Source organism: Anaerofustis stercorihominis, assembly GCF_024623185.1.
Lineage (GTDB): Bacteria > Bacillota > Clostridia > Eubacteriales > Anaerofustaceae > Anaerofustis.
The window spans coordinates 57,672-115,342 of the sequence record NZ_JANJZK010000002.1 but is presented as its reverse complement, the minus strand read 5'-3'; the positions used below and the strand labels follow the sequence as shown (position 1 = coordinate 115,342).

The following is a 57,671-nucleotide window of genomic DNA, read 5'->3' as shown; positions in this document are numbered from 1 at the left end:
ATGGTTCTTATTCTTCTTCGGCTTATCGAAGTTCCAGATGGTAGTCTGACTTCTGCCTGCATTCTTGCTCCAGTAATGCTTTCCATTCTGTAAAAAGCCGTAAAGGACTGGTTCATGCTGCCACTGATAATCCGAACGGCCAAGAACAAGGGAGTTCTTTACCCAGATGCAACAGCCGGATAAGTGAAAACCTGCATCCATGAAAGCCTTTCTGAAATTAAGACCTTCTGTATCTGCATGAAATACATAAGCCGAGCCACCCTTTTCAAGATGCTCAGCCATGTTCTTAAATGCTGAAAGCAGGAATTCATAGAATTTATCATTTGCCATCTTATCATTTTTGATGGATAATCCATCGGAACTTTCAAATGCCACGTTGTATGGTGGATCAGTAATGATAAGGTTGGCTTTTTTACCATCCATAAGTGCAGCTACATCTTCTGAAGAAGTTGCATCACCACACATCAGTCTGTGTCTTCCGACTGCCCAGATATCACCACGCTTTACAAAGGCTGCTTTTTCAAGTGCAGCTGACAAATCGTAGTCATCATCCTTTACCCCGGAAGTATCATCCGAACCAAAGAGATCTGCAATCTCGCTTTCGTCAAATCCCGTAAGTCCGATATCGAAGTCCTCACCCTGGAGAGCCTCAATCTCAATACGAAGTAACTCTTCGTCCCATCCTGCATCCATTGCCATTCGGTTGTCTGCCAGGATATATGCTTTCTTCTGTGCCTCTGTAAGGTAGTCCACAAATACACAAGGCACTTCAAGTATTCCTTCTTCCTTTGCAGCAAGGATTCTTCCGTGACCTGCGATAACATTAAACTCTCGGTCAATGATAACAGGATTGATGAAACCGAACTCACGAAGGGAGGAACGAAGTTTCATAACCTGCTCGGCAGAATGGGTTCTTGCATTATTCACATAAGGAATAAGTTTTGATACAGCTACAAGCTGCATTTCTGTAGTTGTCTTTCCCATAATGCCTCCTTAATAAAGTCCCCACTCGGCAAACTTCTCAAAGCCACCGATGGAACGAATAAACTCTCTAGCTTCTTCCACGATTTCCTTATATGAAATATCATCAACGGCATCATCACCAATAGCGCATACAAGTTCTACTGGTTTTCCAGTTCTCTGTGCCTTAAGGAATGCGTGGATATTTACAGAAACATCTGCCTTGGATAAGTCCTTGCCATGAAGACCACCACCTGTTACGGAGTCTGCCATATCAGAACCAAGCTTACGATTGGTTGCCCCGGTATCTACATCCGTGCCACCAGTCCAGTCACCCAGGGGATTAATTTCTGCTATAGGATAGATTTCCTTTAAGTGTACTTTTTTCGCATTGCTCTGGCAGATGATGAGTCTTGCCTGATCAAGAATGTACTTTCCATCAAACGGATACACCTTATAGATATCTCTTGCTATCTGGGATAATGCCTTCTGCTCTTCAGTAAGAGGCATTCCCTTGAATATACCATTGTCACCACAATGGATGCTTTCTTCCTGGTTCTTTGCAAGATGTGTATCCTGGGGAACAATCACAATGTCTGCTCTGACATCTCCGGCAATTCTATGAATAGCTGCAGCGATGTCAAACTTATCAAGTTCAGCTGATGTTTCAATAATTACATGAGCCTGCCCATGACCGATAAGCACCTCAACGGCAACCTTCGGATTTTCTTCTTTTGCATAAGCCAAATCAACAATGGCACCTGCTATTCTGTCAGCCACCTTATCAGGGTGGAATGGATTTACTTTTTCAATCATATTATTTTCCTTCCCTTGCTCTTAGGAGTCTTTCCATCAAATCATTCTGTGGAGCAGCATCATCGTAATCTGTGCTGCAGTTCTCCTTCACAATCTGAAATATTTCGTTCCAGAGCCTTACTGCCTGGTTCATATAGTTGATGCCAATGTTAATGAACGGAGATGGGATTGGTTTCTGTGTTGTTGGGTGCTTTGAAAGAAATCCCAGCTTGTTGGTCATCTCTTCGCACTGAATCCATCTTGCAGAACACATCGCATATCTTTCCAACAGCTGTGGGGATACCTTCGATGAGCATCCGATCTTGTTTAGCCAGTTCCATGTTTCCGTATAGATTTCGTGAGCCTGCAGTTCACTTCCGTCTCTCTGTTCTGCAGACAGGAAGTCGTGTGGCTTTGGCATCTCCACACCTTCCACTTCAGGAATATCCAGGACTTCTAATTTTCTGCCACCCGGATTCCCGTTCTATGCTTTCTCGGATACAGCCGTTTTCTTGCGACCTGCACCAGGTCTTGCACCACCACGGCCACCGATGTTATTCGATTTTGTAGGCACGTCTGTACACCCTCCTTTAATTACCCTTTTGATTTCGCATTTTTCACACGCAAGACCCCACGCCGTTCCCCGGGACCTTGATGCGTTTGAGATTTGAACCGCCCCTGGGGTCACTTATCGTAGCTGTACACACGATGTTTTTTGCTTCCCTGATAGTCACCACGCTCTGCATGAATCTTTGCATGACATGACTTACATAAAGCAATGAGGTTAGACCTCTCATGTGTTCCACCTTCTGACAGTGGCAACTTGTGATGAACCTCATCAACAGGCACAAGGATTCCTTTCTCAAAACACAGTTCACAGAAAGGATGCTGTGATACATACTTGTCACGGATACGTTTCCATGCTCTTCCGTACCTACGGCGTACAGCTGGATCTCTGCCATACTTCTCGTAGGAACGAGCCACCTGTTTCTCGTGTTCCTTGCAGTACCTTCCATCAGTAAGGTTTGGACAGCCGGGGTAACCACACGGTTTCTTCGGTAGTCTCGGCAACTTCTCCACTTCCTTATGGGCATAAGAAAAGCCCTGCAGGTTTCCCAACAAGGCTGTAACTCATTCTATTTTGCTATTATAAGTATAGCACATCCCTTATGCGACTTATAGATGAACTCGGGGTGAACTAGGGTGAACTGGGGTGAACTCTTTCAAAGTTTTCTATTGCTCTGTTATGAATTCGCTGTATCCACCTCAATGTGTAATGCACCTTCGTTGCAATCTGGTTCATTGGCATAAACATCAAGTATCTGTAGCGAAGGATAAGCTGCTCATACGGGTCTTCCAGTTTGTCGATTTCCGCATCGATTTCCTTCTTCATATCTTCAAGCTTTTCATAGTCAGCTTTTATCTCTTCTTCCAGATCACTGATTTTGCCAAGATATCTTACAAAGGGAGGTTCAAGATTTCTCGTTCCCGAAAACTTCTCTTCAAAGCTTGGGGAAGAAACACTTGTTGATAATTCCTTATAGCATTCAAGCTTTATCAGCTTATCGTTAATCTTGTTATTTAGAATGAACGGTCTGTTCAGATAATCTTTAGCCGTCATAAGCACCACCTCCGATTCTCGCCTTAACCGCATCAATAAGTTCTGTCTGTGTTTTCTCTTTGAGCCTTAATGCCTTCATCACATCTTCATCAATTGTATCCTTTGAAATAATGTGGTGTATGACAACCGAGGATTTCTGCCCCTGTCTCCATAACCTTGCATTGGTCTGCTGATAGAGTTCCAATGACCAGGTAAGACCGAACCATATAAGGGTCGATCCACCACTTTGCAAATTCAAGCCATGTCCGGCACTCGCAGGATGTATAACAGCAATCGGTATCTCGCCATTATTCCAATACCTGATATCCTTTGAAGTCTTGATTTCACGAACCTTGAATCTTTCCCTGATTCGCTCCAGATCATGGTTATACCAATAAGCTACAAGTACAGGCTTGCCATTTGCACCTTCAATCAAGTCCTCAAGTGCATCAAGCTTACGGTCATGAATATGAAAGACCTCTTTTTCTTCGTTATAGATAGCACCATTGGCCATCTGCAGAAGTTTGCCTGAAAGAGCAGCTGCATTTGCAGCATCAATCTCTTCATCTTCCAAAGACACCACCATTTCCTGCCTTAATTCGTCATATACAGACCTTTCCTTTTCTGAAAGCTTTACTTCCACTTCGTTCATAATGCATTCAGGCATTTTAAGAAAATCTGCTGATTTCATAGAAATCGTAATATCCGATATCAGTCTGTAGATGGCATCTTCCGCACCTGGTCTTGGTTTGTAGGAAAATATCATCTGCTGATTTCGTTTATCCGGCACAAAGAAATTCATACGATAATGTGTGATATATCTTCCGAGCCTTTCTCCCATGTCAAGGATTCTGAACTCTGCCCATAAATCCATAAGTCCATTACTACTTGGAGTTCCTGTAAGACCCACGATTCTTTTTACCTTTGGTCTTACTTTAAGAAGGCTCTTGAATCGTTTAGCCGATGCAGACTTGAAAGACGATAATTCATCAATGACAATCATGTCAAAATCGAATGGAAAGCCACTCTTGTTGATAAGCCAGTCCACATTTTCTCTGTTGATCAGATAGATACCTGCACTTTTTCTTAGTGCCTCTTTTCGCTCCGACTCTGTACCTATGACCACCGAATAGGTCAGTCCCTTTAAGTGATCCCATTTTTCTATTTCAGCAGGCCATGTATCTCTTGCTACTCGAAGAGGTGCAATGACCAGAACCTTTCCAACTTCAAATCTGTTATAAAGAAGTTCAAATATAGCCGTTAAGGTAATCACACTCTTTCCGAGTCCCATTTCTAAAAGGACTGCTGCCACAGGATGTTCCAGTACAAAGTTCGTTGCATAAGTCTGATAATCATGAGGATTGTATTTCATCAATGACACCCCCAATCACATCAGTGTTATCAACCACATAGCAGGGAAACCCCAAAGCTGATAACTGTTTCATTCTTCTTTTCTGTAAGGCTCTTGGTTTCTTGCCAGGAGCCTTGAGTTCTATAAAAGCCATTCTCCCTTTTGGAAGAAGAACCAGTCTGTCCGGCACTCCGTCAAATCCGGGAGATGTAAATTTGATGCAGAAACCACCTGCAAGCTTTACAGCCTTTACAAGTTTCTGCTCTACTTCTTTTTCACGCATTCGTGCCACCTCCATCAATGCTGAATTTGATGGTGTGACAGGGTAAGACTGTCATTTCCTATACTTTATATATAGACTTAATTTTTTTACTCTATAGAAAAGGATAGTAAATAGCCGTCATTAACTGTCACACCTACTGTCATTACTCTTCTTCCATAAAGTCCGTCTTGAGTCTTAAGCCTTTAATGTATCTGCCTTTACGGTCACGGTATCTTTCAAATCCGACTGTTTCCAAAGCTGTGTAGAAATCTGTTGTACTTCTTGTAAACTCACCCACCTGGGTACAGAAGATTCGATACTCGTTATATACCTCGCTCGACTTTGCCACATAGGCAGGATCAAGTTCGCAGCGTTCACTTAAGAAGTAGGAAAGCCAGTCATTACTCTCCTTATAATGCTCAATCGCATCACGCACCTTCTGTGGAGGGTCGATCTTGTAATTGTCTGCGATTACTTTTCTTGCACCCTCGATAACCCATGTAAGGATTGCACCACCTGCCTTTTCAAACAGATAGTCTGCATAGTTCTTGATATCAGCACTTCCTTCAATCTTGGCATCAAACGGAATAACGATAAGTCTTCTCCAGGTACCCTTATCAATCGCACCGACCTTTGGCAGATGGTTGGTATAAAGCACAAGTGTATGTGTCGGAGTATATGAGAACGGATCTTTATACTTCTTCTCAGCATAGATCTCATCGGTAGAACAAAGCTGTTTAACATTTGCAGTATTCAATCTCATGCCTTCTTCCAGCTCTGCTGCAATAAGCATTCTCTTACCCTTTGCCTCGGCAAGTTCCGGCTTGACATTTCTTCTGCATCCAACGGTCAGCATATCCGCAGAAATGTTTCCTGAATATGTACCAAGGACTCTTGCGATAACATTCCAGAAGGTAGACTTACCATTGCGACCTTCTCCATATGCAATAATGAGTGCCTCCACATACACCTTGCCGATTGCTGACAAGCCAACCATTCTCTGAACATAATCGATAAGGTCGGTATCCTTTAAAAAGAAGGTATCAAGTGCAGCTGCCCAGATATCTGCACCATCACTTGATGGGTCAACGGTTGTCTGCTTTGTGATGAAATGCTCTGGTCTGTGTTCCATCGGAAACTTGGTGCCCTGTCTTAGATCATAGGTAAGAGTCGGTGTGTTCAGCATGAACTCATCAGCATCAAGGTTTCTCTGTTCCACTTCAAGCATCGGACGAGCCTCTTTTAATGTGGCTGCTATGTTCTTTGTATCTCTTCGCTTAATGGCATATTTCTTATAAGCCACAGCATCTTCATACATCTCGTAGGCATGAACCTGCTGCTTGTTAAACATCTGAACAGCTTTCTTCGGACCCACGGATACAAGAATCTCCATGCCACCATTCTTTACAAGTTCATCCATAGCCTTCTTCATTTCAGTTTCAGCCTCTGCAAGCTGTCTTTCTGTCAAGTCCTGGGAAACACCCTGGGACTTTGGTTTTGACTCTTCCCAGAAACTGCCGTTGTAGACCATGTAATCAGTCGATGGAGAATAGCGAAGAATGTCCTTATACTCGGTTGCAAGAACCGTAGCCTGTCCCACATCGGAGAAGTCTTCCGGCTTTAATCTGCAGTCGGAGTTGTACTGTTCAGGTGGAATGTATCCTTCCTGGTTCGATACCTTGTTACCGAACTTTGATGTACTTCTCCATATCACCTTGAGTTCGCTTTCAGGAAGTGGTGGATTACAGAGTTCTGCCTTCTTAAGGAATATCTGATAAGCCTCTTCTGTATTTCCGTATCTCTTGATAATCTTTCCTGAAATATGACTCATGGTGCTGTTACGCTGACCCTCCGGCACCTGCTCAAGACTTGCATCGAAATCTGCAAAATCATCCTCTTCCAGATAATCAAGAATGGTTTTATCACCTTCATAGAACTCCACTTCATCAGAGTCATTACCATAAAGGAATCTTGCAGAGTCTAATGCGTTGGTATCGTAATAAGGGAAAGCATCAGCTATCTTTCGTTTCATGGCTGCATACTTTTCTCCGTCCGTTACCTTTGGTATAGGGAAGAACACATGAAATCTTGGTCTTGCCGATTTGTCACCCTTTGGAAGGTTGTGGTGTCTGCTGTAAGATGCAGCGAAAACAACTCCCGGAATTGAAAGTGCAATATCAAAAGGAGTAAGCCAGTCTTCCGGGTTCTCTGAATGGTCATTGTCACAGTCAAGAGGAATACAGTCGGAGGATTCAAAGTTATCCTTACTGCGATAGTTTCCTTTATACTTTGCAGTGACATGATCCATCTTGGTTGCTGCAATAAAGGACTCTTTATCCGTTACAATATTCTTATTGGGATACAGACAGTTACCGCTGTTGCCGACACAGTCTGCTGAATAAACAGTAAAATTAATCATATTCTCCGACCTCCTTCAAATCCTGGGTAAACCATCTGATCTTCATTCTTCTTTTCTTGGCAACACCAATCTCACGAGCCATACCTCGGCTAATCACACCACCGAAAACCCAGACCTCTGTGCATTTGCCAAGAAGTACATAATTGAAATGCATAGCTATCTCTCTTTCAGCCTCATTACAATCATTCATGAACTGGGGATATAAAAGATGAGGTGTTACCGGGATAGCATTTTCATCAACAGCGAATCTGCTGTATCGTTTTGCGTTCATAACATTGGTTTCAACATCACCTGCATATGGACTGCATACATACACCAAAGGAAGATAGGCAGCCTTTTTATCAGCTGCCACTTCCTCACGGTGGATGTTGGTAAGAGCCTCATATGTAGTCGGGTCGGAATAACCCTCATGATTAAACTTATCAATGCCCATATCTTTTAATCCTCCTGTTCAATGACTGGTAAGATGCCCTCGCTCTTCAGAAGGTCATAAAGGAAAAGTCTACCCTTCTGTGTCCAATAGGTATGCATCACACTTCTGCTCTCATCAATTGCATAGGTACGTGATTGTGTGTATCCGCATTCTGCATACTGCTGATATAAAAGCCATGTCTTTCTGAACTTGTACTGAACCCCAAGTTCATGAAGAAGTTCATTGAACTTGCGACCGCTCATACCGTAGTCCTTTGCAATCTGTGTAATAGGAACTGTGTTCTTGTTCTGTAAAATAAGGTCATAGTAGCTTGCCTTTGGCTGCATCTCTGCAATCTGCTGACGCTGAATAAGCGTCTGACATTCAAGCTGTTTTCTTCTCTCACGCTCTTCTTTAAGCTGTGTAAGTGCTGCAATCGCAAGATCAGGATTTTCCAAAATCTCATCGATAGCATACATTCCATGCTTACGGATAGCCGGAAGAACCTCTGCCGTTACCCAATGTTTGAACTTCTTCGCATTAGGCATCTTGCTTGAAAGGATAAGACTGTAAAGACCTGACTCATTGATAATGATGGTTTCCTTATCCTGGTTACCATCAAAAAGCATGACCTTATGTCTGTCCTCTTCATCTACATGGCGGTTGATATCTCGACTACCGTTCTGGTACCCGAGAATGTCTGCTACATCCTTGCCGACAAACATAATCTCACCGTTTACAGTTGCTGTTCTTACAGAGCCAAACTCTGTGCTGTTAAATACTTGTAATTCCATACGAATTACCTCCTTCAAAATAGAATTTCCTTGGAGGTGTCACCCTCCTACCTGGTAGCCTTGGGAGAAGGGTTAAAAGGACGTTTTTGAAAAAACTTTTTTTTAATTTGTTGATTGCACGTCTATAACGATGACTGACATTGTTGGCATCCTCATCGATTGAGGCTGCATACTCGCCAACGGTGTATCCGTCTAGTGCAATGGCAATAACCATATCTGCCACTGCAGGTTTAAGAAGACTTCTCAAAGTTTCACAGCATTCTTCGTATTCAAGCTGGTTATGTACTCCGTCAATAGAACTGTTAAAGGCTGACTTATCAGCTGCTCTGTACATAATTGCTTCTTCTGTATTGACCTCAACTGTTCCGTCCTTGCTTTTCATATAAGCGTTGCCAGTATGACGGTCATGCTTGTGCCAGCTGTTGTAATCGGGTCTGTTGAACCTTTCCTCGATTACATCCTGGATTCTCTGTTCGTAATCTTCCTGACTCTCTTCTTCTGTGATGGAGATGTTTAACCACTTTTCAATCTCCTTTGTTTCAACCTCCAAGGTTTGGTATGCATCCTCATAACGCATCTTGATTTTCATAAAGTTCCTGCCTTTCTGCCTGATTCTCAGCAGTTAGGCAATGGGAACAAATAAAGGCCGGTGCTTGTAGAAGTACCGACCCGAAAAAAGCCTGAAAAGGGCATAAGGAAATAAGGGTACTTCTATCGCACCTTTCACAGGTTGTCCTGTAGATGGTGCCGATATCTGTATCCCAATGCCCTTATAGCTAATCAGGCCTTGTGATATTAATTACTGAGTGATGTTCTCACCTTATATAACGATTCTTGATTTCGTTAACTGGGGTCACATCGGAGTTATTGCTTAACTCTGTAATAAGTATAATTAACTGCAAAAAGTAATTGAAGATAGCAAGTTTTCACATAACTTTTACAGATTAGTAATGTTAGAAGTGTTGTATTTTAGGTAGCAAACGAGTATAATTAGTACAATAGATATAATTTGCCATTACTATTTTTAGGCAAAAAAATAAAACCATGACATATGCCATGACTTTTCAACCATAGAAAGGAGCCAAAAATGCCCCAGATTAAAGAAAATTTTTTTGAAAATATTTTATTTAAGTTCGAAAGTTGCAGCTGTGATTGCGTTGAAGATATAGAACACGTTGCTCCCGGAGAAGAACCTATCAGCAAATTCAAATTGCAGGCTATGCCGGAACACCCTATTCTTTTTGGCTACGCAGCTAAAGATGGCTTGGTTCGTATTGCACCCAATGGAACAATCGAAGAAAGAAACATTCTCGGTACTCTGATGTCTCTTGCAAATAAACCCACCAAGGAACTCGTATCATTTTTGAAAGACAATGGTTTTCTATTTCCGGTTTGCGCAGACACCTATGAAGTATTTGATGAGATATCTTTATACGGAATAATCAACAGACTGAAAATGACAGTTGAGTTAATGACTGCTGCCAATGAAATAAGAAAGAATTATAAGAAGATTTGCGACTTGACGATTTCTTTACTGTTCTCTGAGGATCTTGCTATAAAAACCGACTCAATGAAAAACAGCTACTCCAGCTGTCATCATAAATATGTAGATACACTTATGAGTCCACCTGTTCAGTTGTCTTACAGCAGACAGCAACAAGCATTCGATGGAGACACTTATAACATAATTGATTGTGTATACGGTTCTTATGCTCTGAACATCCAGGATTACAATAATATTATTGGTGGCTACTCTTCTGTTCCGGGATATCAGAACGGATTCTATCAAAATATTACTTCGATGTTTGTTAATTATGAAAAGCAGGATATGACCAAGAAAATCTCTGACTTCCTGTTCCATTTCCTTTATGAAATGCACGGAGACAGTTCCCAGGAATTCTCTGATGAAATGAAGTCGGTACTGATTGAAATTGCAAAGTACATAATTGGAGAAGAAATCAACGCTAATCTTGATGGCATCCATCCTGTTTATAATTCAGAAACAATGACACCATCATGGAAAGTAGATTCACTTCTTTGTGCAGCTTACTTCTCCATCTTCTATTTGAAACCAGACCTTGAATTATATCGTCCTTGCGATAATCCTAGATGTGGCCGTTACTTCCTTGTAAAGACTACTTCAACAAGAAATCGTTTCTGCAGCCAGGAATGCTGCAACAGAGTCACACAAGACCGTTACCGAAAAAGGAAAAGAGAAAAAGAAGGCTTATAAGAAAAGAACCTCTGTCTGCAATCATCTGCAAACAGAGGTTTTATAATATTGTGCTATTTTTATATTTATTCTACACCATATGAGTCACTGTCTTCTGCAACCATTGAATTAACAGGCTTTATGCCCACATAAGATACTGGTTTCGGAACAGGTGCCTGTCCTGTAGATTTAATTTCATCTCTTCCAAGAACTGCTTCGATACATTCGGCCAGGGCTACTTTTTCCTTTGTCGGTTTACCGGAATAATGATACATAAGATATCTCGTATCCATAACGATTCCCTGGATTCGTTCATAGTACTTCTTATTGTATCTCCAGTCACCAACTGCCTCACCAATGTTGCCGACAACAGATGTCAGTTTGAAATGGTTCTTTGCCATATTGTATGGCATAATGAAAGCATTGAATAATGAGTTCGTATCTACACCTTTATATTTTTCCAGGTACTCACCATATGTAATCTGCTTATTGATTGATGAACCATTAGGCAGATGATCTGGAATGCCTGTCCAACCATACTTATAACACTTGGCATCAAGAATGTAATACTTGCCATTGTAAATCATAATGGTATCCGGCATCAAAGGTCTCTTTTCCTTGTACTTGCCGTAATCAAGTAGCCATCTTGAACGAGGGAAATATTTGTCCTTATCCTTTTCTCCGAATGCTCTATCAACAAGTTTCTCCCACACATGGTCGAAATCATCAGTGCCAAAGTAGAACTGCTTATCAGATGTCTGCTCATCTATGTACTCAAGCATATCTTTCATACCACGAAATAGTGACTTCTTCTTATCATCGTTTGTGTTAGCAAGCTTACTCTGAACAATTCTGATTGAAGTTTTCACATCTGGGTGTGGTCCCGGTTCTTCCGGCATATATGGAACATATAGCCATCCCAGTCTTTTGAAAGCCTCATACACACAAAATCTGTTAATCTGAGTTATTTCCTTTGTATCATTAGGTGTTGAAGAACGAATCTCAAACTGTGTAAACACAAAAGAACTTACACCATTTCTGCTTTGAACTAGAGGCATCTGTTTTCTTGCGGTTCTCGCCCAGTCCTGTTTTCCAGTGGGTGCTGTGATATACACTTGCTCCTTCTCAACATAATATGTGCCACCAATCGAAAAATAGTATTCAATGACACTCTTATACGCATTGATAGGAAAATCAACTGTCTGTGGTGCTGCAAACTTATTGATAGCAAGCAATCGGTCATCCTTTGTTGTAAATTCAGACAGCACTTGTATCAAATGCTTAATGTCTGTTCTGATTTCAGCATCGGTTTCCGGCAGTTCATATCCGATAGGGAAATAGACCATAGCATTATCGGAATCAGCCTTGATACCAACAAAACGGTCACCATCTTCATTTGTATTAACATGGCAGTGCTTTTTGATATCAAATTCCATTATTGAATTTAAAGCTGAGCCTAAATCCATCTATCCTCACCACCTTACTCTTCTTCTGCTCCAGTAAACGCACTCTGCACATTATCCTTGAAAACCTTAAATCGATCTAATCCCTTGGCATACATAAATGCACGGATTACCTGCTCAAGGCTCTGATATTCGGTAACCTCAAAGATTACTTCACGGTTAAACTTGAATGCGTCATCCCAGAGATACTTGATTACCTTTTCAGGGAACTTTCTGTTCTGTCTCATAGCATCACGGATAACGGCAATCTGTGTCTTTTCTTCTGGTGTAAGAGTACCTTTGCTTTCCTTTTTACGAAGTGCATCGTATTCTTTTAAATCACCCATCGCATCATTAAACTTAAGGTCACGAAGATGAACGAAGTATGCACCAAGTCTCTTATCTTCTGCAGAAGTCATTCTTGCACTGTTTCCAACAACAATTCTATTAATCTCAACGCAGAAATTTCTCCATGTTACTGTAGTATCAAGAATTTCTGCATTTGCAAGTGTCGGGTCAACATTTTCAAAATCATTTTCGATAAGACGCATATCCCATCTCCGCTGGAATGCTGTATCTAATGTGAAAACATTCTGATCTGATGTATTCATTGTTCCAATGATAGAAAGATTTGAAGGAATACGAACCTTATCTGTCTTTCTTTCCTTACCATACATTTCTTCAGCAATATTCATATTTGTGATGCCGTACTCACTTGTTCCAACAGGGAAACCATCATCATCTATATCACGGATCTCAACCTTACGGTCAAGCAGCTGGAATACCTCACCGAAAATAGCCGGAGCATTACCACGGTTGATTTCCTCGATAATAAGGATATATTCAGTACCTGGATTATTATATGACTCACGAAGAATGTTTGTAAAAGGACCAGGTGTAAACTTATAGCTTACCTGTCCGTCTTCCGCTACTGCAGGGAGAATCTGACCAATAAAGTCTGAATACGTGTAGTCAGGATGAAATACAAGTCTTTCTACAACACTTCCTGGCTTGCAATACTCATGCTCAATAGTCCAGCTCTTACCAGAACCCGGAACACCGTAAAGAAGAACATTTTCTCCAGAAGACAATCTTATTGCTTCTAAATCAATTTCTTCCTTTTCATTCTGCTCCCCGGATTCTACACTAGAAATATCCTGCAGCATTTCGTTAAGGAATTTCTCGTACCACTTTAAGCCAGTGCTTAAAAATCTGTTGTTACAAGCTTTATTCACTTCTTCGTAATCAGGATGGCTTTGAATGATATTCTTTACTTCAACAAAAACATCCATGTCCACGATTTCAAAAATACTTTCTAAATCTGGATACTCAGCAATTTCCATCAAAGAGCAAACTTTCTTCAATGCACTACAGTTATTGCTTATCATACTGGCAGTACAAGGAGTTCCGTTTACGGTTACCTGCTTAGCCATCCATGCACGAAATTTCTTTTCATTGTCATCTTCATTATTATCATTTTCAAAATCAAACGATGAAGCATCGATAATATCTTTATCAATATTATAAATCTTTAGATTTCTGAGTCTTGACTGATACTTCTTTAGCACCTCATCTGCAATTACAATATGTTTACCATTACTTGCATTTGCAGACTCGTCTTCAGCTAAAAAGCCCCATCTAACAAGTATCATAATTGGTTTACAATCTGCATATTTATTCGCTTCATCACCTAGCTGAATTGGGCCCTGGCTACGCAATTTGCGAAGTTCCTGAAGAGAATCTGTATAATTTGCTCCAAGGTCTTCCAGTTTCCATAACAGCCAAGCAAATTCTCTATAGGTCAAATACCCTAAATCAAGAATTGCTCTTATGAATAAAGTAGGCGGTTCGATATCTGTATTGCTATCTGGACATCCATAATTATCTCTACCAAACTTCACCTGTTCCAAAGCTTCCAACAGTACTTCTTGCACCTTTTCTGTATCGTTTTTTTGCAAAGCTTCATACATTTGCTTTCCCGAAGGTGTAATTCTTCTAAATGACTGAGGATTACGAATATCCTGCCATACAGTAAATCCAAAATATGATGTGATTTGTGCTTTTTTTGTATATGACGAAGAGTACTGATCATCTCCTATCAAAGCTTTCAATCTTGTTTTATATGAATCATTTGGAATCCAATCATTTGCTTCGTAATATATCTTTAGAACAGATTCTATCTCATTTAATAGCGCACTGTTCTTTGGCATAACTATTTTTCCCATAGTAACTCTACTCCTTTACTTTAGCTGCGCTAATAAAGCCAGCATTATTTCTCTTACTAATTTCGAAGGAATACCTTCTCCAAATACTTTCCTAATAAGCGTATCACTTGCCCATTCAGGAATAGGCCAATCGAGGGGCAAGGACATCACTATCAATAATTCATAAATGGACAGCACTCTCGGATCTGAATATAAAGTCTCTCCTGTATCAGATTGATAAGCATTTCCTGGATGAACGCAGGCTAATGACGAAATCACTCCATTATTTTGTGTAATTGTTCTGCACGGCATATCCCACTTCAATCGTCTGTAATGATTATGATGTGCCTTAACGGGTGTTCCATCAGCTTTTTGTGGATAATAAACTTCGTTATATATTGCTGATTTACCACTTGGAGTATGCATCATCCATTCAACCTGTTTCCATGAATGGGTAGGAGGATAATGCCATTTTGAAACTGCTAGCCCTGCCGCCTTTTTCTTTTCAAAATCAGGGAATTTCTCCAAAGTTTTCTTAATTCCATCTCTCAGATACGGATCTAAGGATGGCAAACCTCCTATAGCTTCTCTAAGTGTTATTTCCCTTTGCTTTTCAGGAAATTCCCAAGTTACTCCCTGAATATCTTTTCTAACCAATAGAAATATATTACGTTCTCTTAGTTGTGGCACACCATAATCCTTTGCCATTACCAAAGTTTCTTTATTAAATTTATAGTTTTCTCCAAGTTCTCTTTTTATGTACTCTGGAATTAAAACAATTTCATTTTCACATTTTATCTTTGTGGTTAATTGTTTTGGTACATTTTCCATAAACACAAATTTAGGTTTAATTCTTTTAATCACATCAATAGCGTAAGATATCAATTGATTTCTCGGATCCAATTCCAAACGAAGACCTGCCTCACTCATACCTTGACACGGTGGTGTCGCTATTACAAAATCAACATTTTTTTGTATCGCTTCATTCACAATACCTTCTCTGACCTCATCATCTGTTATGTCTCCACAAACCATATGTGTACCTTTGTAAACATCTTGATAAAAATGCGCTCTATCTTTATCGATTTCATTAGCGAGTATGATGTCTACACCAATATCTTTCATATATGCCTCTGCTATTCCTACATTTGCAAACAAAGACAAGCCTCTCAAATTCGACATTTTTAATGCTCCTATTTCAAGTTTTCAAAAACTTTTTTAACAAATAATGGCGGAATTCCCTCGCCGATTATTCTTCTTAAAAAAGCCTCTGATGTATCATCCGGTACAGGCCAGTTGTCTGGAATGCTCATAATTTTCATAAGCTCATACAAAGTCAAAGCCCTTGCATCCGAATAAATATCATCACCATTTTCATCAACATATTCCTTAACTCCAGGATGCACATTATTTTGTGATGAAATTTTCCGATTATCCATTGTAACTGTATAAGCGGGAGTATCCCAATTTTGACGCTTATAAGTATTCCTAAATCCTTTGACAGGCTTTCCATCAGCTTTTATTGGATAATAAACCTCATTATCAAAAGCAGTTTGCCCGGTCGGTGTATGTTGCATCACAATGACTTGACGTTTAATGTGATGCGGTGGAATGTGCCATTTTGAGATTTTTTCAGCCTGTTTTGCTCGTTCATAATAGTGAGGAACAATCTCAAGCAACTCTTTTTCGTCAACATCGGTAATAAACGGATCCAATTTTGGTAAATTACCAATTGCATCTCTCATAGTAATCACAACATCATCTTTCAAGGGAACTAGCCATTCTAATTCTTGGTCTTTTCTTGTCATCAAAACGATAGCTCGCTCTCTAGTTTGTGGTACTGAATAGTCTTTAGTGTCGATTACTGCCTTGTGTATAATATAGTCTTTACCAAGTTCTTCATTTAAAAGGTCAGGAATTAAGATTTTTCTATCTCCAGCCCATATTTCAGTATTAAAGAAGGCTGGAACATTTTCGATCATTACATACTTAGGTCTAACTTCCTTGACAGCCTCAATAACCTGACACACTAATCTATTTCTTACATCATCCGCCAATTGTTGACCAACGGTACTCATACCTTGGCAAGGTGGTGTAGCCATTATAATATTGACGCCTGCATCAATAGATTCTTTTACAATTTTTTCAAATATTTTCTTATTTGTAATATCTCCACATATCATATGCGTATCTGGGTAAATCTTTGAATAGAGAATTGCTCTTCTCTCAATTAATTCGTTAGCCACAACAACATCAAACCCTGTTTCTTTCAAATAGGCTTCAGCAACCCCAATATTGGAAAACAAGGATAATACCTTCATATTGTTTTTCCTTTCGCTACGAACTTGTATTTCTTGTGCATTAGCAAACTCGAAATATAGCTTTACTGCTTTTTTTATCTGCGAGCGAACTGTTGTTGACAAAGCTTGATATTCATCAACTTGTTCCAGCTGGTATTGATACATAGTGTCATTAAACCAAGTCAACATACCATCTGCCCTTCTAAATCTTGAAACAGTGTTGCTAATCACTTTGTTTGAATAGTTTTTATTCTCAGTAAGCCATAGCTTAAAATTGCTTAAATCATTCATAGAATCTCCTCCGCAAATACACAAAGATTGTTCTATTGTATTATATCATATCCCTTTTGTGGCGTCAAGTATTTGACGCCATTTTTCGAATTGTATTAACGCCAATTTTAGGTTTGAAACTATATTTAATTTTATCAGTTATCACCAACTCTACCTACACAACCTATATTATTTCAATCCCGTCAACTTAACCATGAGGTTTACCGACCATGGATATGTTATGGCATAAAACAAAAAATCCGAGAGCCGGGGTTTAAACCCCTACTCTCGAACCCAATTTATTCAAAATTTCCCCGTATATTACATTATTGGTATTACTTCGCCATTAACACGACATCCTCCACATACATCGCTGCACGGCTCAATATTTTATATGCTTAAATGAATTATTAGATATTTATCCTGAATACATTTCAAATCTCATAACTTCAATATTTTAATCTGCTCAACCTTAAATCAACACTTCTGTCTATCCAACCATAAAATCACCTTGATTTTTCGGGCATTTACGAAACTTATTTTGTCTTGGAATTGCAATGCTGAAAATTGAAAAAAACCTTATTTTAAGCTATTTTTATACCCTTACTTCTGTACCTTAGTCAACAATACTACCGTCTCCACGTGCCCCGTCTGAGGGAACATATCCACGGCTCTTATTTTTTCCACTTCATATCCCGCTTCGATAAAGAAAGGTAAATCCCTGATTAGAGATGTGGCTTTACAGCTTACGTATACGAACTTATCGGGCTTGAAAGAAATGATTTTGTCTATTGCCTTTGGATGTATTCCAGCGCGGGGAGGGTCCAAGATTATAAGATCGGATTTTACATCTATTTTATCTACTTCTTCAAGGACATCTCCGCAAATAAATTTACAGTTATCTATCCCATTAAGCTTTGCATTAATCTTTGCCGCGTCGATAGCCTCTTCGACTATTTCTATCCCGTAGACTTCTCTTGCTTTGTCGCTTAAAATCTGAGTGATCGTTCCGGTTCCGCAGTATAAATCTAAAATCACATCATTATCTTCTTCGCCTATAAAATCTTTGACTACTGAATATAGCACTTCACTTCCTAAAGTATTGGTCTGGAAGAATGAAAATGCGGAAATTTTAAAATCAAGTCCCAAACATTTTTCCATTATATAATCTCTTCCATAGATAATTTTTACTTCATCCGCTATTACGGCATCGGAAAAAGAGTCGTTTATAGTATGAAGTATACCTACTATTTCTCCGTCTAAATTTAAATCAAGAAGCAAATCTTTATACTCGTTTATATTTATTTTTTCCTGTGATGTGGTAACTAGATTCACAAGTATCTGCCCGGTATACATAGCTTTCCTGATAACCAAATGGCGAAGTGTACCCTCTTTTGAAAATTTATTGTAATGCTTTATTTTCTTATCGGTAAAATATTTTAGCGTCATATTTAGTATACTTCTGTAATCTTTATCAACTATATGACAGTTATCGGTTGAGACTATATTATGATGTTTTCCCTTTTCATGCATACCAAGGCAAAGTGGACCGTCCTTTTCCATATCCCCGAAAGAAAACTCCATCTTATTACGATACTCCGTATCTTTCGGAGAAGAAAGGATAGGAAGAAACTCTTTGTATTCAATTCCCGCCTTATCGAATAAGCCTTTTATATAATCTTCTTTAAACTCAAGCTGTTTTTCGTAAGTTATATTTTGAAAAGAACATCCTCCGCAGACATTGAATTTATCGCACATAGGCTCTATTTCATAGTCCGCATTTTTTATTATGCTGTTTATATTCCCTTCGGCTCTGTTCTTTCTTACTTTCTTGACGAACACTTCCGCAGTCTGCCCCGGAAGACCTCCCTTTACAATAACTTTTTTATCCTCATAAAATCCCATGGATTTTTCCATAGAAATCTTTTCCGTTATATTAAGTTCAATAATATCTTTTTTCTTCATATTTACCTCATTTAATTCAAATTTATTAATATATTTTACATTATAAGCAGGAAAAAGTAAAACTTTATAACAAAAAAACACAAGGGTCATCTTCCCTTGTGCTTTTTTTTCTTTTTCATCTGTCTGAGTTCAAAAAGGCTTTCTTCTTTTTGTTTTTTCTCTTCTCTGTTTTTACTCTTGACTTCAAGCTTTCTTTCTTCATACTGCTTTTTAAGTAAATCCTGAGATTTTGTAGAAATACTCTTCTTCTTCATTTCCTTACCGACCATACGCTTTAATCTTTTAGGACTTAGTTCGCTAATGTCTTTTTTAATATAAGTATCGTCAGCCTTAATAAATTTAAGCTTGGAATAATTATTATTTAAATATTCCAATATTTCCCCGTCGGTCGGTTCTTTGCCAAAAGTTACTTTAACAACTTCCAGTCTCTTCTTGTATTTTCTTTCGATGACCCCCACGTAAAACGGATCTTCAAAGAAAACAGTAAGCTTTGATTTGACTTCATCCAAAGAAATCCCTCCTTAATTTGTATTAACAAAGAAGGGACAACCAAGGAGGTAGGTTACTTATAACTATAGTTACGTCCGGACTACCAACCGAACAGTGTTTTTATCTTTGCAACTTAAATATTATCCATTTATTTATGTAATGTCAAGATGAATATTATTCCCACCTAAAATACCTTATTGAAATCATACTACATACTGTCATTATACCTACCATAATAAAAAAAGGCAGTAATACATTTTGAAATTCCAAACCGAGCACAGCCGCTTTCAATATCTTTATCCCCTGTGTCAGAGGCAAAAAATTGACAATATCCTGCATGACTTTAGGCATTATTTCATAAGGAAGGGTTGCTCCGGAAAATATAAGCATAGGAAAATATAAAATGCTTGCAATTACCGAAGCCGTCTGAGTATTTGGAGCAATACCTCCTACCATTATCCCTATACTGAACATCGTAAACATCACAAGGGTAAATCCGCCAAGAAAAGTAAATATTGTACCCTTGATTTCAAAATCAAAGAACAGTGATGAACAAATATAAATCAGTATCAAGGATACAAAAGAATATATTACATAAATACTTACCTGCACCAGTAAAATAGTGACTTGACTTACGGGGGTTACTTTAAATCTCTTGAGTATCTTCTTATTCCTGTAATCTGAAATTACCAACGGAAGTCCCATTAATCCTCCGGCACATATCCCGATAGTAGAGATTGAACCGAAGGACTGTGATAAAAATGTATAATCAGCTCCCTCATAAGCCGGTTTATCTCCCAACACCAAACCCAAAACAACCAGTATAACAAGAGGCATGCATATTGAAAAAATAAACATATCCATTCCCCTTAATGATAATTTAAACTCCGTTTTAAGCATTTTACCAAATGTTTTCATGTTAATTCTCCTCCCCTGAATACCATAAATACGCATCTTCAAAATCTTCATAAGGACTGTTTTTAACGGCATCATCTACACTTCCGCTATAAACTTCCTTTCCGTTTTTTAGTATCAAAATATTATCACAAAGTTCTTCGACTTCATCCATAAAATGGGATGTAAGGAAAATCGTAAGTCCTTTTTTCTTTAAATCAAGAAGACATTTCCAAACATCTCTCCTCGCCTTTGTATCCAGTCCAGTGGTAAGTTCGTCTAAAAAAACCGCTTTAGGATCCGGTATCAGCGCCAAAACTATAAACAGCTTCTGTTTTTGACCTCCGGAAAGTTCGGCAATATAATTTTTCCTCTTATCATATAATCCGAACTCTTTTAAAAGGATATTATAATCCTTTGTATTTTTGTAAAGACTTTCTGTCTCTTCACAAAGTTCCCATACTTTTATCTTATCCGGATAATTTGTCTCCTGAAATTGAACTCCGACAGCTTCAAATATTTTCTTCCTCTCGCTTTTTGCTTCCATACCCAGAATAAACGCACTGCCGCTGTCCATGGGACGAGTACCCAATATACATTCTATCGTAGTACTCTTCCCCGCTCCGTTAGCACCCAGCAGTCCGAACACTTCTCCTTTTTTTACATCAAAACTAAGACTTTTTACTACACTGACTCCGTTATAACTTTTACTTAAATTTTTAACTTCAATAGTTTTTTCCAATATATATTTCCTCCTATATTTTTACAAAATAATAACACCATATAAAACTATGGTGTTAAAGTGGAGGGTTTTTTATATTCAGTTTTAAGTTTGATAATTTCCTTTTTGATAATCAACGCATTTTTCTTTGCCTCACTCAAAGACTTAAGGAGCTTATCACAAGCTGTGATTATATCTTCATCGTTCTCTCTCATCCCTATTACTTCTTTTATATCTATATCAGGATCAGCAGACAGTTCATTAAGCATTCTTAAAATCGAAGACAAAGAATAATTTGCACATCTCAAGGTTCGAATTATTTTAAGTCTTTTTATATCTTCATCATTATATATCCTATATCCGTTTTCTTTCCTCTTTACCTTTATTAGTCCGTTCATTTCCCAGTTTCTCAAGGTATCTATGGAAATATCGAGAAGAGCGGATACTTCTTTTCTTTTTAGGACTTTTCCGCCTTCTTCATAGCCTTCTTTTAAAAGCTTCTTGGTTATTCCAATGGCTTCTTCCGCATTTTTAATTTCCATATCTATTTGATTCAGATATTCTTTTACTAAAATCAATGATTTATCATAATTCATTTTGGCAGAAGTTTTTATGATTTCTATTGCTTTCTTCCTAAGACCATTTTGTAAAACCTCTATATTTAAAGCTCTTCTGGCAATTTTAAACTGTCTGATATGCAAATCCGTAAATACTCTATATCCGTTTTCGAGCCTGTTTACTTTAGGAATAAAGCCTATTTCTTCATAAAGCCTTACGGTATTCGGATGTATCCCAACTATTTTTGCAATCTCAGATGTTTTATAAATCTTCATTAATAACCTCCTTTTAGAACATTTTATCATCTATTCAAACTTAGGTGATATAGTGGAGGGTTTGAATATCAAAGTATTACGTCATAATCTTTTTTACATTCACTGCAAATCCTGTCATGAACGGATATTATCCCACCGCACTCACTGCACTTATATTTTTCTCTCTGTTCAAGGATAAATACTTCAATTCCTTTTTCTCTGACATTTAGGCTGTTTTCTATCAAACTTACCTTATATTTTTTATAGCTTCTCTCTAAATTTTTTATAAGTTTACATGGAAAATCACCGCATTCATAACAGTAAGAATATTCTTTTTCTTTTACACAATCTTTGATTTTACAAATTCTACAGTGGTTCGGTTTATACCTGTCCCCTTTTAAACAGCCATCGCATGGTCTTTTACTGAAACAGTGTCTGTAACAGACAATGCAGTTCATCCCGCATGGTGCAAACATTATTTCATCTAATACTTCATACATTTTCATAGCATAATCTCCTTTAGCGAATTATATCATAAAACAAATAAAATAAAAAAAGGTGCGATATCAAATCACACCTTAATAATTATTAATTTTCAAATTTACCGAGGAATTCTTTCATCCTTAAATTTTTAGAAGCAAAGACTTCGTCAGGGCTTCCCTGTTCAACTATATATCCATTTTCCATAAATATTATATAGTCTGCAACATTCTTTGCAAAATTCATCTCATGAGTAACTATGACCATGGTCATGTCCTCTGCCGCCAAGTCCTTTATGACTTTGAGTATCTCTCCCGTAAGCTCGGGATCCAAAGCCGATGTCGGTTCATCAAAAAACAAAATGTCGGGGTTCATGGCAAGCGCCCTTGCAATAGATACCCTCTGCTGCTGTCCGCCTGACAATTCGCAGGGATAAGCATTCTCTTTATCTTCAAGACCCATTTTTTTAAGAAGCGACTTTGCTTCTTTATAGACTTCGTCTTTATCTCTCTTCTGAACTTTTAAAGGAGCATTTACTATATTCTTCATAACAGTATGATGAGGGAATAAATTGAAATTTTGGAATACAAGTCCGTAACTTCCCTGATAATTTATCTCTCCGCTGTCCTTCGTTTCAAGATTTGTCGCACACCTTAAAAGAGTGGATTTACCAGACCCCGAAGGACCAATTATACAAAGGACCTCACCCTTTTCTACTTTTAGAGAAATATCTTTTAATACTTCTACATCATCAAAACTCTTTTTAATATTTTTCATTTCAAGTAAACTCATGATATTCCTCCTTATTTATAATAGCTTAACTTCTTTTCTATACCTTCCATGATAAAGGCAACGATGAAGTTAAATATGTAATAGAACAGTCCCGCAGCAATAAAAGCAGCAACCGAAGACTGTGCAGCAGCGATTTGTTTCGCCATGGTAAACATTTCGGGTATCGCTATGACGAAAGATAATGAAGTATCCTTTACCAAAGTTATGACTTCGTTTGTCGTAGCGGGAAGGATCCTCTTTATTACCTGTGGGAATATGATAATAAAGAAGGTCTGAAACTTATTATATCCGAGTAATTTTGCGGCTTCGTACTGTCCGTCGGGCATAGATTCTATACCTCCTCTGTATATTTCCGCAAAATAAGCAGCATAGTTCACGGCAAATCCTATAAGTACCGCAACCATTCTATAACTGCTGGAAATCTGCATACCGAATATATAATACGGTCCCCAAAATACAACCATAAGCTGTAACATAAGGGGGGTTCCTCTCATTATAGATATATAAATTTTAAACAGCCACCTTATAGGTGCTATTTTTGACATCCTTCCAAAGGCAACTATCAGCCCAAGAGGAAGGGAAAAAAGCAAGGTAAGCACAAATATTTCTATAGATGTTACCATACCGCTGCTTAAATCGGTAAACATTGCTCCTAAATTCATACAGTTATACTCCTAAATACTTTTTCAAGCTTATTTATTACTCTTCTACATACGTCTATTATAAATGCTTTAAAAATCATATTTTTCATAATTACACTATTTAAATTATAATATTTTTTATATTGATAAGTCCATTATCAAATCCAAATCACTATAAACAAAAAATATTAAAACCCTATCCCATAACAAATTTCACCCAAACAATTTAATAGTACTTATAAAAAACAACACTCATCATACCAAATCCATAACTAACTCTCTATTAAATCAGTGACAAAAGTAAATTTATAATTCTTCCCTTTAAAGATAAACTCGCAATATACTTTAAATCTAAATATTCGATTTATGTAAATTTTTATATTCTCTTTTTATTATCGTTATATTTAACTTTTAATAGATACCTGTTAAATATAAATTTAATCATTTATATTCTTTTTATGTTATTTAAATAACACAAATATAAAAACTATTTACCGATACAAAGTGAACCCGGAACACCGAAGTCTGCATATTTATCTGCAATCTTATTTACTGTTCCGTCTTTAGCCATTTCATCCAAAGTCTTTTGTACTTTATCTCTAAGTTCGGTATTACCTTTTTTGAAACCGACCGCATATTTTTCTGAAGAAATAACTTCATCAAGTACCATAAAATCAGAAGCATTCTTTCTTGAATTTATTTGATAATTTGCAACGCCTATATCCATTGCAATAGCATCACATGCACCTGATTCAAGATCCATAAATGCAGAATTATAATCCGCAACTTCGGTCAAAGTAGCAAAAGTAGAAGCCAGTTTCTTTTGATCTCCCTGTAGTGCAGCAAGTGCAGAAGAATCTTTTTGAGTTTCTACAGTTTTACCTTTAAGACCTTTGAAATTTTTTATCCCTGTTTTCTTATTTACAACTATTATTTGTTTATTGTCTATGTATGGTTTTGTCCATGTATAATCATCTTCTCTTCCGTTCATTGTAAATCCGTTCCAAATACAATCAATCGTTCCCGAATCGATTTCCATATCCTTTGAATCCCAGTCAACAGGTTGTTTTTTTAGCGTCCAGCCGTTACGATCGCAAACTTCCTGTGCCAAATCAAGGTCAAAACCTATATAGTTTCCGTCATCATCTTTATAACCGTATGGAGGGAATTCCGCATCGAAGCCTACCACAAATGTTTTTTCATCATTTTTTGCATTTTCGTCTTTGCTTCCGCATCCGAATAAAGTAAGTCCGGCTACCATGAATAAAGCAAGTACCAAAGCTAATTTCTTTTTCATAATCTTAATATCCTTTCACCCTTTAAATTTTATACGCCTAAAATACTTAAGCTCTTTTATATTAGCATAATCTCACATTTTTTTCAATATTCAAAATATTTATTAAATTAAAGTTTCATAATCTTTTTTACTATATTTTATTACATAGTTAAAATAAATCAAAAAGACACCTATATAGGTGTCTTTAAACAATTTACTTAAGCATTGGCATTTTTTCTCTTAAAGAAATATAATACACAAATCATTAAGATTATACCTACAGGAAGTGATATCAATGCACTTTGTGTAAATCCTGCCACTATGTAAGTTACAAAAGATATTACAGCCGCCGTAATAGCATAAGGAAGCTGGGTGGATACATGGTTGACGTGATTACACCTAGCCCCGGCTGACGCCATGATAGTAGTATCTGAAATAGGAGAACAGTGGTCTCCGCATACTGCACCTGCCATACAAGCAGAAATGGAAATAATCATAAGTGTAGGATTATTTGCAAATACATCAACGACTATAGGTATCAATATACCAAATGTTCCCCATGAAGTACCTGTCGCAAAAGCAAGGAAACAGCCAACCAAGAATATGATTGCAGGAAGGAAATTCATAAATCCTTTAGCACTGTGCTGAACAAAGTCTGCAACGAATACACCGGCTCCCAAGCTGTCTGTCATAGCCTTTAATGACCATGCAAATGTTAAAATCAAGATTGCAGGAACCATAGCTTTAAATCCTTCCGGTATACAATCCATGCATTCTCTGAAATTAAGTACTTTTCTGAATACATATAAAGCAATGGTTATTACAAGAGCAAACATACTTCCAAGAGATAATCCTACCGAAGCGTCACTGTTAGAGAAAGACTCTACAAAGCTTGTACCTTCAAAGAAGCCTCCGCTGTAAATCATCCCAATCAAACAGCAGACAATTAGAGTCAAAACAGGTATCACAAGGTCGATTACTCTACCTTTTTCATTTACTTCGTCCTCAACTTCATCGACATATCCGGAATTTAATATAGAATGCAAATCTCCCTTTGAAGCATTATCTTCATGCTTCTTCATTGAACCGAAATCAACTTTCATAAGTACTAAGCTGATCATCATTACTATAGTAAGAAGTGCATAAAAGTTATATGGAATTGCCTTTATAAATATGGAAAAGCCGTCTGCACCTTTTACAAAACCCGTAACGGCTGCCGCCCAGGAAGAAATAGGAGCAATTATACAAACAGGTGCTGCGGTAGCATCTATAAGATATGCAAGTTTTGCACGGGAAACTTTATGTTTATCCGTAATAGGACGCATAACGCTGCCGACTGTTAAACAGTTAAAATAATCGTCTACGAATATGAGTACCCCAAGTGCGATTGTTGCAAGCTGTGCGCCTACTCTGGTTTTGATGTGTTTACTTGCCCAGTTACCGAATGCGGCGGAACCGCCCGCCTTGTTCATGAGTGCAACCATTGCACCGAGAATTACAAGGAATATCAATATCCCCACATTGTAACTATCCGATAATACTTTGACTATCCCGTCATTAAGTATGTGTGTTACAGTTCCTTCAAATTGTCCTCCTGCGTAAAACACTCCTCCGATTAAAATACCTATAAACAGAGAACTGTAAACTTCTTTGGTGATCAAAGCAAGTATGATCGCAATAAGCGGAGGAAGTAATGACCATATAGTAGCGTACATAGCCGGTTTTGCCTCACTTGCTTCGGCACCTAAAATCGGAAAAGCCAGCATTATAATAAAAATAAAACTAGCAAGACCGGTATAGATCTTTTTCTTTGATGATTTCATATTAAACCCCTTTAATTTTTATACTTTGCAGCATTACGTTCATGAATTATCTTAATTAAGAAATAAAGACATATAAAAATTATTTTTAGTCAAACGCTGCCAACAACTAAAAAAGCCATAAATGACATACAAAAAAGTAAAACGCATTTATGGCAATTATTTGCTTTAGGATAGCGCTCCACATCTTTGTGACAGTACATTACATATTCTATAATATACCAGGACTTATTTCTTCGGTAAAAATAACCCCTTCGGCAGTATCCCCTTTCTTATATAAAATTACCGCAATTCCATTATATAATACTGATGAACACCGCACCTCTATCATTTTACACTTACTATTAATTTTTACCATGTTTATCGATTATTGTCAAGTTTTAAATGATTATGGTACTTAATATAAGTATCATTTACAATTAATTAAAAAAATAAGAGGCATGATACCTCTTATTTTAATATTTCATTCATAGCAGACATTAGCTTATTGATGTCAAAAGGTTTGGTTATATGAGCATTCATTCCCGCTTCTTTTGCTTTTCTTATATCATCGCTGAAAGCATCTGCCGTCATTGCGATTATAGGAACTGTTTTACTGTCAGATCTTCCTGCATTTCTGATTTTTTCCGTGGCTTCATATCCGTTCATTATCGGCATCCTGATATCCATTATTATCAAATCATAATAATTCTCTTTTTTCATGATATATTTTTCATAAGCCTCTTTCCCATTCTCTGCCTTTTCTATACTCGCCCCGGTGTAACCGATTATTTCAAAAGCTATATCCATATTTAGTTTATTATCCTCTACAATAAGGATTTTCTTACCTTTAAAATCGTAATTTTTATTATCTACACTATCCTTTTTAACTGTTTTACTTTTCATATCAGACTGAGGCTTTAGATGAAGAACAACAGTGAATTCACTTCCAATATTAAGCTTACTCTTAACATAAATTTCGCCGTTCATCATATCAACTATATTCTTTACGATAGACATACCAAGACCGGTTCCCTCTACATTTTTAATAACTGATTCTTCGGACCTTGCAAAAGGTGTGAATATTTTACTTATGAACTCATCGCTCATCCCGATACCGTTATCTGTAAATCTAAATTCATAACTGTAATAATTTTTATACTCGGGCTCTATTTCTTTAATCAAAATATCTATTTTTCCATTTTCGGGAGTAAACTTAACCGCATTGCTTAATATATTTAAAAATACTTGATTGATACGAAGAACATCCCCAAGAACAAAAGCATGGGGCATCTCTTTTTTCAATTCAACGGCTATATGCTTATCCCTTGCAGCCGGTAAAATAATATTTAATATATCGTCGATAATATCATCCAAATCCAAAGGCTCTTCATTTAACGTTACTTTCCCGCTTTCTATTTTAGACATATCAAGCACATCGTTTATTAAATCTAGCAAATGATTGGAAGAAGACGCAATCTTATCCAAACAATCATCAAGCTTTTCAGCGTTATCCTTATTGTTTTTAGCGATGACCGTCATTCCCATTATTGCATTCATAGGAGTCCTTATGTCATGAGACATGCTGGATAAGAAATCCGTCTTTGCATTATTAGCATTCCTTGCCATTTCATAGGCGTCTTTCAAAGCCTGATTATGAGCCTCCTGCTTAGTTTTGATATCACTTACATTCCTCATGGTAACCGTAACCATATACGGTTTATCATCTTTTATTTCAGATAGTATATAACCTACCCTGCTCCATATCTTTTTACCGTTATAATTACATTGATATTCTATTTCAAGTACTCCCTCATGTTCGATTAAAGCTTTTATAAAGTTCTTTTTATCCAGCAATTCAAGTAAATCTTTTTGCTCATCTTCAGATACATTTTCTTTAATAAAACAATCCGCATACTCAAAGAAATTATTTATAATATCAAAGTCACTGTCGTATTCATCTTTGATTTTAACTTTTACACATTGCTCACTTTCCAAATTAAGCTCAAACACAGCGTAGTACATATCACTGAGTGAATTTATCAGCCTAACTCTATCATGTTCAGCCTCTTTTAAAGTCTTGATATTTTCTATGTCACTTTCCGTAAACAGCTCTTCCAGTTCTTTTTTACTGTTATATAAATTTACAAAAGGAATATATATAAGTATATCAATGACTATCAGGGCAATTTGAAGTATGATACCATTAACACTTTGAGTAGAAAGGTATCCGCTTACAAATATAGGACAAGCCCAGTTTACATTTTGTGTGATTACGGGAATAAACCCTATAATGGTTGCAAAATAGCTAATTACTAAATTTACTACGGGAGCAATCAGGAAAGGAATACAAAATATAGGATTAAAAATAACGGGAACACCGTAAGTTATGATTTCATTTATATTGAAAAGAGAAGGTATAAATCCGAATTTTGATATTTTATGAACATTTTCTTTCTTTTTATTGATTATTAAAAATATTATTACAAGTGCTAAAGTAGCACCGCAGCCTCCAATATTAACAAAAGAATTCAAGAACACAGTATTGACAATTTCATGCGGTACAAGTCCATTGGACAAAGCCTGAATATTTAAATTTAATAAATCATTCAAATAAACATCATTTACTTGGTATAGTAAATACGTTCCATGAACTCCAAAAAACCAAAGAGACTGTATCATAAGCATATATACAATACCTTGAATAAGCTTATGGACCCCTATCAGCTGAAAAAAATCATATAATAAATCAGCTAAGATATTTTGAAGACTTCCGCCGCTTAAAGCAAAAATGATATAACTGAACACCGCAAATATAATAAGTATTATCGCTATCGGAAATATGGAAATTATCATTTTATTCAAAATAAAAGAGTTATCGCTGTCTTTTATTTTTAAAATATTAAGCCTGTTGATTTTGTCAAACAACTTCACAGATACAACAGCGGATAATATAGCCGAAAAAGTCCCCGGAGCACCTAAATATGAAATATCAAAGTTTTCACTTGATACTCCAAGCATAAGAAAAAAAGAAGCACAAGCTGCGAATGGAATAAAGCTTTTGCCGTTTTTAATATTTAAAATTTCCGCATAAGACCAGGATATGGAAAAAACCAGTAATATAGAAAAATATGATGTAGTTGCAGAATTTAATAAAGTTACTATATCAAATAAAAATCTAATATTTGCACTTTGAAGCCAAGCTTGATAAGCAGGAATAGGAATAGATAGTATAACAGATGAAAATGAATATACCATTATTATAGGTATCATAAAAATAAAACCACGTCTAATGGCTTGGATAAACTTGACTTGTTCGAACTTTTCAGCTAAATAAAGAAGTTTGTTTTTCAGTGCCTGCATCTTCATAAGTTGATATCCCCTTTTTTATATAAAGTAATTATAACATATGAAATATTCTAAGTAAAAGAAAAAATGAGCTCTATCATTAACTTATACCATTATGAACACTAAAAACAAAGAAAAAACATAAATAATGATATTTATTTACTATATATCATATAAAATAAAAGCCTGAACTTAAATCCAGGCTTTTATATATTTACTTTGTATCAGATATGATTTTATAAAATTCATCTACATTAAAAGGTTTAGATAGGAAAGCATTCATACCTGCGTTTAATGCATTTTTTCTGTCTTCTTCAAAAGTATTAGCAGTCATTGCGATTATAGGAATTTGTTTTGCATAATCACTATCAATACTTCTGATTTCTTTCGTGGTCATAATCCCATCTTTTTTAGGCATTTTTATATCCATTAAAATCATATCATAATGATTATCTTCACTATCTTTAAACATTCTGACAGCTTCTTCACCGTTAGAAGCCCTGTCAACCTTTATATTATTCATTTCAAGAAGTGAAATAACTATTTCCGCATTCAAATCATTGTCTTCGGCAATAAGTATCCTCTTATCTTCCAATTTTGAAATATCATTATTTGATATTTCTTCTTCTACATCTTTTTCATTAACAATAGGCAGATTTAATGTAAAATAAAAATCGGAACCTTCTCCCTCTTTACTTTCCACCTTAAGCTCTCCGTCCATAAGTGTAACCAAATGATTACATATAAATAATCCAAGTCCCGTACCGGCTTCATTATTATAATTTATAGAGACCTGTTCAAAAGCATCAAATATTTTATTTAATTTATCTTCTTTGATACCTATACCATTATCTTTTATGCTAAAGAATACATCAGATGTATTATCCTCTTTAACTTCTTCTCTGATAGTTAAAATTATTTCTCCGTTTTCTTCGGTGAATTTAAAGGCATTGGAAACTATATTTGAGATGATTTGTTTAATCCTTACACTATCACCCATAAAGTATTTATTCTTAAGTTCAATATCAAAAGTAAATTTAATATTCTTCTCTTCTTTTTTAGATATAAATAATTCATCTATATCCTTTGTAACCTTAAACATATCAAAACACTGATTGTTGATTATCATTTTATAATTTTGAATTTTAGACATGTCAAGGATATCATTTACCAAAGACAGCAAGAATTGCGCGGATGAATCGATTTTCACTAAATTCTTTTTTAAATGTTCGGGTAAATCTTTATTCATCATATTGATATTTGTAAGACCTATGATTGCATTTATAGGTGTTCTTATCTCATGAGACATCAATGAAAGAAATTCCGATTTAGCTTTGGAAGATGCTTCTGCCTCAGCTACTTTGACTTTCATAACATCATTTTTCATTCTAAACCATATCAGTAACAATACTATTATTGATACCAATAATATAAAACCTACTATTATCACTATTACCATAGTTGGATTAGAATAATAATATGATTTAAAGCTAACTTTATTTTCACTTATAGAAACCATATTATTCTTTTTTATATTACCGGATTCAGTCTCGGAAATGTTATTTATTGTCTTATTCAATACATTATATAGTTGAGAATCGGCTCCCTTTTTTAAAGCAATGGAAAGTCCGGGTCTGGAACTTTCACTGGAAGTATATATAACATTAGGATAATAGTTTTTTAAATATAAACTTTCCATTATGGAAGACGGCATTATGGTTTGGCTTACATCGCCCTTATTGACCGCATCTAAACAATCTTCAAAACTATCATAATACTCCAGCTTTATTTTTTTATCCGTAGATTTTGTATTCCCGCCTTTTATAACAGCTTGAGTTATATTTTCAAACTTAGTATCAGCATTTTTATTTTTAAGTATTACCCCGTCAATATTTATATATGACTTTGTAAGGATTAAATTTTGTTGATCGGCAAAATAACTGTCATCAAAGAAACCTCCGAGGATATCTGCTTTACCTTCCTTTACAAGATTTAAAGCATCCTCATAAGTCTTTGCCGTTACGTAAGTAAACTTTAGTTTGCTCTTTTTTGATATAAGTTTTATTATATCCGGTATGATCCCGTTCACTTCTTTATCATTATAGCTTATAGGATACAATTCTTCGGATACTGCAACCTTGATTTCTCCCGCACTTTTTATAAATGATAAATCTTTTTTTGAAAAACTTATTGTATTTATATATTTTTCAGGAAAATATTTATTATAGAGTTCATCGGCAAAATTTGGATTTGCTGAATAAATTTCTTCCATCGCTCTGCTTAATTCTTTACATATTTCCTTTTGATTGGAAGAAGTAACGATATAATAAGGATCTGCTGCAAATTTAGCCGCAACATTATAATTATCATTCATATATACATCAGAACCAAGCATCAAATCAGCTTGTTTTTTTTCGAGACACGATTCATAATTTTTCAAATCAAAATACTTTAATTTACATTTCACATTATTTGAGTCTAAAAATATTTTAAGTCTTTTAATTTTATAATCGGCTTTTTCAAAAACACCTATAGTTTTTCCGTTTAAAGTACTAATGTCAAATCCTTTTATGCTATCATCCTCTTTAGGATAAATAAGCAGAGAATAATTACTTCCCATTGTATATTCGGGATAGCAAAAATACTTTTCCAGCTCCTTTTGATATAACATTCCCCCCATTATATCATATTTACCTTTCATCATATCACTTAAAAGAGTATTTGTATCTCCGGTAACGAATTCATATTTCCAGCCCGTGTACTTTGAAATTTCCATAAGCCAGTCGTATACACTTCCTCCATAAGAACCATTTTCATAGACCTCATTTATTCCCGCACTCTCGGGAAATGCAACTTTTAATACTTTTTCTTCTTTAGCAAAAACACTTGTGGGCACATATAAAATTGATAATGATATAATTACTGCAAGAATTCCAATTCCTATTTTCTTACATAAACGCCTCATAAAATAATCCTATCCTTAAATCTATTTATTGTATCAATAATAACATACTATTTAACATAAGACAAAGTTTTAATTATTAAAAAAATAGAGTCTAATCAAGACTCTATTTTTATTTTTAATCATGCTTTTTTATATATATCAAAACGGCTAATATTATTACAAGAGAAGCAATACCGATTCCGGCATACAAGATAACATTGTTCATATCACTCGTATCAACTATGTTGCTCTTATCCGATGAATTGTTATTAACATTTGATTTTGTATTATCTGTATTTTCGCTGTTGAAAGAAACGGATACACCTTTATTGCTGCTGGGTTTAAACACAGCTTTGATACTATGATTTTTATCTATATCTTTAAACGTATATTTTTCTGCTGCTTTAATTTTTTTACCGTCTATAAGGATATAATCTACTTCATAACACTTATCCGGACTTATATAAAAAGTCTTATTCTCACCTTTTTTGACTTCTATATTTCCCAAAGGAGAAATAGAACCATGTTTCGATGATGAAGCTTTTACCATAAATTTTGATACTGCTTCACTATCCTTATAAGATAGGGCATATACAGAGAATTTATCACTGCTTACTGTTATGGTGTTTTCTATATCATCCTCATCTTTTAAAATATCAACACTATGAGTACCGCCTTCTTCATGAAGCCTTACTATAAAGAATTCTCTAAATGTACCATTACTCGATAATATATCCTTAGGTATATCAAAACTTAGTTTGATCGGATAACTTAAATTTGATATTACAATAGATTTATTATTGCCCCCTGAGGATATTACTTCTTTCTTTACACTTATATCAAAATAGTTTGAAATATCTATATCTTTTACAGTTTTGTTTATTATATTTTCATAACTGTTATTTGAGTTTATATTTTTAATGTCCAAACACAATTTAATTTTTGTATCGGGGTCATCTTTTATTATTTTAATATCATCAGAAGTTAAATTGTCGAGAAGTATAGAGCTATTATTTACATTTATCGATTGATTTTCACCAGTAACTTCCAAGTCTATCTGAGGAACCTTAGATAAAGCTTCACATAAATCCTGCTTGTTTTCATAAGTCACATTTTCTTTTGAACTGTTATCCAAAGTTTCGTAGTTTTCTTTGATATCTAAAATATCATCGATTTCTTCGGCTGTCAAATCTTTATCATCACTTATGACAGGAAGAGTATTTATCATATCTTCGACATCATCGGGAGTAATCTTTTCAAAACTTACTTTTATATCATAAGACTTTTGTATATCCTTTAATGTATATTTATTATCTTTAACATCAGAGGTAATATCTTTATCATCTAATTTCAAACTTCCGACTTTATATCCTTTATCGGGAGTAAATGTCATGGTAAAATCATTTCCCTGAGTAACAGTCGCGTCTCCTGCAGGAGAAACCTTGCCATGTTCACCGGATGAAATATTTAACATAAAATCCTTTTTATCTATGCCTTCTATTTTAGAACTCCCCGTTACGGTTTTATAATTAGATATACCATTAGGATTATTTTCGGGAGTATACGTCCATTTATATTCGTTTGTACCTTCTTTTAAAGTCTGTCCCTCATCCCAGCTTATAACTCCCTTGGTATCGGTATCACCGAGACTTATTTCCGGTAAATCCTTTGTAACAGTCATATCAACTTTATTATTAAAAACCGGATTAACAGTCGGTTCCGCTTGTTTTAAAAGCACCGCAAAGGTATGCGTTTGTGTATTGAAAGGTTTGGCACTGGTTCCATCTACCAAGCAAGTCTGAATAGTAACATCACATGCAATGGCGTATCGTGGTTCTCTAACGTCGGTTATGGAAAATTCATTTTTATCAAATCCTTTAAGATCGGCTGAAGATGTACCGATAGTTGCATATCTCCAAGTATAGTAAAATACCACATCCCCGCTTTTTGCTTCCGATATAGGTTTATATAAAGGATGCGATGCTGTTACTTTCATAGTATGGGCCTTACCGTCATATACCAAATCGATATCATCGCTGAAAGAAAAAGTCGGATCGGCTAAAGGTTCTATTGCATAGAGAGTCGAAGATGTGACTTTGGTACTTACTTTTACCCCTTCCAAAGCAGTAGAAGAAAATGCCCACTTTTTGTTTTCATTTCCTATTACCTTAGGAAGTTCATATGAAGTATCTGTTACGTAACTATCATCATCATTTCTTACAAAGTTTAAAGCATGATTGTACAGTCTTTCTATACTGTTATAATTCCCACCGTTTCCGTCATCAAACTTCAGGGTTACAGGATAACCTAATTTTGGCTTATCCGAGCTATTAAGTATATTATATAAGTTTGTGTAATTGGAAGAACTGCAAACAATAGCAGTTAAATTGCTGCTGCTTGAAAATGTACTAGAAACTATATAATCACTTAAAGCAGAATATGCATTATCTGGTATATATACTGTCGTAAGTTTCGTTGAAGCAAAAGCATTTGCTCCAATAGTTTGCACAGTATCAGGTATTTTTAATACTCCCGTCAAACCGCAATATCTAAAAGCAGAATTATTGATTTTAGTTAGACTGTTCTTTGGGAATGTAACATTAGCAAGTGCATTTTGATACGAAAAAGCAGTCGCATCTATCATGGTTACGCCTTCGGGAATTACAACACTCGTAAATCCGTTATAACTGTTAGACTGTCTGAATGCACTGTTATTTATCGCAGTGACCCCGCTTGGGATTGTAAGATTTCCGGTAAATCCCGAGTTACTGAAAGCATAATTTGAAATAACATTTAAACTATTTGATAAACTCAAACTTCCCTTCATCGATGAACATCCGCTGAATGCATAAGTACCGATAGAAGTAACGGAATTTGGTATCACCAGTGAACCTGAAATACTTTTACAGCCGTCAAAAGCATGGTCGGATATTGTAGTTAAAGTATTTGGAAGTACTATACTTCCTTCCATTATTGAATTATTATAAAATGCCCACTGACCTATACTTTTCAGACTCGCACATTTAGATAAATCAAGATAAGTAAAAGCATAATCAGATTTGGAAGGGATGTTAAAAGCATTATCACCTATTGAAGTGACATCCACACCGTTTATGCTTCCGGGTATTTCAAGTCTTATATTCAGTTTTTGTTCATCACTTAAACCGGCTATATAACTGCTTTTAAGCCCTGTTATTTTTCCGGATGAAAAATTATAATCGCTTTCACTCGGAACTGCATAATCATTTATAGACATCAAAGAATTCTTCTTTGTTTTATTTTCTTCTTTTATAACATTATTATCATCAGCCTTTTGAGACTCTTGGGATATAGCCTCCTCTGCTGATTTATCATTGTTCTCTTCTATTATATCTTTATCATTATTATTAGTTATTTCGTCCTTATTTTTATTTTCATTGATGTCATTTGGTGGTGAAGATATATCACTCTTTTGTTCTGTGGTACTATCATTTGTTTTTATATCATCATTAACTAAGCTTTCCGCAAAAATAGGTGTAACATTTACGCTAACAAAAAATAACGCAGTTAATATCATACCTAAAAGCTTCTTAATATAAGTATTCATTTGTATATCCCCTTAATTCAATCGTATCTCAGTTACATAATTATAACATTTACAGTGAAAATAATCAAATATATAACCCATAATCGATTAGCAATTTATACCATATTATGCATATTCGATAAAAAGGTTGAATAACTTATAAATTACTTATTTTTATTATATTTTATATATAATAATGCTTATTATATTATAATCAAAAGAAAGCTGTTTTTCTAAAATGCAAAAGAATAACAGCAAGATTTATGACATATTTTTATATTTTATATATTAATATAATAAACGAGTTAAATAAAATGATAAATAATATTGAAGTAATAAAACAAGTAATAGGATATATAGAAGAAAATTTAGATAAAGAAAAACTTGATCTTGATAGTATTTCTAAAGCAGTAAACTATTCAAAATATCACCTCCACAGGATTTTTTCCTTTGTATCAGGTTTAACAGTACATGAATATATAATAAGAAGAAGGCTTACAAAAGCTGCAGTATTACTGGTAAATACCGATAGACCAATTATAGACATTGCTTTAAATGCGGGATATGAAACCCAGCGTTCTTTTTCAAAAGCTTTTAAAAATCTCTATGGACAAACTCCCAAGGTCTATAGGAATAATAAAGAACACTTTCCCATTCAGTTAAAATATGATATCGATAATGATAATAAAATACCGGGAGATATTATATTAAAAATAGAAAGAAAATATATTGATAATATTACTCTTATAGGATATGAGGAAAGCACGAAAAAAGGATTTAAAGTAATCGGAAAGTGCTGGAGGAGACTTCACCAAAACAAAGGACAAATAGAAAATAGGATCGATTTTGATTATCTTATAGGAATAAATGATTATACTAATTTTGAAAAAACAGAAAATATGACTGATTTCAAATACTTTGCGGGAGCAGAAGTAAAGGATATAAATAAAATCCCAAAAGGAATGACAGTAAAGAATATCAAAAAAAGCAAGTATATCGAGTTTACACTGAGAGGTAAAAACGAAGACAGCATGGAACCGGTATTTGATTATATATATAAAAAATGGCTTCCAAAATAAACATGCATTTTAAATGAAGAAAATCTATATGACATAATAAAATACAATGAACATCAGGATGAAAAAGGAGAAAATTATATAGAAGTCCTCATCCCCATATTATAGCCCCATAAATACAAACTATTAAATAACACAAAAAAGACGTTTCATAAGAAACGTCTTTTAAAAATCTATTTGTTTTTCTTATCGTTTTTAATTCTTGCCTGAGCAGCAGCAAGTCTTGCGATAGGAACTCTGTATGGGGAACATGATACATAATCAAGTCCTACACTGTCAAAGAATTCGATACTCGCAGGATCCCCTCCTTGTTCACCGCATATACCGCAGTGAAGTTCAGGATTTACGCTCTTACCTTTTTTAACAGCCATATCAACAAGCTGACCGACACCTTCGGTATCTATAGTAGCAAATGGGTCTTTAGGGAAAATACCTTTTTCAAGATATTCTTTTATGTAAACACCCGCATCGTCTCTACTGAAACCATATGTCATTTGTGTTAAATCATTGGTTCCGAAAGAGTAGAACTCAGCTACTTTTGCAAGCTGATCTGAAGTTAGAGCAGCCCTTGGTATCTCAATCATAGTACCTACTTTATAGTCTATTCTGATACCATTTTCTTTAAATAATTCGTTTACGGTTTCTCTTATTTTATCTACTACATATTTAAGTTCCAAATAACTTCCTGCCAAAGGAACCATGATTTCAGGAGTTATATCAAGTCCGTCTTCCTGTTTTGCTTCGATAGCAGCCATGATTATAGCCTTAGTCTGCATAGCAGCTATTTCAGGATATGTAACGGCAAGTCTGCAACCTCTATGCCCTAACATTGGGTTTAATTCATGAAGTTCATTTACTCTCGCTGATAATTCTTCATAAGTCATATCCATATCTCTTGCAAGCTGTTTGATATCGTCGTCTTCCTTAGGAAGGAATTCATGAAGAGGCGGATCTAGAAGTCTTATAACGACAGGTTTTCCGCCCATTGCTTTGAATAAACCTTTAAAGTCGTTTTTCTGCATTGGAAGGATTTTAGATAATGCTTCTTCCCTTTGCATCAATGTCTTAGAACAAATCATCTTTCTGAATGCAAAGATCCTGTCAGCTTCGAAGAACATATGCTCAGTTCTGCAAAGACCGATACCTTCCGCACCGAAATTAGCCGCTACGGTAGCATCTTTTACTGTATCAGCATTTGTTCTCACACCAAGTCTTCTGACTTCATCAGCCCAAGACATGATTTTATTAAAGTCTTCGGATAAAACAGCGTCGACTGTTTTTATTTTACCTTCGTATACATTACCAGTAGAACCGTTTATAGATAAATAATATCCTTCATAGAATAATCTTCCGCCGATTTCAACGTATTTTTCTTCTTCGTTTACATGTGCTGCTTCACAGCCGGCAACACAGCACTTACCCATGCCTCTTGCAACAACGGCTGCATGAGATGTCATACCGCCTGTAGCGGTCAAAATACCGTTAGCGGAATTCATACCTTCGATATCTTCCGGAGATGTTTCTTTTCTTACAAGTAATACTTCTTCTCCTCTTTCTTTTGCTTCAACAGCGTCTTCCGCAGAAAAATAAATCTTACCGCAGCCTGCACCAGGAGAAGCAGGAAGACCGTTAGTAAGAGGGATTGCTTTAGCAAGTTCTTCAGGGTCAAAACCTCTATGTAATAATTGATTTAAAGTAGTAGGGTCTAATCTAAGCAAAGCTTCTTCTTTTGTGATAAGACCTTCTTCTTCCATATCTACCGCAACTTTCAAAGAAGCCTGAGCTGTTCTCTTTCCCGAACGAGTCTGTAGGAAATAAAGCTTTCCTTCTTCGATAGTAAATTCAATATCCTGCATATCAAGATAATGATTTTCAAGTAAGTTACAAGCGTTTACAAATTGTTCGTAAACTTCCGGCATTACATCATTCAAAGTTTCGATATGCTGAGGAGTTCTTATACCCGCAACAACATCTTCACCCTGTGCATTCATAAGGAATTCACCGAATATCTTATTTTCACCGGTAGCAGGATTTCTCGTAAACGCAACCCCCGTACCCGATGTTTGACCCATATTACCGTAAACCATTGATTGAACGTTTACAGCAGTACCGATACGATTTGGTATATCATTTAATTTCCTGTAAGCTATAGCTCTAGGATTGTTCCAAGATTTAAATATAGCTTCAACAGCTGCCATTAATTGTTCCCTTGGATCATCAGGGAATTTATATCCTTTTTGGTCTAAGAATAAATCTTTATATTGTTTTACGATTTGTTTTAAATCAAAAGCGGTAAGCTCGGTGTCGTATTTATACCCCTGCTGTTTCTTTCTGCTTTCCAATATATCTTCGAAAAGATTTCTATTCATACCAAGTGCAACATCACAAAACATTTGTATAAAACGTCTGTAACTGTCATATGCAAATCTTTCGTTGCCTGTCTTCTTAGCCAAAGCTTCAACCGTTACATCATTAAGTCCCAAATTCAGGATCGTATCCAGCATCCCCGGCATGGAAATTTTTGCTCCCGAACGTACAGATACCAATAATGGATTATCAGTCCCGCCAAATTTCTTTCCCGTGATTTGTTCTAGTTCAGCCAGTTTTTGATAAATTTGGTCAACTATTTCCTTATCGATTTCACATCCTGTTTTATAATAATCAATACAAGCCTCCGTAGTGATTGTGATACCTTGTGGTACGGGAAGTCCTATATTGGTCATTTCAGCCAGATTGGCTCCCTTTCCGCCAAGTAAATCTCTTTGGCTTGCGTCGCCTTCTTTGAAGGCATAAACAAATTTTTTAGCACACATTTTTTACCATCCTCCTTATAAAATGTTATATGACATTACACAGTAATTTAAAACTGCAAATAATATATAATAAGCTGCCGAAGCAGCATATTATCGTTTTATATAACTATAATCAACTTGAAATCCGTCATAAGCCGGGATCCTTTTTTCATTATATCTTTTTATTACTTCTCTCGATTCGTGAGCAACAACCCCGTTTTCTTTCTTACGTCTTGCAAAATCTCTTAAGTTATCTATTGCCTGCTTTGTATTAAAGCCCGTCTTGATACATATGACACTGCATATGTATTTGACTTCGTATTTACCGCTTTTTGAAAGCTCTGCTATCGTATCCTTATATTTACCGAAATCCTTAAGCATAAATTCCGTTATATTATTAAGGTCCTGTACATATATCCTGGCATTTATGAAGTCCTTTGTTTCAAAACATTTTGCCCTTTTCATTACCGTTGTTTTAAAAAGCTCTACTATATCTTCACTGTTTTCGATCTGAGCCATTGTAAGAGCTTCGATCGTCTTTTTCTTTTCTACTCTTCTTCTGAGTCTGGCTTGTTTTCTTTCTGCTTTTTCCCTGTTATGCATATCAATTCGTTCTTTTAATGACATACTATACACTCCTTATATATCCTATTTAAACTTTTACATAAATAATATATTCTTATTTTACTATATTTTTTAAACAATTACAACCAAAAAGCCCTTAAAACAATATTACATCTGTCATAAATTTTAACCGATATGACAGATGTAATAAATATTTTTTATTTAATTCATTATTTTTGATTGTTTTTTTGACTAAAATTCAACCTTTTTAGAAATATAATCAGCTAAATCGTCAATTTTTACTCTTTCCTGTTCCATAGTATCTCTGTCTCTTACTGTTACTGCTCCGTCTTCTTTTGTATCAAAGTCGATAGTAACGCAGTACGGAGTTCCTATTTCGTCCTGTCTACGATATCTCTTACCTATATTTCCGGCTTCGTCGTAGTCTACCATGAAATACTTAGCAAGTTTAGAATAAACTTCGGTTGCTTCTTCCGATAATTTTTTAGTAAGAGGAAGCACCGCTACTTTATAAGGTGCAAGATAAGGATGAAGTTTGAATACATTTCTCGTTGTTCCGTCTTCCAAAGTTTCTTCAACATAGTTATCGCAAAGAAGTGTAAAGAACAATCTTCCCGCACCTACACTAGGTTCTATACAATATGGATGGAATTTTTCATTTGTAATAGGATCGACGTACTTCATATCTTTACCGGAAAACTCTTCGTGAGATTTTAGGTCAAAATCTGTTCTGTCCGCAATCCCCCATAATTCTCCCCAGCCGAATGGATAGTTATATTCGATATCCGTCGTAGCATTTGAATAATGAGATAACTGCTCTTTTGCATGGTCTCTGAATTTGATATTTTCTTTGTCTATCCCCAGAGAAACAAGAAAATCAAAACAATACTGTCTCCAGTACTCAAACCATTTCATTTCATCTTTAGGTTCACAGAAAAATTCAAGTTCCATTTGTTCAAATTCTCTTGTCCTAAATATAAAGTTGCCCGGTGTTATTTCGTTTCTGAAAGATTTTCCTACTTGTCCTATACCAAAAGGAAGTTTCTTTCTTGTAGAACGCTGAACGTTTTTAAAGTTTATAAAAATCCCCTGACAAGTTTCCGGTCTTAAATAGATAGTATTTACGCTGTCTTCCGTAACACCCTGGAAAGTCTTGAACATTAAATTGAACTGTCTTATCCCCGTAAAGTCATGCTTACCGCAGTTAGGACACACTATATTGTTCTCTTCGATATATCCTTCCATTTTTTCATTGCTCCATCCGTCCGCATTGGGATCTAAACCTTTCTTTTCAAGGTCATCTTCAATCAACTTATCCGCTCTGAAACGAGCTTTACAATTTTTACAGTCCATTAAAGGATCGTTAAAATTTTTAAGATGTCCGCTTGCTTCCCAAACCTTTGGATTTACAAGGATAGCACTGTCCAAAGCTACGTTGTAAGGACACTCCTGAATAAACTTTTTGAACCATGCGTTTTTTACATTATTTAAAATAAGAGTTCCTATGGGACCGTAATCAAAGCTATTTGCCAAACCTTCATAAATTTCCGACCCCGGAAATATTATCCCTCTCATTTTTGTAATACTTATTATTTCGTTTAAACTAAGCCTCTTTATCATTTTTTCCTCCATATTTTTTAACCACATATTATTTTAATTCTAACATATCTGAAAGAAATTTAAAACTATTTGTTTTTCTATGCAGAGTATATGTTATATAATTATTTAAAATCACAATCATATTATTGCACTCCTCCAAAGTAAATTCATCAAAACTCATATTTTTAATATCATTTACATTTACATAAGTAAGTTTATTTATTAAATTAAGCTGAGATAATGTAATCTTATTCATAGAAAAATGCTTCATTGTACATTTGCCACAAAGTATACTGCCGCTGTCAAAATCAAGGATATAATATTCACCGTTAGTAGCAGAGCATATGCTGCATCCGCTGAAGTCCGGGATTATACCTGAAATACCAAGTAATTTTAACATAAAAGCAAGAGTAATGAAAGACAGCTTCTCCAATTTTTCTTTTTGAAGCAAATCTAAAATATAAACTATTAAATTAAATGTAATGGGTTCTTCCATTTTATCTTCATAAAAGATATCCACAAGTTCCGAAATATAACTTGCAAAAGAAAGCCTTTCCAAATCGGTCTGAAGACCGGGAAAACTCTTTATATAGTCCGCACTTTTAAGAGTATAAAAATTCTTTCCGGGATACAAACAAAAATAACTATATGAAAAAGTTGAAGTCTGAGCAATGACTTTACTCTTCTTTGAAGCAGCATTCTTAGCCATTACGCTTATCTTTCCTCTTTCCTTGGTAAAGACAGTAAGTATCCTGTCATTTTCGGAAAACTTTATATTTTTAAGTACTATACCATGAAATTCTCTTAACATATTTTCCTCTATCCAAGACTATTTTTTCCAACTTCCGGGTGCAAATAACAATAGTATAGGAAATAATTCAAGTCTTCCCGCAATCATATCAAAAGATAAAACTAATTTTGAAAAATCAGACAAAAAACTATATGATGTTGCGGGACCAACAAGATTAAGCCCCGGACCTATGTTGTTCATTGTTGCGGCAACCGCACTGAAATTAGTAGAAAAGTCATAATTATTTAAAGATATAAGAAGGAGCGAACCTATAAATATTATCATGTATACAAATAAATAAGCACATACATTATGAAAAGTCTTCTTTTCTATTTTTTTGCCGTCCATCTTCATTACTTTTACTCTTCTGGGATGTATGAGCATGGAAAGTTCGTTGACGGCATCTTTACATACTATTATAAATCTGCTTACCTTTATACCTCCGCCGGTACTGCCTGCGCATGCTCCTATAAACATGAGAATAATAAGTATTGTCTTCGAAAGTTCCGGCCATAAATTAAAATCTACACTGGAAAAGCCAGTCGTTGTCATTATGCTTGCGACTTGGAAAAGAGCATGATGAAAAGCCATTCCCATTGATTTAAACTGAGAGGAGATATTAATTGCTATTATAATCGTAGCCGAAATAAGGATGATGAGATAATATCTCACCTCTTCGTTTTTAAGTACATCCTTTATTTTTTTACCTAAAATAAGAAAATAAACATTGAAGTTAACTCCGAACAGAATCATGAATATGGATATGACCAGCTGACAATATGTATTATAAGCAGACATTCCCGCATTGCTCATGGAAAATCCACCTGTACCCGCAGTAGCCATGGAATTAAGCACCGCATCAAAAAGAGGCATACCCCCTAAAAGAAGAAATATAATTTCAAGCACAGTCATTGAAAAATAAATCCCATATAAAATCATCGGTGTACTTCTAAGCTTTGGCATAAGTTTTCCGACCATAGGTCCGGGAGATTCGGCTCTCATAAGGTGCATATTCTGCCCCCCGCCGATCAAAGGAATAACCGCAATGATAAATACAAGTACCCCCATACCTCCAAGCCAGTGCATAAAGGATCTCCAAAACAGTATACATTTACTTAGCGCATCTACATTATCCACTACACTCGCACCTGTAGTTGTAAAGCCAGAGGCACTTTCAAAAAGTGCATTAAAAAATCCCGGTATTTCACCGCTTATAATAAAAGGAAGAGCTCCCATCACCGCAATAATGATCCAGCTTAATGCAACGATAGAAAACCCTTCTTTTGCATATATGGTTTGATTTTTAGGTTTTCTTATAATACAAAGTATACCAATCAATGTACTTATTACGGATGTAAGAAGAAATGCGGTCCATGTATTTTCTTTGTATATTACAGCTACTAAAATAGGTAATAATAAAACAAGTCCTAGGAGTATGAATACCCAGCCGGTTATATGCTTGATCATACCTTTGTTCATAAATTACTTCTCCAATTATTTTAATATATCAGTTAAATCTCTTAATTTCTTATGTGTTGTAACAACTATTACACTATCTCCGATTTCTATCGTATCATTTCCGGACGGTACGATAATTTTACCGTTTCTGTTGATACTTGCAATCAATAAATTTTCCTTTAAGGTAAGCTCTCCAAGTTCCTTCCCTGTTACTTTGGAATCTTCACGCACTACAAATTCAAGAGCTTCGGCTTTTCCTCCAACTATCTTATATAAAGATTCAACATTACTTCCGAGGGAATTTTGGATCGCTCTTACATATTGTATTATATATTCACTTGTCAGATACTTGGGTCTTATTACACTTCCGATTTCCATTTTATCTATTATATTATCAAATGTAAGTTTATTTACTTTTGTCAGGATCTTTGCATTGGATACGCTTGCGGCATATAAAGAAAGTATTATATTCTCTTCATCAAGTCCCGTGAGAGAGGCAAATGCATCAACTGTTGCAAGACCTTCTTCAAGCAGGAACTCCTTATCAAGACCGTCTCCGCACAATATAGTCGCACTTGGAAGGATATCACTGATTTCCTCACACTTAGCGGGGTCAACTTCGATAATTTTAACGGATATATTGCTGGCTATAAGCTGTTTGGCAAGATAAACCGCTATACGTCCGCCCCCGACTAATATTGCAGTTCTGCCCATTTCCATGGGAACATCAAAACTTTTGAACATTCTCATTGCATCTTTTGGCTTAGCTAGAATATATATTTTATCCAAACTGTTTAAAACGAAATCTCCGGAAGGAATGAATACTTCATCTTCTCTTTCTACCGCACAAATTTGATAATCACTTTTACCTATTCCGCAAATATTTTTTACAGCCTTACCGTTAAGCTTTGAAAAAGACGGAAGTCTCAATTTATAAAGCTCGGCTCCGCCTTTGGCAAATCTGTTTATTTCTATGGCCGCGGGATACCTTATAAGCCTTGACATTTCACTTGCAGCCGTAAGTTCCGGGTTTATGGAAAGTGATAAACCAAGATCATCTTTTATCAGATGTATGTCTTCGGAGTACTCCGGATTTCTTACTCTTGCGATTGCATTTTTAACTCCTGATTTCTTCGCTATCAAACAGCAGTATAGATTAACTTCATCACGATTGGTCACTGCTATAAGTAAATCTGCACTGTCTACCCCTGCTTCAATAAGTACAGAACTTGTGGCACCGTTTCCTTCGATAGTCATAATATCAAGTTTATTACTTAAAATCTCAAGCTTATCCGCTTTTGTATCTACTACGACAATTGAATGTCCTTCTTCATTTAAATGCTCGGCAATAGTACTTCCTACTTTACCGCAGCCAACTATTATAATATCCATTATCACCTTACCTGAAAAATATTTGATTTAATTTATTATATCATTACTTCGACAATTTTCAACATTATTTAAGAGTAACTATAGTAGCTCCGTCACCGCCTTCGTTTAAAGCGCCGAACCTAAATTTTTTTACATATGAATGATGTTTTAACAAGTCCTGAACGGCATTTTTAAGCACCCCCGTGCCTTTGCCGTGGATTATCGTTACCATTTTCAAGTTTGCAAGATAAGCGTCATCCAGATACTTTTCCACTTTAAGTATCGCATCATCGGAGTACATTCCCCTTATATCAATAGAAGTATCTATTGTCTTAGCCTTTGTGTTTGAGAATTTGACCGCAGTCTTTTTTATATGTTCCTTTTCCTTGTTTGAGTGTTCTATCTTAGAAATTGGGATTTTAGTCTTTATTATACCCGCCTGGATAAATACGTTATTTTTATTATCAAAACCCAAAATGCTTGCATATTGATCCAAACTCTTTATATAAACTTCTTCCCCAATTTTAAAGTCTTCTTTCCTATTTTTCTTGTTCCCCTCTTTTTTAAGCTCGTGAGAAGGTATATAAGAATTTAAAAGCGCCTCTTTTTCTTTTATCTGCTTCTTTATATTTTCCGCTTCTTCTTTGAATTTAGAATTATTGGCATTGACATTCTTTGGGATACTTATTTTATTTAACCTGTTGATAAGCTCTTTAGAGTCTCTTTTTGCCTCTGCTATAATATCCTTTGCTTTCAAAGAAGCTTCCATCATGATTTTGGATTTATTTTCTTCTATATAAGCCTTTTCACTTTCAAGCTTTTCATTGAGCTTTTTGTTTTCTTTAAGTAATCGGTCGATTTGAGTTTTTTCTTCCTCTACTTTTACCGCTTTTTCATTAAGCTCTTTTATCAAGTCTTCGACTTCTCTGTTCTCTTCGGTCAAATATCTCTTCGCATCTTTTATGATACTATCTTTAAGACCCAATTTTTTAGATATCTCAAAAGCATTGGATTTTCCGGGAATACCGAGTATCAATCTATATGTCGGAGACAAAGTCTCAACGTCAAACTCAACACTTGCATTCATTACATCTTTTTTTACTATCGCATATTCTTTTATCTCACTGTAATGTGTCGTAGAAAAGATCCTGGCACCTATATTTTTAAGACTATCAATAATAGCTATTGCAATACTTGACCCCTCCGTCGGGTCTGTGCCGACACACAGCTCATCAAGTAATACCAAAGTTTTATCATTTGCATTATTTACTATATCTACGATATTGGTCATATGCCCTGAAAAAGTACTTAAACTTTGCGCAATGCTTTGATTATCCCCTATATCGGCAAATATCTTTTCATATATAGGAAGCCTGCTTCCGTCATTTGCGGGGATAAAAAGTCCGGACTGGAATAACAGTGAACATAGCCCAACTGTCTTTAACGTAACGGTCTTACCTCCGGTATTCGGTCCCGTAATTATTAAAGCCCTAAATTCTTTATCCAAAATAATATTTGAAGGAACGGCTTTATCCATTTCTATCAAAGGATGTCTTGCTGATTTTAAAACAATTTCTTCATCAGAACTTATTTCCGGCTTATGATAATCATTTTTGATAGAAAATCTTGATTTTGCATTTAAAACATCAAAGTAAAGAAGAATGTTTTCATTTACATTTAAATTACTCGCATTCTCTTTTATTTTATTTGAAAGTATCCTTAAAATAACTTCTATTTCTTTTTGTTCTTCTACTTCGAGTTCCTTTAATTTATTGTTTAAATTAACAATAGCTTCAGGCTCTATAAACAGCGTAGCTCCGCTTTGAGAAGTATCGTGGACTATACCTTTTACTTCACCCCTGTACTCGCTCTTAACGGGAACAACGTATCTGGAATACCTTATTGTTACTATATTTTCGCTTAAATATTTCTGATAAGTCTTAGAATTTATTATACTGTTCAGCTTTTCTCTTATTTTATTGTTTGTATTCTTTATGTTTCTTCTGATATCGTATAAAGTACTGCTGGCTTTGTCACTTATTGTTTCAGTGTCGATTATCACTCTGTCGATTTCCTTTTGTAGAAATGATAAATCTTCTATATTATCAGCATAATCTATCAAGATATCAAAATTATCCTCTTCGCTGATATTTGATAATATATGCTTTTTAACCATCACAGCACACTTTATACTCTTTGCAATATTGATAAAATCTTCGTTTATAAGCATCCCGTCTTTGGTTGCTCTCGACACTATATCCTTATTTATTTTATATCCGTAAATAGGGATATCAGCATAAGAAATGGAAAACCTGATAAGTTCATCAAGTTCATTTAACTTATCTTTTATCAAATAAACATTATCGGTAGGTCTTAAATCCATTATTTCTTCTTTTGCTTCATCAGAGAAAGCATATTCGCTTATCTTGGAAATAATCTTATCAAATTCCAAAGCTTTTAAAGTTTTATCGTTCATTTTATTTTTTTCTGGTTCTCTTTCTTGTCCTCATATATTTTGTATTTTTATTCATTGGTCTTGATTTGTTGTTCTTCTTTTTTACAACCTTTATTTTTTGTCCTTTGTCATTGGTGGAAGGTCTCCTTTTCGGTACCCTCGACCCGTAAGTCTTTATTTCATTTTTAAGCCTTGCTCTTTTTAAATTTTTTCTATGCTGTATCCTTTTCTTAGTTCTATATCTTGATGATAGTACAAGTGCCATGATTATCAAACATAACAGTGAAATCATTATAAGTGCATTTGTAATTATGATATCTCTCGTAGAACGCATATCAACATCATTCTTTGAAAAAGCGTCTACGCTTTTAAAGAATTTTCCATTTAGATATACATTGATTTTGCCTATTTTATCATCTTCGCTTATAGAGTTTACCAATTCATAATCTTCGGTATTTGTTTTCTTTAGATAATTTGAGCTTGGTTCGAATGAAATCGTAAAATTATCCTCGGTATATTTCTTATCAGCATATACTTCAATATCTTTATTTACTTTTACCTTGAATGCACCTTGCTCTCCAAGTGCAAGGTTTCTTACGGTGTACTTATATAAAGTATCCCCCTCATCTTCGATAGTAAGCTTGGCTGTCTCCTCATTTCCGTATTTAAGCAGATCCCTTGCGAGACCGAACTGCTGAGCAGTCGTGGGAGAATGAAGTACAACGGCATAATATCTTATACCCTGATCATTTTCACTTGAGCCTACGACACATTTTCCGGCTTCCCCGGTATATCCCGTCTTATCCCCTTTGGCGGGTTTATAGAAGTATTTGCTTCCTCTTAATATAAGAGCATTGTGTCCGGACCATCTGTGAGTTGTTTTATTTGTTGTCGTTTCATAATATGTAGAATCAACCACTCTGTTATAATAGCTGAAATCATCGGCATAAGCGGCTAAAAGTGCCATATCGTGAGGAGTTGAATAATGATTTTTATCATGAAATCCATGAGGATTGTTGAAATGAGTTTTGCTCATCCCGATTTCCTTGGCTTTTTTATTCATTTCCTTCACAAATACGTTATATGCCCTGTCTTTACTTATGTTCTTATCTTTGTTTATTACTTTCCCTACATTACAGGCTAAAACTATTGCAGCATCGTTGCCCGAGGGAAGCATCAATCCATACAGTAAGTCTTTATAAGAAAGAGTTTCGTTTTTATAAAGACTTGCCGTTGAACTTCCTGCGGGAAGCCTGTTAAGTTCACTTCCCGTAGTTACTTTTTTATTTAAATCTTTTATATATTCCAGTGTCAATGCGGCGGTCATGATTTTTGTCGTACTGGCAGGATACATCTTCTTATTTCCGTTGTGACTGTAAAGTTCACTTTTTGTGGAGTCCTCGTAAAGATATAATCCAATAGACGAGTCTTTACTTACTTTCGGAGCAGCCGCATATATATTTGAAGTAATATTTAATAATAATACAACGACTATTAAAAAGCTTGATAATGTTCTTTTTAATATGTTTTTATTCCTCATATTCTTCCTTTCTATAATCAATTAAATCTAAAATAATGTTATTTCTTTATTAAAGTTATCTTTGACTTCATCTATTTTAGATTTGTTTCCGGCTACACATTTAACCGATTTATCAATAAAATCATTAAACATATCATAATGTCTCTTTAAATCATCATTCGTAGTCGTTAGGACTTCTTTTCTTCTTCTCTTAATATTATCATATGTGTCAAGAGTATATTTTCTTGTTACATATTCCCTTAGTTTACTGTATACATTAAGAGGAGTATCCATATCAGAAATCGTTCCTATTATAAGCTTACTTATTTCTTCATCGTTCAAATCAATGTTTTTGATATAATCAGGTATCTTGGAATACATTTCATAAGTTCTCGCTACGTTAGGATCCCTATATGAAACTAACCCTAGATTGCCGAACTTATCCATATGAATGAACGAACCATATGCTCCGCCCATAACCCTTACATTGTTCCAAAGGTATTCCGTAGATAAAAATTTCTTTAAAACAAGCATTGAACCTTCATATTTATATCCAAGTTCACTGTAACTTGCACCTTCGCCAACATAATTTACCATTGAAGGTAGATAAATAACAGTATTATCATCTGACTTCTTATAATCTATATTTATCTTTGTTTCATTACTGCATGGATATTTTTCAATAAATTCTTTAGCATGTTTTAAACTTTGTTTTTTATTATCTTTTCCTACTGTTATGATTACATCTTTTCTGGAATTTATTATTCTTTGAACCAGTTCTTTAAGTCCTTTTATTATATCATTTGCTTTTTTATCAAAGTTATCATTTAAATCTTTGATGAAATCATAGAATGGAATTCCATTTAAATGTGTTACAAACTTAGACTTTCTATTTATATTAGCGAGAACTTCATTAAGGACCATTCTGTGAGTGGCACCCATAAATCTCGACTGCATTTTAGAAACTTCTTCCTTAACGACATCTTTTAATTTCGCCTTATTATCAAAATCGGTTCTGATCAATAACTCTTCCATTATTTCATACATCTTGTCTTCTTTACTTGAAAAAGCCTTGACAGAACAAGTAAAGAAAGATCTGAACTTATCATGTTCCTTCATATTCTGATATGGGGAAATCGTAAATAAAATATCTCCCAAATTCTCGTTGATTTCATTATTCAAGCTTAACATATCAAAATTTTCTGTATTGAAGTTTTCAAAGCATTTAGTAAGAAGAGATAACATATGAACTTCTTCTTCATTATTTATCGGAACTTCATAATTTATATCAAGATAAGTAATTCCTTTTGTATCATCAGTTCTTATATAGATGTCATTATTATCTACATGCTCTATTTCCACATCATTTACTACTGATGGATTCTCATCTATATCACTGATTGAAATCCTCGGTATCAATGCCTTCGTTTCTTCACTGTCCGGAGTTTTCTGCATTTCAAGCAAATTATTTGTATCTTTTATCAGTTCATCTATTTCTTTATCCGATAAGCTTTCCTTATATTTTTTTAGTTTATCACTAAGCTTATTATCTTCCTCATCAGATAAATTTTCTTTTGGAGATAAAATCACATAATTATATTTTTCGTTTTCCAGAATATATTCTTTGATTACATCTTCAAGAAGCCCGTGTTCAGCTTCTTCTTTGATTTCATTTAAAGCATTTTCATATTTTAAAAGAAGCATCGGATCCCCGTCATATAACCAGCTTTCCATAACTGTAATGCAGTATAACAGCCCCTTAGGATGACTTCCTGTATCCCCTTCTTTTAATTCAAATTCAAAATTATTGATAGCAGCTCTTATAATATCTCTGTCTATACCTTTATTTACTATATCTTTGAATGTGTTTATAATGATATCTTTAAATTCGTCTATTTTATCTTTTTTTGCATTCTTTGCGGAAATACTAAGTACCGGCTGAAGTATACCGTTATTATAATCAAGCATTACTTCATCGGCAATATCCGCATCTAAAAGTGCTTTTTTTAAATAAGATGAATCCGAGTCAAAGAGTATTTTTTCAAGTATATTAAATACAAGACCAAGCTTTAAATCAAGAACACTTCCAACACTGTAGTTTAAAGAAAGCAAATATTTATTATCGCTGTCTTCCCCATCATTAACCGAATAAAATTTTTCAACTCTTTTTTCCACACCCGAAAAATCAGTCTGTTCGGTAAGTTTGGAATCAACCTTCATTTTATCGTAGTTTTCAAGGTAATTCTTATCCAAATATTCAAGGTGACGTATAATATCGGTATCTCCGTATATATAAATGTAAGAATTGCTCGGATGATAATATCTCTTATGAAAATCTAAAAAAGTGCTGTAGTCTAAAGTCGGGATATATTTAGGGTCTCCGCCTGACTCATAAGAATAAGCAGTATCTTTATATAAATTAGATTCTATATTTCTTGCCAAAATATCTTCCGGATCCGAAAAAGCCCCTTTCATTTCATTGTAAACAACACCGTTATATTTTATATCGTCATTTTTATTTTCGATATGATAATGCCAGCCTTCCTGTTCTAAAATCTCCTTCTTATCATATATCAAAGGATTGAAGACCGCATCCAAGTATACGTCCATAAGATTTCTGAAATCAGCTTCGTTCAAGCTTGCAACAGGATACATAGTCTTATCCGAAAATGTCATGGCGTTTAAAAAAGTATTCAAAGAAGACTTCATAAGCTCTACAAAAGGTTCTTTCAAAGGATACTTTTTAGACCCGCAAAGCACACTATGCTCAAGTATATGTGCACTTCCCGTATCATCTACGGGCGGAGTCCTGAAAGTTATACTGAACACCTTATTTTTATCATCATTGGATACAAATAATAACCTCGCTCCAGATTTTATATGTTCAAATTCATAAGAAGTTGAATTTATTTCATTAACTTTTTCTATATTTTTAAGCAGAAAATTAGAATATGTTTCATTTTGTTTAAGTTCCATCACTACCTCCATAGGATTTTCATTCATAAATGTATATTATATATAATTTTGCTCATTTTATAAATACTTTATTATTATTATTTTTATAAAATTATTATTTATTATTATAAAGTGATAATATTGTTAAAATTTTATTAAATATTGCCAAATTACAACATATGCTATTGATAAAAAAAGTTTAACAATATATAATGGTAAAGAATATGCGAAGCATATATTACGGAGGTAAGAAATGGGCGATAATAACAGGAAGACTCAAGACGACATGCAAAGAAAAGTCAAAATGAGAAGAAAAAGAGTCAAAGTTAAAAAACCTAAAGATAATATAAGTGAAAGCACTTCACAAAAAGGTATTTTAGGTAAAAAGAGGTTTGGTAAAAACAAACCTAAAGGACCGAAGGGTAAAAAAATCACAGTTAAAAGAGTGATCGCAGCCATAGTAACGCTGGGCATAGTATGCTTTATAGGCGGCTTTTCGCTTATGCTGGTATGGATGGCTCAAGCTCCTGCTTTGGACTTGGATAAATTCGATTATGCAAGCGCAAGTCACTTGGTCGATAAAAACGGAAAATACTACCAGGAACTGCAAGGCTCGGAAAACAGAGAGCCGGTATCCATTGATGAGATACCTGAAATCGTACAGTTAGCATTTGTATCTATAGAAGATAAACGTTTCTATGAACACGGAGGAGTTGACTTTATAGGTACGGCAAAGGCTATTGTCGGAGTTCTTACATCGGGAAGTACAGACGGACCGGGCGGTAGTACAATAACTCAGCAGCTTATAAAACTGACTCATTTAACGAGTGAAACTTCTATTAAGCGTAAAGTTCAGGAATGGAAATTATCTATAGAGCTTGAAAAGAAACTTTCAAAAGAAAAAATACTTGAAGCATATTTGAATAAAGTAAATATGTCTCAGGCTTGGGGTATCCAGGCAGGTTCAAGATACTTCTTTAAAAAGGATGTAAGTCAGCTTTCCATTGCACAAGCGGCAGTCCTTGCTTCTATAATCAATGCTCCTAGTTATTATAATCCACTGAAATACGAAGATAAAGACGGTGACGGGGATTATACATTAGTAAAGGAAACAAATTCAGAAGGTAAAAAAGTCCTTGCTTATGATGAAAATAACAAGGAAAGAGCATTGGCAGTAGTTAAACAAATGTATAGTCTAAATCATATTACTCAAAAAGAATATGATATAGCAGTAGATGAACTTAAAAATAATAAAATAGGACTTAAACAAAATAAAAACCAAGGAGTATATTCTTACTTTACGGACGCGGTTTATGAACAAGTTGTCAATGATATAGCAAAAAAATACAACTATTCAAAAGAAGATGCATCGAGTTTTGTACTTAATAACGGACTTACAATAAAAACTACACTTGACCCTGTAGTACAAAATGCACTCGAAAAGACAGCGGAAAATGATTCGATATTCCCTTCTCAGTCTTACTCGGCAAGTGCTGCAAGCTCGGCAATGAGTAAGAAAAAAGGCGAAAAAATAGAATATAATCCTGAAGTAGGAATGACGGTAATACAAAACAAAACGGGATATGTAGCAGGTATTGTCGGAGGAAGAAATAAGACTGCGAGCTTATCAATGAACAGAGCCACACAAAAATTCCAGCCGGGGTCTTCAACAAAACCTCTAACGACATACGGTCCGGGTATTGATTCCGGACAGATAACCGCAGGTACAGCATTCAACGATACATCAATAAGTATCGGAGGGTGGAGACCTAAAAACTCAGGCGGCGGTAATCAAGGTATGATGACAGTCAGAAAAGGTCTTACAAATTCTACCAACACAATCGCTGTACAGGCTATGATGCAGACAGGTGCTGAAACTATAGTGCCATATGCAGAAAAATTAGGACTTGACATAGTAAAAGATTCGGACACAAATGACCTAAACCCTGCGGCTCTTGCTCTTGGTGGTTATACACATGGTCAAACAACACTTAATATGGCAAGTGCATACACTACATTTGCAAACGGCGGGGTAAGACAAACTCCGATAATGTATACTGAAATCACGGATAAAAACGGTGATGTTATAATAAGTAACAAATCTGAAAAAGTAAAAGTATTTGAAAAAGGTACCGCATTCATAATAACAGATATACTAAAAGACGTTGTAAAGGGCGGTACAACATACATTTCAATTGACGGAACACAAGTTGCCGGTAAAACAGGTACCACTGATGAAAACAGGCATGCTTGGTTCTGTGGATATACTCCTGAATATTCCGGAGCTGTATGGTACGGATATGACCAAAATGTAGTCACGGTAGACGGAAACACTTATCACTTAAATATCGGTACGTACGGGGGATCTACAAACGGACCCGCTGCATTTTGGAAAAATGCCTTCAGCGAAATATATTCCAAGAAAAAAGTATCTAACAGTCAGTTTGCAAGTCAGCCTGATGATGTATATCAAGCAGCAGTAGACGGTGTTTCAGGCAAAAGCCCTACGTCCCTATCGTCTCAAGATCCAAGAGGTTCAAAAGTATATTCGGAATACTTCTTAACCGGAAAAGGACCTAACGGAAAAGATGACATCCATGTGTCCGCAAGTATCTGTTCGGCTTCAAAGAAAAAAGCTACCAAATACTGTCCTAAAGATTTAGTTAAGAAATCAGTATTGCTTGATTTAAGCAAAATAACTTATCCGCCGGGAGTGACAGGTAAAAACGAAGTAGGCTCTCAGGCTAAATACAGTCTTAAAGGAAAATGTGATATCCATAATAAGGGAACGGCACAAGCACTCACAATAACTATTTCCCCCGGAACTATCAATGTAGGAGAAAGTGCTACAGTTACTACTAAGATAACATTAGCAGACGGCTCTACTAAAAATGTAAACGCAAAAATTTCATCGAGCAGTTCGGGAATAGCTTCAGTATCCGGTAATTCAGTAAAAGGTGTAAGCGCCGGGAATGCAACGATCACGGCAAGTTATTCACAGGAAGGTGAAACTCTTACAGCTAAAGCGGGAATAACAGTTAAAGGTGCAGCAGCACCTACGGTACAGTCTTACGGACTTGATTCAAATTCCGTTACGGTAAATAAAGGCAGCGGTTATTCTACTCCGTCAGCAACCGTAACATTATCTGATGGTTCGACGGATTCAGCTACAGTAACAGTAACCGGAGAAGGCGGCTTTGACAGAAATACACCGGGAACTTATACTATTTCCTGCTCAATCAGTTATAACGGAGTAAAGCTGGGAAGTGCACAGTTCACCGTAACAGTCGTTGATAACAGCGGCGGCGGAGAAGAAGGCGATGATGACGATGATGATGATAAAAAGAAAAACAGTCTATCATCCAATATTATTGTAAATAATCAAAGTGCTTCTAATTACAGTATAGGATTTAGTTCTTTATTAAATGAAATATTTAAATAAAAACAAAAACACCTGCATTAATGCAGGTGTTTTTGTATTATAAAAATTCTTTATTTTAATTAAAGTATATTTGTACCTATTTTGGAAAAAAATATATTACAAATAAATGGAGGATATTATGGATAACGTATTAGATGCATCTTTTTTTGTTTTATGGAGAGCTGCCCTTTCAGCTTTAGTTATATTTTTACTTACAAAATTGACAGGTCCCAGACAAATAACTCAACTGACTTTTTTAGATTATATAATGGGCATAACAATAGGTAATCTTACCGCAGAAATGTCAGTCAATTCCGATATACCTTGGTATTCACCTGTTATCGCAATGGCTTTGTATACATTAATATCAATTACAACAGCATATATTACTGATAAAAGTATACAAGGAAGAAAGCTTTTAACAGGAATACCTACATTACTTGTATTCAAAGGAAAAATAATCGAAAAAAATTTAAATAAAAATAAATTTGATATAAATGATTTATTAACACAGCTTAGAATAAAAGGATATTTTGATTTATCAAATGTTGAATACGCAATCATGGAAACTACAGGAGATATAAGTATACTTCCCAAAGAAAATTACAGACCTACGATATTAAAGGATATTTCCGTTCCGACAACACAAAGCAGTTTATCCGCAAATGTAATCATCGACGGAAATATAATGGAAGCTAATTTAAGAAACATGAAAAAAGACAGAAAATGGCTTGATAATGAAGTCAGTTCAAGAGGATATAAAATAAAAGATGTTATTTTAATGACACTGGACAGTGAAGATAATATAAATATCCAATTAAAAAATCAGAACATCAAAGACGACGAAGACAATTATTTTTTATAGATTTGAAGGTTTAATATGAATAAATTACACAAGAGCTT

Annotated in this window: 41 protein-coding genes, 1 pseudogene and 1 riboswitch (2 of these 43 cut by a window edge); of the genes and pseudogenes, 5 read left to right on the top strand and 37 right to left on the bottom strand. The window is 35.2% G+C overall.

Going from position 1 to position 57,671, the window contains the following annotated elements; genetic code table 11:
* From NSA01_RS02195 to NSA01_RS02145, 11 genes and pseudogenes are all read right to left on the bottom strand, one after another.
* On the bottom strand, positions 1 to 984 hold the 5' portion of the coding sequence (locus NSA01_RS02195) for a site-specific DNA-methyltransferase (RefSeq protein ID WP_257479885.1). The gene continues 294 nt to the left of window position 1, outside the view; only the first 984 of its 1,278 coding nucleotides appear in the window; its start codon is at positions 982 to 984; the stop codon falls past the left edge of the window.
* 9 nt (positions 985 to 993) lie between these two features.
* Entirely contained in the window at positions 994 to 1,776 is a 783-nt protein-coding gene (locus NSA01_RS02190; protein WP_257479884.1) for an S-adenosylmethionine synthetase N-terminal domain-containing protein, read from the bottom strand.
* Between the two features lies 1 nt (position 1,777).
* Positions 1,778 to 2,329: pseudogene (locus tag NSA01_RS02185) on the bottom strand (terminase).
* Between the two features lie 110 nt (positions 2,330 to 2,439).
* Positions 2,440 to 2,826: an HNH endonuclease gene (locus NSA01_RS02180; RefSeq protein ID WP_165622597.1), complete on the bottom strand. Its 387-nt coding sequence runs from the start codon at positions 2,824 to 2,826 to the stop codon at positions 2,440 to 2,442.
* Positions 2,827 to 2,953: 127 nt separating this feature from the next.
* A complete protein-coding gene (locus NSA01_RS02175; protein WP_257479883.1) occupies positions 2,954 to 3,376 on the bottom strand; it encodes a hypothetical protein in 423 nt (140 codons plus the stop codon).
* Positions 3,366 to 4,727 (bottom strand): DEAD/DEAH box helicase, encoded by a 1,362-nt coding sequence (locus tag NSA01_RS02170; RefSeq protein ID WP_257479882.1) that lies wholly within the window; start codon positions 4,725 to 4,727, stop codon positions 3,366 to 3,368. Before NSA01_RS02170 ends, NSA01_RS02175 begins: the two co-directional genes overlap by 11 nt.
* Positions 4,708 to 4,989 (bottom strand): VRR-NUC domain-containing protein, encoded by a 282-nt coding sequence (locus NSA01_RS02165; RefSeq protein ID WP_132226279.1) that lies wholly within the window; start codon positions 4,987 to 4,989, stop codon positions 4,708 to 4,710. Before NSA01_RS02165 ends, NSA01_RS02170 begins: the two co-directional genes overlap by 20 nt.
* 142 nt (positions 4,990 to 5,131) lie before the next feature.
* Positions 5,132 to 7,387 (bottom strand): phage/plasmid primase, P4 family, encoded by a 2,256-nt coding sequence (locus NSA01_RS02160; RefSeq protein WP_257479881.1) that lies wholly within the window; start codon positions 7,385 to 7,387, stop codon positions 5,132 to 5,134.
* A complete protein-coding gene (locus tag NSA01_RS02155) occupies positions 7,380 to 7,820 on the bottom strand; it encodes a DUF7768 domain-containing protein (protein ID WP_257479880.1) in 441 nt (146 codons plus the stop codon). The genes NSA01_RS02160 and NSA01_RS02155 overlap by 8 nt, the downstream gene beginning before the upstream one ends.
* A gap of 5 nt (positions 7,821 to 7,825) precedes the next feature.
* The gene (locus tag NSA01_RS02150) at positions 7,826 to 8,593 is read right to left on the bottom strand and encodes a phage antirepressor (protein ID WP_257479879.1); all 768 of its coding nucleotides are present in this window, start codon (positions 8,591 to 8,593) and stop codon (positions 7,826 to 7,828) included.
* Positions 8,574 to 9,182: a hypothetical protein gene (locus NSA01_RS02145; RefSeq protein ID WP_257479878.1), complete on the bottom strand. Its 609-nt coding sequence runs from the start codon at positions 9,180 to 9,182 to the stop codon at positions 8,574 to 8,576. Before NSA01_RS02145 ends, NSA01_RS02150 begins: the two co-directional genes overlap by 20 nt.
* A gap of 498 nt (positions 9,183 to 9,680) precedes the next feature.
* Here NSA01_RS02145 and NSA01_RS02140 point away from each other — a divergent pair, with 498 nt between their 5' ends.
* Positions 9,681 to 10,826: a CGNR zinc finger domain-containing protein gene (locus NSA01_RS02140; RefSeq protein ID WP_257479877.1), complete on the top strand. Its 1,146-nt coding sequence runs from the start codon at positions 9,681 to 9,683 to the stop codon at positions 10,824 to 10,826.
* 65 nt (positions 10,827 to 10,891) lie between these two features.
* On the opposite strand, the gene NSA01_RS02135 is transcribed toward NSA01_RS02140, so the two are convergent.
* From NSA01_RS02135 to NSA01_RS02055, 17 genes are all read right to left on the bottom strand, one after another.
* Positions 10,892 to 12,271 (bottom strand): LlaJI family restriction endonuclease, encoded by a 1,380-nt coding sequence (locus NSA01_RS02135; RefSeq protein ID WP_257479876.1) that lies wholly within the window; start codon positions 12,269 to 12,271, stop codon positions 10,892 to 10,894.
* 14 nt (positions 12,272 to 12,285) lie between these two features.
* Positions 12,286 to 14,472, bottom strand: a complete 2,187-nt coding sequence (locus NSA01_RS02130) for an McrB family protein (RefSeq protein ID WP_257479875.1) — start codon at positions 14,470 to 14,472, stop codon at positions 12,286 to 12,288.
* Positions 14,473 to 14,487: 15 nt separating this feature from the next.
* Positions 14,488 to 15,633 carry a DNA cytosine methyltransferase gene (locus NSA01_RS02125; protein ID WP_257479874.1) on the bottom strand — a complete coding sequence of 382 codons (1,146 nt, stop codon included), beginning with the start codon at positions 15,631 to 15,633 and terminating at the stop codon, positions 14,488 to 14,490.
* An 11-nt stretch (positions 15,634 to 15,644) separates the two neighbouring features.
* Positions 15,645 to 17,042: a DNA cytosine methyltransferase gene (locus NSA01_RS02120; protein WP_257479873.1), complete on the bottom strand. Its 1,398-nt coding sequence runs from the start codon at positions 17,040 to 17,042 to the stop codon at positions 15,645 to 15,647.
* 582 nt (positions 17,043 to 17,624) lie between these two features.
* Positions 17,625 to 18,986 carry a 23S rRNA (uracil(1939)-C(5))-methyltransferase RlmD gene (gene rlmD / locus NSA01_RS02115; protein WP_257479872.1) on the bottom strand — a complete coding sequence of 454 codons (1,362 nt, stop codon included), beginning with the start codon at positions 18,984 to 18,986 and terminating at the stop codon, positions 17,625 to 17,627.
* 86 nt (positions 18,987 to 19,072) lie between these two features.
* Positions 19,073 to 19,495 (bottom strand): YjdF family protein, encoded by a 423-nt coding sequence (locus NSA01_RS02110; protein WP_257479871.1) that lies wholly within the window; start codon positions 19,493 to 19,495, stop codon positions 19,073 to 19,075.
* A gap of 154 nt (positions 19,496 to 19,649) precedes the next feature.
* Complete coding sequence (locus NSA01_RS02105; RefSeq protein WP_257479870.1) at positions 19,650 to 20,393, bottom strand: ABC transporter permease; 744 nt, start codon at positions 20,391 to 20,393, stop codon at positions 19,650 to 19,652.
* 1 nt (position 20,394) lies between these two features.
* Entirely contained in the window at positions 20,395 to 21,111 is a 717-nt protein-coding gene (locus tag NSA01_RS02100; RefSeq protein ID WP_257479869.1) for an ABC transporter ATP-binding protein, read from the bottom strand.
* Positions 21,112 to 21,158: 47 nt separating this feature from the next.
* Positions 21,159 to 21,923 carry a MerR family transcriptional regulator gene (locus NSA01_RS02095; protein ID WP_257479868.1) on the bottom strand — a complete coding sequence of 255 codons (765 nt, stop codon included), beginning with the start codon at positions 21,921 to 21,923 and terminating at the stop codon, positions 21,159 to 21,161.
* A 68-nt stretch (positions 21,924 to 21,991) separates the two neighbouring features.
* Positions 21,992 to 22,408 carry a DUF3795 domain-containing protein gene (locus NSA01_RS02090; RefSeq protein WP_257479867.1) on the bottom strand — a complete coding sequence of 139 codons (417 nt, stop codon included), beginning with the start codon at positions 22,406 to 22,408 and terminating at the stop codon, positions 21,992 to 21,994.
* 82 nt (positions 22,409 to 22,490) lie between these two features.
* Positions 22,491 to 23,174 carry an amino acid ABC transporter ATP-binding protein gene (locus NSA01_RS02085; protein WP_257479866.1) on the bottom strand — a complete coding sequence of 228 codons (684 nt, stop codon included), beginning with the start codon at positions 23,172 to 23,174 and terminating at the stop codon, positions 22,491 to 22,493.
* Between the two features lie 11 nt (positions 23,175 to 23,185).
* The gene (locus tag NSA01_RS02080; RefSeq protein WP_257479865.1) at positions 23,186 to 23,836 is read right to left on the bottom strand and encodes an amino acid ABC transporter permease; all 651 of its coding nucleotides are present in this window, start codon (positions 23,834 to 23,836) and stop codon (positions 23,186 to 23,188) included.
* A gap of 466 nt (positions 23,837 to 24,302) precedes the next feature.
* On the bottom strand, positions 24,303 to 25,112 hold the full coding sequence (locus NSA01_RS02075) for an amino acid ABC transporter substrate-binding protein (RefSeq protein WP_257479864.1): 810 nt from the start codon (positions 25,110 to 25,112) through the stop codon (positions 24,303 to 24,305).
* 197 nt (positions 25,113 to 25,309) lie between these two features.
* Positions 25,310 to 26,914, bottom strand: coding sequence for a Na+/H+ antiporter NhaC family protein (locus NSA01_RS02070; RefSeq protein ID WP_257479863.1), 1,605 nt, complete (start codon positions 26,912 to 26,914; stop codon positions 25,310 to 25,312).
* Between the two features lie 163 nt (positions 26,915 to 27,077).
* Positions 27,078 to 27,246: riboswitch (Lysine riboswitch) on the bottom strand.
* Positions 27,247 to 27,361: 115 nt separating this feature from the next.
* Positions 27,362 to 30,259, bottom strand: coding sequence for a PTS transporter subunit EIIC (locus tag NSA01_RS02065; RefSeq protein ID WP_257479862.1), 2,898 nt, complete (start codon positions 30,257 to 30,259; stop codon positions 27,362 to 27,364).
* 193 nt (positions 30,260 to 30,452) lie between these two features.
* Complete coding sequence (locus NSA01_RS02060) at positions 30,453 to 33,203, bottom strand: ATP-binding protein (RefSeq protein WP_257479861.1); 2,751 nt, start codon at positions 33,201 to 33,203, stop codon at positions 30,453 to 30,455.
* 115 nt (positions 33,204 to 33,318) lie between these two features.
* The gene (locus NSA01_RS02055) at positions 33,319 to 36,768 is read right to left on the bottom strand and encodes a leucine-rich repeat domain-containing protein (protein WP_257479860.1); all 3,450 of its coding nucleotides are present in this window, start codon (positions 36,766 to 36,768) and stop codon (positions 33,319 to 33,321) included.
* Between the two features lie 293 nt (positions 36,769 to 37,061).
* On the opposite strand from NSA01_RS02055, the gene NSA01_RS02050 reads away from it, so the two are divergent.
* Positions 37,062 to 37,826, top strand: coding sequence for an AraC family transcriptional regulator (locus NSA01_RS02050; protein ID WP_257479859.1), 765 nt, complete (start codon positions 37,062 to 37,064; stop codon positions 37,824 to 37,826).
* A 170-nt stretch (positions 37,827 to 37,996) separates the two neighbouring features.
* Here the strand turns inward: NSA01_RS02050 and ppdK are convergent, their stop codons facing one another.
* The 9 genes from ppdK to NSA01_RS02005 all read right to left on the bottom strand — a co-directional run bounded on the left by ppdK (position 37,997) and on the right by NSA01_RS02005 (position 53,368).
* Positions 37,997 to 40,636 carry a pyruvate, phosphate dikinase gene (gene ppdK, locus NSA01_RS02045; RefSeq protein WP_257479858.1) on the bottom strand — a complete coding sequence of 880 codons (2,640 nt, stop codon included), beginning with the start codon at positions 40,634 to 40,636 and terminating at the stop codon, positions 37,997 to 37,999.
* Positions 40,637 to 40,726: 90 nt separating this feature from the next.
* A complete protein-coding gene (locus NSA01_RS02040) occupies positions 40,727 to 41,242 on the bottom strand; it encodes a hypothetical protein (RefSeq protein WP_257479857.1) in 516 nt (171 codons plus the stop codon).
* Between the two features lie 189 nt (positions 41,243 to 41,431).
* A complete protein-coding gene (locus tag NSA01_RS02035; protein WP_257479856.1) occupies positions 41,432 to 42,820 on the bottom strand; it encodes a glycine--tRNA ligase in 1,389 nt (462 codons plus the stop codon).
* Positions 42,821 to 42,848: 28 nt separating this feature from the next.
* Positions 42,849 to 43,610 (bottom strand): DNA repair protein RecO, encoded by a 762-nt coding sequence (gene recO, locus NSA01_RS02030; RefSeq protein WP_257479855.1) that lies wholly within the window; start codon positions 43,608 to 43,610, stop codon positions 42,849 to 42,851.
* Between the two features lie 18 nt (positions 43,611 to 43,628).
* Complete coding sequence (locus tag NSA01_RS02025) at positions 43,629 to 45,068, bottom strand: TrkH family potassium uptake protein (RefSeq protein WP_257479854.1); 1,440 nt, start codon at positions 45,066 to 45,068, stop codon at positions 43,629 to 43,631.
* Positions 45,069 to 45,083: 15 nt separating this feature from the next.
* Positions 45,084 to 46,439 carry a Trk system potassium transporter TrkA gene (gene trkA, locus NSA01_RS02020; protein ID WP_257479853.1) on the bottom strand — a complete coding sequence of 452 codons (1,356 nt, stop codon included), beginning with the start codon at positions 46,437 to 46,439 and terminating at the stop codon, positions 45,084 to 45,086.
* 64 nt (positions 46,440 to 46,503) lie between these two features.
* Positions 46,504 to 48,894, bottom strand: a complete 2,391-nt coding sequence (locus NSA01_RS02015; RefSeq protein ID WP_257479852.1) for an endonuclease MutS2 — start codon at positions 48,892 to 48,894, stop codon at positions 46,504 to 46,506.
* A 1-nt stretch (position 48,895) separates the two neighbouring features.
* Positions 48,896 to 50,413: a D-alanyl-D-alanine carboxypeptidase family protein gene (locus NSA01_RS02010; RefSeq protein WP_257479851.1), complete on the bottom strand. Its 1,518-nt coding sequence runs from the start codon at positions 50,411 to 50,413 to the stop codon at positions 48,896 to 48,898.
* 27 nt (positions 50,414 to 50,440) lie between these two features.
* Positions 50,441 to 53,368: an insulinase family protein gene (locus tag NSA01_RS02005; protein ID WP_257479850.1), complete on the bottom strand. Its 2,928-nt coding sequence runs from the start codon at positions 53,366 to 53,368 to the stop codon at positions 50,441 to 50,443.
* 232 nt (positions 53,369 to 53,600) lie between these two features.
* Here NSA01_RS02005 and NSA01_RS02000 point away from each other — a divergent pair, with 232 nt between their 5' ends.
* From NSA01_RS02000 to NSA01_RS01990, 3 genes are all read left to right on the top strand, one after another.
* On the top strand, positions 53,601 to 56,789 hold the full coding sequence (locus tag NSA01_RS02000; RefSeq protein ID WP_257479849.1) for a transglycosylase domain-containing protein: 3,189 nt from the start codon (positions 53,601 to 53,603) through the stop codon (positions 56,787 to 56,789).
* Between the two features lie 118 nt (positions 56,790 to 56,907).
* Positions 56,908 to 57,633: a DUF421 domain-containing protein gene (locus tag NSA01_RS01995; RefSeq protein ID WP_257479848.1), complete on the top strand. Its 726-nt coding sequence runs from the start codon at positions 56,908 to 56,910 to the stop codon at positions 57,631 to 57,633.
* 15 nt (positions 57,634 to 57,648) lie between these two features.
* Positions 57,649 to 57,671, top strand: the beginning of a protein-coding gene (locus tag NSA01_RS01990; protein WP_257479847.1) for a spore germination protein. The gene runs 1,423 nt beyond the window's last position; 23 of the gene's 1,446 nt are visible here — the first part of the coding sequence; the start codon lies at positions 57,649 to 57,651; its stop codon lies beyond the right edge, outside the window.

What these genes read in the sequence shown, in the direction of transcription:
- rlmD (WP_257479872.1), bottom strand. Translation starts at nt 18,986, where the DNA reads ATGAAGAAAAAAGATATTATTGAACTTAATATAACGGAAAAGATTTCT.
- NSA01_RS02060 (WP_257479861.1), bottom strand. Translation starts at nt 33,203, where the DNA reads ATGAGGCGTTTATGTAAGAAAATAGGAATTGGAATTCTTGCAGTAATT.
- trkA (WP_257479853.1), bottom strand. Translation starts at nt 46,439, where the DNA reads ATGGATATTATAATAGTTGGCTGCGGTAAAGTAGGAAGTACTATTGCC.
- NSA01_RS02140 (WP_257479877.1), top strand. Translation starts at nt 9,681, where the DNA reads ATGCCCCAGATTAAAGAAAATTTTTTTGAAAATATTTTATTTAAGTTC.
- NSA01_RS02050 (WP_257479859.1), top strand. Translation starts at nt 37,062, where the DNA reads ATGATAAATAATATTGAAGTAATAAAACAAGTAATAGGATATATAGAA.
- recO (WP_257479855.1), bottom strand. Translation starts at nt 43,610, where the DNA reads ATGTTAAGAGAATTTCATGGTATAGTACTTAAAAATATAAAGTTTTCC.
- NSA01_RS02080 (WP_257479865.1), bottom strand. Translation starts at nt 23,836, where the DNA reads ATGAATTTAGGAGCAATGTTTACCGATTTAAGCAGCGGTATGGTAACA.
- NSA01_RS02090 (WP_257479867.1), bottom strand. Translation starts at nt 22,408, where the DNA reads ATGAAAATGTATGAAGTATTAGATGAAATAATGTTTGCACCATGCGGG.
- NSA01_RS02105 (WP_257479870.1), bottom strand. Translation starts at nt 20,393, where the DNA reads ATGAAAACATTTGGTAAAATGCTTAAAACGGAGTTTAAATTATCATTA.
- ppdK (WP_257479858.1), bottom strand. Translation starts at nt 40,636, where the DNA reads ATGTGTGCTAAAAAATTTGTTTATGCCTTCAAAGAAGGCGACGCAAGC.
- NSA01_RS02175 (WP_257479883.1), bottom strand. Translation starts at nt 3,376, where the DNA reads ATGACGGCTAAAGATTATCTGAACAGACCGTTCATTCTAAATAACAAG.
- NSA01_RS02095 (WP_257479868.1), bottom strand. Translation starts at nt 21,923, where the DNA reads ATGAAGATTTATAAAACATCTGAGATTGCAAAAATAGTTGGGATACAT.
- NSA01_RS02085 (WP_257479866.1), bottom strand. Translation starts at nt 23,174, where the DNA reads ATGAGTTTACTTGAAATGAAAAATATTAAAAAGAGTTTTGATGATGTA.
- NSA01_RS02125 (WP_257479874.1), bottom strand. Translation starts at nt 15,633, where the DNA reads ATGTCGAATTTGAGAGGCTTGTCTTTGTTTGCAAATGTAGGAATAGCA.
- NSA01_RS02075 (WP_257479864.1), bottom strand. Translation starts at nt 25,112, where the DNA reads ATGAAAAAGAAATTAGCTTTGGTACTTGCTTTATTCATGGTAGCCGGA.
- NSA01_RS02070 (WP_257479863.1), bottom strand. Translation starts at nt 26,914, where the DNA reads ATGAAATCATCAAAGAAAAAGATCTATACCGGTCTTGCTAGTTTTATT.
- NSA01_RS02170 (WP_257479882.1), bottom strand. Translation starts at nt 4,727, where the DNA reads ATGAAATACAATCCTCATGATTATCAGACTTATGCAACGAACTTTGTA.
- NSA01_RS02130 (WP_257479875.1), bottom strand. Translation starts at nt 14,472, where the DNA reads ATGGGAAAAATAGTTATGCCAAAGAACAGTGCGCTATTAAATGAGATA.
- NSA01_RS02005 (WP_257479850.1), bottom strand. Translation starts at nt 53,368, where the DNA reads ATGGAACTTAAACAAAATGAAACATATTCTAATTTTCTGCTTAAAAAT.
- NSA01_RS02120 (WP_257479873.1), bottom strand. Translation starts at nt 17,042, where the DNA reads ATGAATGATTTAAGCAATTTTAAGCTATGGCTTACTGAGAATAAAAAC.
- NSA01_RS02165 (WP_132226279.1), bottom strand. Translation starts at nt 4,989, where the DNA reads ATGCGTGAAAAAGAAGTAGAGCAGAAACTTGTAAAGGCTGTAAAGCTT.
- NSA01_RS02010 (WP_257479851.1), bottom strand. Translation starts at nt 50,413, where the DNA reads ATGAGGAATAAAAACATATTAAAAAGAACATTATCAAGCTTTTTAATA.
- NSA01_RS02040 (WP_257479857.1), bottom strand. Translation starts at nt 41,242, where the DNA reads ATGTCATTAAAAGAACGAATTGATATGCATAACAGGGAAAAAGCAGAA.
- NSA01_RS02135 (WP_257479876.1), bottom strand. Translation starts at nt 12,271, where the DNA reads ATGGATTTAGGCTCAGCTTTAAATTCAATAATGGAATTTGATATCAAA.
- NSA01_RS02035 (WP_257479856.1), bottom strand. Translation starts at nt 42,820, where the DNA reads ATGATAAAGAGGCTTAGTTTAAACGAAATAATAAGTATTACAAAAATG.
- NSA01_RS02150 (WP_257479879.1), bottom strand. Translation starts at nt 8,593, where the DNA reads ATGGAATTACAAGTATTTAACAGCACAGAGTTTGGCTCTGTAAGAACA.
- NSA01_RS02145 (WP_257479878.1), bottom strand. Translation starts at nt 9,182, where the DNA reads ATGAAAATCAAGATGCGTTATGAGGATGCATACCAAACCTTGGAGGTT.
- NSA01_RS02155 (WP_257479880.1), bottom strand. Translation starts at nt 7,820, where the DNA reads ATGGGCATTGATAAGTTTAATCATGAGGGTTATTCCGACCCGACTACA.
- NSA01_RS02190 (WP_257479884.1), bottom strand. Translation starts at nt 1,776, where the DNA reads ATGATTGAAAAAGTAAATCCATTCCACCCTGATAAGGTGGCTGACAGA.
- NSA01_RS02025 (WP_257479854.1), bottom strand. Translation starts at nt 45,068, where the DNA reads ATGAACAAAGGTATGATCAAGCATATAACCGGCTGGGTATTCATACTC.
- NSA01_RS02160 (WP_257479881.1), bottom strand. Translation starts at nt 7,387, where the DNA reads ATGATTAATTTTACTGTTTATTCAGCAGACTGTGTCGGCAACAGCGGT.
- NSA01_RS02055 (WP_257479860.1), bottom strand. Translation starts at nt 36,768, where the DNA reads ATGAATACTTATATTAAGAAGCTTTTAGGTATGATATTAACTGCGTTA.
- NSA01_RS02015 (WP_257479852.1), bottom strand. Translation starts at nt 48,894, where the DNA reads ATGAACGATAAAACTTTAAAAGCTTTGGAATTTGATAAGATTATTTCC.
- NSA01_RS02065 (WP_257479862.1), bottom strand. Translation starts at nt 30,259, where the DNA reads ATGAAGATGCAGGCACTGAAAAACAAACTTCTTTATTTAGCTGAAAAG.
- NSA01_RS01995 (WP_257479848.1), top strand. Translation starts at nt 56,908, where the DNA reads ATGGATAACGTATTAGATGCATCTTTTTTTGTTTTATGGAGAGCTGCC.
- NSA01_RS02000 (WP_257479849.1), top strand. Translation starts at nt 53,601, where the DNA reads ATGGGCGATAATAACAGGAAGACTCAAGACGACATGCAAAGAAAAGTC.